General features: G+C 68.8%; 53 protein-coding genes and 2 pseudogenes (2 of these 55 only partly in view). 27 read left to right on the top strand and 28 right to left on the bottom strand.

Going from position 1 to position 54,840, the window contains the following annotated elements:
- On the bottom strand, positions 1-893 hold the 5' portion of the coding sequence (locus ACIQLD_RS11110) for a glycoside hydrolase family 3 N-terminal domain-containing protein (protein ID WP_402608054.1). Its footprint begins 1,129 nt before the window's first position; 893 of the gene's 2,022 nt are visible here — the first part of the coding sequence; the start codon lies at positions 891-893; its stop codon lies off the left edge, out of view.
- Between the two features lie 109 nt (positions 894-1,002).
- Here ACIQLD_RS11110 and ACIQLD_RS11105 point away from each other — a divergent pair, with 109 nt between their 5' ends.
- The gene (locus ACIQLD_RS11105) at positions 1,003-1,662 is read left to right on the top strand and encodes a TetR family transcriptional regulator (RefSeq protein ID WP_402608053.1); all 660 of its coding nucleotides are present in this window, start codon (positions 1,003-1,005) and stop codon (positions 1,660-1,662) included.
- 102 nt (positions 1,663-1,764) lie between these two features.
- Here the strand turns inward: ACIQLD_RS11105 and ACIQLD_RS11100 are convergent, their stop codons facing one another.
- The 11 genes and pseudogenes from ACIQLD_RS11100 to ACIQLD_RS11050 form a co-directional block, all read right to left on the bottom strand.
- On the bottom strand, positions 1,765-3,216 hold the full coding sequence (locus ACIQLD_RS11100) for a catalase (RefSeq protein ID WP_402608052.1): 1,452 nt from the start codon (positions 3,214-3,216) through the stop codon (positions 1,765-1,767).
- A 66-nt stretch (positions 3,217-3,282) separates the two neighbouring features.
- Positions 3,283-3,705 carry a Fur family transcriptional regulator gene (locus ACIQLD_RS11095; protein WP_387179748.1) on the bottom strand — a complete coding sequence of 141 codons (423 nt, stop codon included), beginning with the start codon at positions 3,703-3,705 and terminating at the stop codon, positions 3,283-3,285.
- Positions 3,706-3,759: 54 nt separating this feature from the next.
- Positions 3,760-4,740, bottom strand: a complete 981-nt coding sequence (locus tag ACIQLD_RS11090; RefSeq protein WP_402608051.1) for a glycoside hydrolase family 130 protein — start codon at positions 4,738-4,740, stop codon at positions 3,760-3,762.
- A 27-nt stretch (positions 4,741-4,767) separates the two neighbouring features.
- Positions 4,768-5,610: a carbohydrate ABC transporter permease gene (locus ACIQLD_RS11085; RefSeq protein WP_402608050.1), complete on the bottom strand. Its 843-nt coding sequence runs from the start codon at positions 5,608-5,610 to the stop codon at positions 4,768-4,770.
- Positions 5,607-6,503 (bottom strand): carbohydrate ABC transporter permease, encoded by an 897-nt coding sequence (locus ACIQLD_RS11080; RefSeq protein WP_402608049.1) that lies wholly within the window; start codon positions 6,501-6,503, stop codon positions 5,607-5,609. Before ACIQLD_RS11080 ends, ACIQLD_RS11085 begins: the two co-directional genes overlap by 4 nt.
- A 4-nt stretch (positions 6,504-6,507) precedes the next feature.
- Positions 6,508-7,770, bottom strand: coding sequence for an ABC transporter substrate-binding protein (locus ACIQLD_RS11075; RefSeq protein WP_402608048.1), 1,263 nt, complete (start codon positions 7,768-7,770; stop codon positions 6,508-6,510).
- A gap of 38 nt (positions 7,771-7,808) precedes the next feature.
- Positions 7,809-8,600, bottom strand: a complete 792-nt coding sequence (locus ACIQLD_RS11070; protein WP_402608537.1) for a substrate-binding domain-containing protein — start codon at positions 8,598-8,600, stop codon at positions 7,809-7,811.
- 60 nt (positions 8,601-8,660) lie between these two features.
- A pseudogene (locus ACIQLD_RS11065) lies at positions 8,661-8,813 on the bottom strand (LacI family DNA-binding transcriptional regulator); the annotation flags it as partial.
- A gap of 155 nt (positions 8,814-8,968) precedes the next feature.
- Positions 8,969-9,901, bottom strand: a complete 933-nt coding sequence (locus ACIQLD_RS11060; protein ID WP_402608047.1) for a DnaJ domain-containing protein — start codon at positions 9,899-9,901, stop codon at positions 8,969-8,971.
- Between the two features lie 140 nt (positions 9,902-10,041).
- Positions 10,042-10,695, bottom strand: a complete 654-nt coding sequence (locus tag ACIQLD_RS11055) for an IMPACT family protein (RefSeq protein ID WP_402608046.1) — start codon at positions 10,693-10,695, stop codon at positions 10,042-10,044.
- A gap of 30 nt (positions 10,696-10,725) precedes the next feature.
- A pseudogene (locus tag ACIQLD_RS11050) lies at positions 10,726-11,711 on the bottom strand (aldo/keto reductase).
- Positions 11,712-11,933: 222 nt separating this feature from the next.
- Here ACIQLD_RS11050 and ACIQLD_RS11045 point away from each other — a divergent pair.
- From ACIQLD_RS11045 to ACIQLD_RS11030, 4 genes are all read left to right on the top strand, one after another.
- Positions 11,934-14,075: an MMPL family transporter gene (locus tag ACIQLD_RS11045; protein WP_402608045.1), complete on the top strand. Its 2,142-nt coding sequence runs from the start codon at positions 11,934-11,936 to the stop codon at positions 14,073-14,075.
- Complete coding sequence (locus ACIQLD_RS11040; protein ID WP_402608044.1) at positions 14,041-15,369, top strand: sensor histidine kinase; 1,329 nt, start codon at positions 14,041-14,043, stop codon at positions 15,367-15,369. The genes ACIQLD_RS11045 and ACIQLD_RS11040 overlap by 35 nt, the downstream gene beginning before the upstream one ends.
- On the top strand, positions 15,366-15,989 hold the full coding sequence (locus tag ACIQLD_RS11035; RefSeq protein WP_402608043.1) for a response regulator: 624 nt from the start codon (positions 15,366-15,368) through the stop codon (positions 15,987-15,989). Before ACIQLD_RS11040 ends, ACIQLD_RS11035 begins: the two co-directional genes overlap by 4 nt.
- 110 nt (positions 15,990-16,099) lie before the next feature.
- Positions 16,100-16,525, top strand: a complete 426-nt coding sequence (locus ACIQLD_RS11030) for a DUF2871 domain-containing protein (protein ID WP_402608042.1) — start codon at positions 16,100-16,102, stop codon at positions 16,523-16,525.
- Between the two features lie 16 nt (positions 16,526-16,541).
- On the opposite strand, the gene cycA is transcribed toward ACIQLD_RS11030, so the two are convergent.
- The gene (gene cycA, locus ACIQLD_RS11025; RefSeq protein ID WP_402608041.1) at positions 16,542-18,011 is read right to left on the bottom strand and encodes a D-serine/D-alanine/glycine transporter; all 1,470 of its coding nucleotides are present in this window, start codon (positions 18,009-18,011) and stop codon (positions 16,542-16,544) included.
- 157 nt (positions 18,012-18,168) lie between these two features.
- Here cycA and ACIQLD_RS11020 point away from each other — a divergent pair, with 157 nt between their 5' ends.
- Both ACIQLD_RS11020 and ACIQLD_RS11015 read left to right on the top strand, forming a co-directional pair.
- Complete coding sequence (locus ACIQLD_RS11020; RefSeq protein ID WP_402608040.1) at positions 18,169-19,641, top strand: MATE family efflux transporter; 1,473 nt, start codon at positions 18,169-18,171, stop codon at positions 19,639-19,641.
- Positions 19,642-19,787: 146 nt separating this feature from the next.
- Entirely contained in the window at positions 19,788-20,210 is a 423-nt protein-coding gene (locus ACIQLD_RS11015; RefSeq protein WP_402608039.1) for a hypothetical protein, read from the top strand.
- Positions 20,211-20,212: 2 nt separating this feature from the next.
- Here ACIQLD_RS11015 and ACIQLD_RS11010 read toward each other — a convergent pair whose 3' ends face one another.
- Both ACIQLD_RS11010 and ACIQLD_RS11005 read right to left on the bottom strand, forming a co-directional pair.
- The gene (locus ACIQLD_RS11010) at positions 20,213-21,922 is read right to left on the bottom strand and encodes an AMP-binding protein (RefSeq protein WP_402608038.1); all 1,710 of its coding nucleotides are present in this window, start codon (positions 21,920-21,922) and stop codon (positions 20,213-20,215) included.
- A 125-nt stretch (positions 21,923-22,047) separates the two neighbouring features.
- Positions 22,048-22,515 carry an Lrp/AsnC family transcriptional regulator gene (locus tag ACIQLD_RS11005; protein WP_402608037.1) on the bottom strand — a complete coding sequence of 156 codons (468 nt, stop codon included), beginning with the start codon at positions 22,513-22,515 and terminating at the stop codon, positions 22,048-22,050.
- Positions 22,516-22,627: 112 nt separating this feature from the next.
- Between ACIQLD_RS11005 and ACIQLD_RS11000 the strand changes: the two genes are divergently transcribed.
- Entirely contained in the window at positions 22,628-23,878 is a 1,251-nt protein-coding gene (locus ACIQLD_RS11000) for a trans-sulfuration enzyme family protein (protein ID WP_402608036.1), read from the top strand.
- Between the two features lie 44 nt (positions 23,879-23,922).
- On the opposite strand, the gene ACIQLD_RS10995 is transcribed toward ACIQLD_RS11000, so the two are convergent.
- The gene (locus ACIQLD_RS10995; RefSeq protein WP_402608035.1) at positions 23,923-24,396 is read right to left on the bottom strand and encodes an acyl-CoA thioesterase; all 474 of its coding nucleotides are present in this window, start codon (positions 24,394-24,396) and stop codon (positions 23,923-23,925) included.
- Positions 24,397-24,609: 213 nt separating this feature from the next.
- Here ACIQLD_RS10995 and ACIQLD_RS10990 point away from each other — a divergent pair, with 213 nt between their 5' ends.
- From ACIQLD_RS10990 to ACIQLD_RS10980, 3 genes are all read left to right on the top strand, one after another.
- Positions 24,610-26,037 carry a hypothetical protein gene (locus ACIQLD_RS10990; protein WP_402608034.1) on the top strand — a complete coding sequence of 476 codons (1,428 nt, stop codon included), beginning with the start codon at positions 24,610-24,612 and terminating at the stop codon, positions 26,035-26,037.
- A 195-nt stretch (positions 26,038-26,232) separates the two neighbouring features.
- Positions 26,233-26,847 carry a ClpP family protease gene (locus ACIQLD_RS10985; protein ID WP_402608033.1) on the top strand — a complete coding sequence of 205 codons (615 nt, stop codon included), beginning with the start codon at positions 26,233-26,235 and terminating at the stop codon, positions 26,845-26,847.
- Positions 26,844-27,434, top strand: coding sequence for a ClpP family protease (locus tag ACIQLD_RS10980; RefSeq protein WP_402608032.1), 591 nt, complete (start codon positions 26,844-26,846; stop codon positions 27,432-27,434). Before ACIQLD_RS10985 ends, ACIQLD_RS10980 begins: the two co-directional genes overlap by 4 nt.
- A 111-nt stretch (positions 27,435-27,545) precedes the next feature.
- On the opposite strand, the gene ACIQLD_RS10975 is transcribed toward ACIQLD_RS10980, so the two are convergent.
- The 4 genes from ACIQLD_RS10975 to ribA all read right to left on the bottom strand — a co-directional run bounded on the left by ACIQLD_RS10975 (position 27,546) and on the right by ribA (position 30,111).
- Positions 27,546-27,905: a helix-turn-helix domain-containing protein gene (locus tag ACIQLD_RS10975; protein WP_402608031.1), complete on the bottom strand. Its 360-nt coding sequence runs from the start codon at positions 27,903-27,905 to the stop codon at positions 27,546-27,548.
- A 63-nt stretch (positions 27,906-27,968) separates the two neighbouring features.
- Positions 27,969-28,877 carry a helix-turn-helix domain-containing protein gene (locus tag ACIQLD_RS10970; protein WP_402608030.1) on the bottom strand — a complete coding sequence of 303 codons (909 nt, stop codon included), beginning with the start codon at positions 28,875-28,877 and terminating at the stop codon, positions 27,969-27,971.
- Positions 28,878-28,948: 71 nt separating this feature from the next.
- Positions 28,949-29,422: a MarR family winged helix-turn-helix transcriptional regulator gene (locus ACIQLD_RS10965; protein ID WP_402608029.1), complete on the bottom strand. Its 474-nt coding sequence runs from the start codon at positions 29,420-29,422 to the stop codon at positions 28,949-28,951.
- Between the two features lie 29 nt (positions 29,423-29,451).
- Positions 29,452-30,111, bottom strand: a complete 660-nt coding sequence (gene ribA, locus ACIQLD_RS10960) for a GTP cyclohydrolase II (RefSeq protein ID WP_402608028.1) — start codon at positions 30,109-30,111, stop codon at positions 29,452-29,454.
- Between the two features lie 129 nt (positions 30,112-30,240).
- On the opposite strand from ribA, the gene ACIQLD_RS10955 reads away from it, so the two are divergent.
- Positions 30,241-31,260, top strand: coding sequence for a zinc-dependent alcohol dehydrogenase family protein (locus ACIQLD_RS10955; RefSeq protein WP_402608027.1), 1,020 nt, complete (start codon positions 30,241-30,243; stop codon positions 31,258-31,260).
- Here ACIQLD_RS10955 and ACIQLD_RS10950 read toward each other — a convergent pair.
- Entirely contained in the window at positions 31,250-32,242 is a 993-nt protein-coding gene (locus ACIQLD_RS10950; protein WP_402608026.1) for a DMT family transporter, read from the bottom strand. The genes ACIQLD_RS10955 and ACIQLD_RS10950 overlap by 11 nt on opposite strands.
- A gap of 117 nt (positions 32,243-32,359) precedes the next feature.
- Between ACIQLD_RS10950 and ACIQLD_RS10945 the strand changes: the two genes are divergently transcribed.
- Positions 32,360-33,199: a sulfurtransferase gene (locus ACIQLD_RS10945; protein ID WP_402608025.1), complete on the top strand. Its 840-nt coding sequence runs from the start codon at positions 32,360-32,362 to the stop codon at positions 33,197-33,199.
- Here ACIQLD_RS10945 and ACIQLD_RS10940 read toward each other — a convergent pair.
- Positions 33,187-34,110, bottom strand: coding sequence for a hypothetical protein (locus tag ACIQLD_RS10940; RefSeq protein ID WP_402608024.1), 924 nt, complete (start codon positions 34,108-34,110; stop codon positions 33,187-33,189). The genes ACIQLD_RS10945 and ACIQLD_RS10940 overlap by 13 nt on opposite strands.
- A 306-nt stretch (positions 34,111-34,416) precedes the next feature.
- Here ACIQLD_RS10940 and ACIQLD_RS10935 point away from each other — a divergent pair, with 306 nt between their 5' ends.
- From ACIQLD_RS10935 to ACIQLD_RS10920, 4 genes are all read left to right on the top strand, one after another.
- The gene (locus tag ACIQLD_RS10935; RefSeq protein ID WP_402608023.1) at positions 34,417-35,067 is read left to right on the top strand and encodes an acyl-CoA synthetase; all 651 of its coding nucleotides are present in this window, start codon (positions 34,417-34,419) and stop codon (positions 35,065-35,067) included.
- On the top strand, positions 35,064-35,420 hold the full coding sequence (locus ACIQLD_RS10930) for a hypothetical protein (protein WP_402608022.1): 357 nt from the start codon (positions 35,064-35,066) through the stop codon (positions 35,418-35,420). Before ACIQLD_RS10935 ends, ACIQLD_RS10930 begins: the two co-directional genes overlap by 4 nt.
- A gap of 239 nt (positions 35,421-35,659) precedes the next feature.
- Positions 35,660-38,860 (top strand): glycosyl hydrolase family 95 catalytic domain-containing protein, encoded by a 3,201-nt coding sequence (locus ACIQLD_RS10925; RefSeq protein WP_402608021.1) that lies wholly within the window; start codon positions 35,660-35,662, stop codon positions 38,858-38,860.
- 91 nt (positions 38,861-38,951) lie between these two features.
- Positions 38,952-40,385, top strand: coding sequence for an MFS transporter (locus tag ACIQLD_RS10920; protein WP_402608020.1), 1,434 nt, complete (start codon positions 38,952-38,954; stop codon positions 40,383-40,385).
- Positions 40,386-40,566: 181 nt separating this feature from the next.
- On the opposite strand, the gene purB is transcribed toward ACIQLD_RS10920, so the two are convergent.
- A complete protein-coding gene (gene purB / locus ACIQLD_RS10915) occupies positions 40,567-41,949 on the bottom strand; it encodes an adenylosuccinate lyase (protein WP_402608535.1) in 1,383 nt (460 codons plus the stop codon).
- Between the two features lie 23 nt (positions 41,950-41,972).
- Positions 41,973-42,422, bottom strand: coding sequence for a low molecular weight protein-tyrosine-phosphatase (locus ACIQLD_RS10910; RefSeq protein WP_402608533.1), 450 nt, complete (start codon positions 42,420-42,422; stop codon positions 41,973-41,975).
- A 208-nt stretch (positions 42,423-42,630) separates the two neighbouring features.
- Between ACIQLD_RS10910 and ACIQLD_RS10905 the strand changes: the two genes are divergently transcribed.
- Positions 42,631-42,888 (top strand): hypothetical protein, encoded by a 258-nt coding sequence (locus ACIQLD_RS10905; RefSeq protein ID WP_402608019.1) that lies wholly within the window; start codon positions 42,631-42,633, stop codon positions 42,886-42,888.
- Positions 42,889-42,898: 10 nt separating this feature from the next.
- Positions 42,899-44,215, top strand: coding sequence for a hypothetical protein (locus ACIQLD_RS10900; protein ID WP_402608018.1), 1,317 nt, complete (start codon positions 42,899-42,901; stop codon positions 44,213-44,215).
- 56 nt (positions 44,216-44,271) lie between these two features.
- On the opposite strand, the gene ACIQLD_RS10895 is transcribed toward ACIQLD_RS10900, so the two are convergent.
- The 3 genes from ACIQLD_RS10895 to ACIQLD_RS10885 are packed head-to-tail and all read right to left on the bottom strand — an operon-like array spanning position 44,272 to position 45,312.
- Positions 44,272-44,673, bottom strand: a complete 402-nt coding sequence (locus tag ACIQLD_RS10895; RefSeq protein ID WP_292766113.1) for a phage holin family protein — start codon at positions 44,671-44,673, stop codon at positions 44,272-44,274.
- Between the two features lie 34 nt (positions 44,674-44,707).
- Entirely contained in the window at positions 44,708-45,109 is a 402-nt protein-coding gene (locus tag ACIQLD_RS10890; RefSeq protein ID WP_402608017.1) for a type II toxin-antitoxin system death-on-curing family toxin, read from the bottom strand.
- Positions 45,106-45,312, bottom strand: a complete 207-nt coding sequence (locus ACIQLD_RS10885) for a ribbon-helix-helix protein, CopG family (protein WP_052748773.1) — start codon at positions 45,310-45,312, stop codon at positions 45,106-45,108. Before ACIQLD_RS10885 ends, ACIQLD_RS10890 begins: the two co-directional genes overlap by 4 nt.
- 85 nt (positions 45,313-45,397) lie before the next feature.
- Here ACIQLD_RS10885 and ACIQLD_RS10880 point away from each other — a divergent pair, with 85 nt between their 5' ends.
- The 4 genes from ACIQLD_RS10880 (at position 45,398) to ACIQLD_RS10865 (ending at position 50,060) form a co-directional block, all read left to right on the top strand.
- Positions 45,398-46,465 carry a histidinol-phosphate transaminase gene (locus ACIQLD_RS10880; protein WP_402608016.1) on the top strand — a complete coding sequence of 356 codons (1,068 nt, stop codon included), beginning with the start codon at positions 45,398-45,400 and terminating at the stop codon, positions 46,463-46,465.
- A gap of 115 nt (positions 46,466-46,580) precedes the next feature.
- Positions 46,581-47,708 carry a thiamine pyrophosphate-dependent dehydrogenase E1 component subunit alpha gene (locus ACIQLD_RS10875; RefSeq protein ID WP_402608015.1) on the top strand — a complete coding sequence of 376 codons (1,128 nt, stop codon included), beginning with the start codon at positions 46,581-46,583 and terminating at the stop codon, positions 47,706-47,708.
- An 11-nt stretch (positions 47,709-47,719) separates the two neighbouring features.
- A complete protein-coding gene (locus ACIQLD_RS10870) occupies positions 47,720-48,685 on the top strand; it encodes an alpha-ketoacid dehydrogenase subunit beta (RefSeq protein ID WP_029260644.1) in 966 nt (321 codons plus the stop codon).
- 28 nt (positions 48,686-48,713) lie between these two features.
- Entirely contained in the window at positions 48,714-50,060 is a 1,347-nt protein-coding gene (locus tag ACIQLD_RS10865) for a dihydrolipoamide acetyltransferase family protein (protein WP_402608014.1), read from the top strand.
- Between the two features lie 6 nt (positions 50,061-50,066).
- Here ACIQLD_RS10865 and ACIQLD_RS10860 read toward each other — a convergent pair whose 3' ends face one another.
- Positions 50,067-51,287 carry an ROK family protein gene (locus ACIQLD_RS10860; protein ID WP_402608013.1) on the bottom strand — a complete coding sequence of 407 codons (1,221 nt, stop codon included), beginning with the start codon at positions 51,285-51,287 and terminating at the stop codon, positions 50,067-50,069.
- Positions 51,288-51,387: 100 nt separating this feature from the next.
- Between ACIQLD_RS10860 and ACIQLD_RS10855 the strand changes: the two genes are divergently transcribed.
- From ACIQLD_RS10855 to ACIQLD_RS10840, 4 genes are all read left to right on the top strand, one after another.
- The gene (locus ACIQLD_RS10855) at positions 51,388-52,707 is read left to right on the top strand and encodes an ABC transporter substrate-binding protein (protein WP_402608012.1); all 1,320 of its coding nucleotides are present in this window, start codon (positions 51,388-51,390) and stop codon (positions 52,705-52,707) included.
- Positions 52,704-53,642 carry a carbohydrate ABC transporter permease gene (locus tag ACIQLD_RS10850; RefSeq protein WP_402608011.1) on the top strand — a complete coding sequence of 313 codons (939 nt, stop codon included), beginning with the start codon at positions 52,704-52,706 and terminating at the stop codon, positions 53,640-53,642. Before ACIQLD_RS10855 ends, ACIQLD_RS10850 begins: the two co-directional genes overlap by 4 nt.
- Positions 53,642-54,520, top strand: a complete 879-nt coding sequence (locus tag ACIQLD_RS10845; protein ID WP_021201606.1) for a carbohydrate ABC transporter permease — start codon at positions 53,642-53,644, stop codon at positions 54,518-54,520. Before ACIQLD_RS10850 ends, ACIQLD_RS10845 begins: the two co-directional genes overlap by 1 nt.
- A 76-nt stretch (positions 54,521-54,596) precedes the next feature.
- Positions 54,597-54,840 carry the 5' end (the start) of a glycoside hydrolase family 13 protein gene (locus tag ACIQLD_RS10840; RefSeq protein ID WP_402608010.1) on the top strand. Its footprint extends 1,445 nt past the window's final position, so 244 of the gene's 1,689 nt are visible here — the first part of the coding sequence; its start codon is at positions 54,597-54,599; its stop codon lies off the right edge, out of view.

Genomic DNA, 54,840 nt, shown 5'->3' with positions numbered 1-54,840 from the left:
CACACGATCCCGTCGAAGCCCAGCTCGTCACGCAGCAGGCCCTGGATGATCTGCTTGTTGAAGCCGAAGCCGACCTCTTCGTACTCGGTGCCGATCGGCATGCCGTAGTAGGGCATGATCTGCGAGACGCCGGCCGCCAGCAGGTCGCGGAACGGCTGCAGGTGCAGGTCGAATCGTCCGCCCGGGTACACCTGCTCGCGGCCGTAGGAGAAGTGCGGATCCTCGCCGTCGAGCTGGGGGCCGCCCCCGGGGAAGTGCTTGGCCATGGCCGAGACCGACTCCGCACCGAGCTCATCACCCTGCAACCCGAGCGTGTAGGCGACGCCGAGACGGCCGGTCACCTCTGCACTCTGGCCGAACGTGCCGGAAGCCCGTGCCCAGCGCGGCTCGGTGGCGAGGTCGATCTGCGGGTGCAGGGCGGTGCGGATGCCGACGGCCAGATACTCGCGACGCACGACCTCGGCGAAGCGGCGGGTGAGCTCGGGGTCGTCGATGGCGCCGAAACCGAGGAACTCCGGCCACTGCGAGAAGGGGCCGGCGATGAGTGCGGCGGCGGGGTTGTTCGAGAACGAATGACGCGGATCGCTCGACAGCGAGAACGGGATGCCGAGGCCGCGTCGCCGCACCTCCTCCTGCAGGGCGTTGTGCCAGGCGGCGATCTCTCTCGCCGAGGGGGCCTGCAGGATGTTCACGTGCGTGATGCCGCGGTCGATGATGGTGCGCATCGACGGGGAACCGAACAGGCCGGGGGCGTCGAGGTCGTCGCCGAGGGTCGCCATCGGCTGGAACATCTGCCCCGCCTTGTCCTCGAGCGTCATCCGGGAGAGCAGATCCTCGACGCGCTGGTCCACGGTCAGGGTGCGGTCCTGGTACGGGTGCGCGATCTCGCTCACGGGAACTCCTTCGTTCGGGTACGGCGGTGCGATTCGGGTGCGGCGGGTGGTTCGGTTAAATATCTACACTTGTGTCGGTTTTGTCAAGAGCGGTGCTACCGTTTCCCCCATGGCCGATGCGACGACGCTCCGAGGGCGCGGATACGCGAACGGTCGAGCGCGCCGCGAGGAGATCATCCGCGTGGCGTCCGATCATTTCGCGGAACGCGGCTTCCTCTCGGCGACGATCCTCGAGATCGCCGCCGTGTGCGGCATCTCGCGTGCCGGGCTCCTGCATCACTTCGCCGACAAAGAGGCACTGCTCGAAGCCGTGCTCGAAGCGCGCGACATCGAGGATCGGGAGCGCTTCCGCCCGTACGCCCGCGGTTTCGGAGGGATGGGTGTGCTGCGCGGCATGGTCGACCTCGCCGCCCACAACCGACTCGTCCCTGGCCTGATCGAGCTCTTCGTGCGGCTGTCGTCCGAAGCGTCGGCCGCCGATCACCCGGCGCACGCGTACTTCCGACGCCGCTACGAGCGGATCCGGGCCGGCACCGGCCAGGCGATCGCGCTCGCCATCGACGCCGGCCAGCTGCGGCCCGACATCGATCCGCACGACGCGGCACTGCGCCTCACCGCGACCATGGACGGCTTGCAGACCCAGTGGCTGTTCGATCGGTCGATCGACATGGCCGGCGCCATCCGCGCGATGCTGAGGGAATGGATGACCCCGGCGGGGGAGGCGGCTTTCGAGACGATCGTCCCCGAGGCGGAACCGGTCGGCGCCTGACGCGAGCGGTAGCGCAGGACACGACGAAACGGCCTCCTGGAGACCGGGGTCCCCAGGAGGCCGTGGTGATCAGCCGATCCGTGCGGATCGGGTGAGCGTCGGTCAGACCTGTTCGCGCAGCGCGGCGCCGAGCGTGACGTCGACGTTCGTCCAGTACTGGAAGAAGCGCTCGCGGATGGCGTCGACGGTGATCGAACGGCCCTGACCGGTGAGGGTCTCCAGGAAGCGTGCCCGCTGCTCGGCGTCGAACACCTCGCGGTAGAGCGTGCCGGGCTGCCCGAAGTCATCGTCCTCGGCGTGCAGGGTCGCAGCGGAGCGCTGGATCTCGCCGTCGGCCTCCCAGTTCACCTCCACGCCCTTGGCAGGGTCGGCCTCCGGGCCGCCGGCTGCTCCGTAGGAGTTCGGCTGGTAGGTGCGGTGCGCGGCATCGTTGAACTGGTACCGCATCGACCCCTCGTGCTGGTAGTTGCGCGCTTCGCTCGCGTGCGGCTGGTTCACCGGAAGCTGGTTGTAGTTCGCGCCGATACGGTGGCGCTGGGCGTCCGGGTAGGCGAAGATGCGCCCCATCAGCATCTTGTCCGGAGAGATGCCGGTGCCCGGCACCTGGTTCCCCGGCGAGAAGGCGGCCTGCTCGATCTGGGCGAAGAAGTTCTCCGGGTTGCGGTTCAGGGTCAGGGTGCCGACCTTGATGCGCGGGTAGTCCTTCTTCGAGATCGTCTTGGTGAGATCGAACGGGTTGAACCGGTAGTCCTTGGCTTCGTCGTACGGCATGATCTGCACGTAGAGGTCCCACTTCGGGAACTCGCCGTCGGCGATCGCGCGGAAGAGGTCGCGCCGGTAGTGGTCGGCGTCCGACCCGGCGAGCTGCTCGGCCTCTTCGTTGCTCATCGCCTCGACGCCCTGCTGCGACATGAAGTGGTACTTGACCCAGAAGACCTCGCCCGCGGCGTTGACCCACGAGTAGGTGTGCGAGCCGTAGCCGTTCATGTGCCGCCAGCTGAGGGGGAGGCCGCGGTCGCCCATCAGATACGTGACCTGGTGGGCGCTCTCCGGAGACAGTGTCCAGAAGTCCCACTGCATGTCGGGGTCGCGCAGACCCGAGTCGCCGAGGCGCTTCTGCGAGTGGATGAAGTCGGGGAACTTGATCGCGTCGCGCAGGAAGAACGTCGGGGTGTTGTTGCCGACGATGTCGAGATTGCCCTCTTCCGAGTACATGCGGAGCGAGAACCCGCGCACGTCACGCCAGGTGTCGGGAGAGCCCTGCTCGCCGGCGACCGAGGAGAAGCGGATGAGCGTCTCGCTCGTGGCCCCCTGCTGGAAGACGGCCGCGCGCGTGTAGGCCGACACGTCTTCGGTGACGACGAACTCGCCGAACGCGCCGCCGCCCTTCGCATGCGGGTTGCGCTCCGGCACCCGCTCGCGGTTGAAGGCCGCGATCTTCTCGACCAGGTGGTGGTCATGCAGCACGGTGGGGCCGTCGGCGCCGACCGTGAGCGAGTGCGTGTCACTCGCGATCGGGGCCCCGGCCTGCGTGGTGGTGGCAGGTTTCGTCATGGTGTTCTCCTTCTCCGCGCAGGCGCGACGAATACCCCCATCCGTGGATGGGTGATCGGCGGACTGCTATTGCGCGGCGTTCTGGCAACTGGGGCAGAGGCCCCAGAAGGTGACTTCGGCTGTCTGGACGGTGAATCCCCCCGTCGACGACGGGGTGAGACACGGCGCTTCACCGACGACGCAGTCCACATCGCCGATCGCACCGCAGGAGGTGCAGACGACGTGGTGGTGGTTGTCGTTGATGCGCCGCTCGTAGAGCGCCGCGGAGCCTGCCGGTTCGATCCGGCGGATGAGACCCGCCGTCGTCAGGTCCGCGAGGATGTTGTGCACCGACTGGATCGACGTGGTCGGCAGCACCTCGGACACGGCCCGATAGAGCCGTTCCGCATCCGTATGGGCCATGGAGTCGAGAGCCTCGAGAACGGCGACGCGGCCCGCGGTCGCCCGAAGCCCGGCAACGCGAAGCGCCGAGTCGAGTTCTGTCTCCATGCCCCGAGTGTACCCCGTTATTTGAATAACTCAAAAGAACAGCATGCCGGGATGTCAGCGCCCTCCGTCACGCAGCGCGCGTCCCCACGGCTCGGCGGGATCGTGGATCGCCACGGCCAGCGTCGTGTCGGACTGGCCATAGTAGGCGAACCACTTTCCACCGAACTTCACGAGCCCCTCGACGAAGGTCACGTTCGAGACGAGCCCGTGGGTGTCCTCGAAGGTCTGCGGGCGCAGCCACGGCTCCTGCAGGCGGGCGATGACGGTCGTCGGCTCATCAGGGTCGATCGCGATCTGCCCGCAGCGGTAGTCGACGTCGACCGTGCCGTCGTCGTGCACCGTGCGGGTGGCACCGTTGGTGAGGAAGAGCAGCAGTCCGTTGTCGGTGACGACCGGGGAGGCGCCGATCTCGACGAGTGCCTCGTCCCAGGTGCCGGGGGTCGGCGAGTACATCGGCTCGGTGTCGGGGGTGCCGGGCGTCCAGTGGATCAGGTCATCGCTGGTCGCCCAGTAGATCGCCCCCTCGCCGAAGTACATCCACCACTTGCCGTGCATCCGCTGCGGCACGATGACACCGGCCTTCGACCAGTTGAATCCGCGGGGGTCCATGGTCTTGAAGGTGTCGAAGTCGTCGAACAGGGGGCCGTGCTTCGTCCAGGTGCGCAGGTCGGTCGAGGTCGCCAGGCACAGCTGTGCGCTGCGGCGGTCCCAGCCCGTGTAGGTCAGGTAATAGGTCCCGTCGATCAAGGCGATCCGAGGATCCTCGCATCCGTAGGTCTCATAGTCCTCCGACGGCGAGAGGATCGGCGCATCTTCCCGGGTGAAGTTCACGCCGTCCTTCGAGCGCGCCAGGCCGATGTGGGAGATGATGTCGTCGGCGTGCGCGCGATAGAGCAGCACGACCTCGTCGCCGTCGACGAGCGCGGCCGGGTTGTAGAGGTTGGCCGATTCCCAGCTGTCGCCGCGCGGGCGCAGGATCGGGTTGCCCTCGAACGGGGTGAACGGACCGAGGGGGAACGAGGCTCCGGTGAACATGGATGCCCTTTCTGGCTGAGTGGTGGGTCAGCCCTTGACGGCTGCACCGAGGTCGGTGGCGCGGAAGAACCGCTGGAAGACGATGAACAGGATCACGACGGGGAAAGCGAGCGCCGTGGCGCCGGCGAGGATCGCACCGTTCGGGTTGGCCGTGGACTGCGCCACGTTGGAGATGTAGTTCGCGAGGGACACGGCCAACGGCTGCAGACTCGCATCCTTCGTGATGAGGAAGGGCCAGAGGAACTCGTTCCAGGGGCCGATGAACGTGACCAGCACGACCGTCACGAGCACGGGACGGATCAGCGGGATCGCGACCGACGTCAGCAGACGGATCTCGCCGGCGCCGTCGATGCGCGCCGCCTCGAAGATCTCCACCGGCAACGCCTTGAAGAACTGCACGAAGATGAACACCGCCGTGGTGTTGATGAGGAACGGCAGGATCATGCCCATGTACGAGTCGCCGAGGCCGTAGTTGCGGGTGATCTGCACGTAGAGCGGGATCATCAGCAGCTGGAACGGCACCATCTGCACGAGCAGCATGAGCACCCAGATCACCCCTCGTCCGCGGAAGTCGAGGCGTGCGATCGCATAGCCGGCGAGCAGCCCGAACACGACGGTGCCCAGCAGCACCCCCGCGGTGAAGATCAGTGAGTTGACCAGCGAGCCGACGAGGTCGATGCGCGAGTCGATCGCGATGAAGTTGTCGACGGTCCAGCCACTCGTCGGGAACAGCTCGCTGGGGGAGTTCGTCGGATTCTCCTGGAACGCCCCCACGATCATGAAGTAGAACGGGAAGGCGAATCCGATGGCCGCGATCGTGAGCAGGATGATGCTCAGGATGCGGGGCAGTGAACGCTTCTTTCGCATCATCGCTCCCTGGTCGCGCGGTTGGCCGCCAGCGAGAGCATCCCGACGAGGATCACGAGGATCATGCCGATGGCCGCTGCGGTGTCGGGGTTCTGCTGCTGGATGCCCAGCTGGTAGATCAGGAGCACCGGGGTGGTCGATGCGCCGTCGGGGCCGCCGCCGTTGGTGAGCAGGTAGGGCTCGGTGAAGAGGTTCGCCCCGGTGATGATCGACAGGATCAGCACGAGCGTCGTGGCGCTGCGCACTCCGGGGATCGTGACGTGCCGGAAGCGCGAGAACACCCCGGCTCCGTCGGTCTCCGCCGATTCGTACAGCTCCTTGGGTACGTTCTGCAGCGCCGCCAGGTACAGCAGGATGTAGAACCCGAGCTGTTTCCAGGTCACGTAGAACGCGATCATCGGCATCGCGAGCCCGCTGTTCACGAGCCAGGACGGATCGGGGGCGAGCGGGCCGAGGATCGTGTTGATCAGCCCGTTGCCCGAGAACAGCAGCATCCACACGCCCACGAGCGAGACGCTCGCTGTGAGGTACGGCACGTAGAACGCGACGCGGTAGGCGGCGACCCATCGGATGCCCGTGTTGAGCGCCGCCGCGAGCACGAGGGCGAGTACCGCCGTCAGCGGCACGTTGATGACCAGGAAGATCAGGGTGTTGCGGAAGGATCCGAGCACCCGTGGGTCGGTGAGCACCGTGACGAAGTTGTCGAAGCCGACGAACGGGCGGTCGACCTCGGTGCCGGGAGCTGTGAAGAAGTAGTCGTGGAAGGCGATGTAGACCGCGAACGCGAGCGGATACGCGAAGATCGCGATCACGAACACGAAGTACGGCAGCGCGAACAGTCCGCCGATCGGCTGCGCACCCAGCCACCGGGTGCGCAGCCGCTTCCGTTCGGTCATGACGTCACTCGGCGACGAGGTCATCGATCTTCGATGCGGCGTTCGTGAGGAAGTCGTCGATCGACTCCTTGTCGAAGATCACGGCCGAGGAGTACTCGTCGCGGAACGCCTGCCATGCCTCAACGGAGTTCGGGATGCTGGGGACGTCGGCGGTCTTCTCGGCCTGCTCGGCGAACGCCACGTAGTTCGGGTTCGCCGCGAAGTAGTCGCCGTAGGAGTCGGTGAGTCCCGTACGCATCGGCATCTGACCGGTGGCCTCGAGCAGTTGCCCGTCGCTCTCCTCGCTGGTGGAGAACTTCAGGAACTCCCATGCCGTCGCCTGGTTCTCGCACGAGGTGAACATCGACACGCTCTTGGAGTCGGCGAAGGTCGTCGGGGCCTCGCGGCCGTCGCTGGTCGGCACCGGCATGAAGCCGACGTCGACCGTGTCGGCGTAGGAGGGGATCGCCCAGGGACCGGCGAGCTGCATCGCGGTGGTGCCTGCGGACATCGCGTCGTCGGTCGACGCCTCGTTCGGCGAGAGCTTCTCGTCGTAGAAGGTCTTCCAGAACTCGGAGACGGTGCGGCCGGCATCCGAGTCGAAGGTCGACTTCCCGTCTTCCACCAGCATCGTGCCGTCGGTCTCGGCCAGGTAGAGCGGGTAGAAGTCGAACCACGGCTGATAGAACTCGCTCGTCGGCGCGGGCCAGATCGCGCTCTGCACGCCCGAGGCGACGATGGCTCGTGATCCTTCGAGGAACGCGTCGTACGTGTTCATCTGCGGGTCTTCGGGATCGATGCCCGCCGCCTGGAAGATCGCCTTGTTGTACATCACCATCACGGGGTTCGACTTCCAGGGCAGCTGATAGAAGCTGCCGTCGCTCGCGTAGGCGTCGACATCGCCGCCACGTTCGGTGATGTAGTCGCTGCCGCCGTCGATCTTGCTGAGGTCGACGAGTCCGCCTTGCTTGACCCAGCCCGACACCGCGGCGGGTGCCACGTTGTAGACGAGGCAGGGTGCGGTGCCGGCGGTGATCGCGGCGGTGATCGCCTCCTCTGAAGAGGATCCGGCGGGGATCTCCTGCGCTGTCACCTTCTCGTCGGGATGCTCGGCGTTCCAGGCCTCGACGACGGCCGTGCCCCACGCGACTTCCTGTTCATTGTTCGAGAGCCAGACCTTGATGGGCCCGGTGCCGTCGGCTGAGGCTTCGCCACCGCCGCCCGCCGAGCATCCGGTGGCGACGAGCGCGGTGGCGCCGATCAGTGCGATTGCGCGGAACTTCTTCATGATGTCCTCCTTGACGCTGCGGGTGAAGCGGAAGTCGGCTACGCGGTGCTCTCCCGGAAGTGCACGACGTTGCAGTCGACGATCTCGGTGCGTGGCTGCGCCCCGAGGATGTCTGCCCGCAGAAGGCGGGCGGCGGCGCGGCCTCGGGCCGCGGGGTCGGATGAGACGCTGGTCAGCGCCGGAGACAGGTGGGCGGAGAGGTGGTCGTCGTCGAAGCCCGAGATCGCGAGGTCGTGCGGGATCGACAGGCCCTGCGCACGTGCGTAGGAGAGGCCGGCGATCGCCATGGTGTCGTTCGAGTAGAGGATCGCGGTCGGCCGCTCTGGCAGCGTGAGGAGCTCGGCTGTGCGCGTGCGTCCGCTCGCGGCCGTGAAGTCGCCTTCGCGGAGCAGCTCGTCGTTGCCGATCGCCTCGACGTATGCCTGTGCCCTGGCCTTCGAGTGCACGTAGTCGAGCGGGCCGGAGACGTGCGCGATGCGCTCGTGTCCGGCGGCGCGGAGATGGGTGATGATCTCGCGTATCGGGGCCGCGTCGTCGGTGCGGACGCACGAGAATCCGTTCGGCTGGTCGTAGGCGCCCACCAGGACGGTCGGCAGGCCGAGGTCGTCGAGGAACGGAATCCGCCAGTCGTCCGTGCGCAGGTCGAGCAGGAGCGCTCCGTCGGCCCGGCCGTGGGTGAGGGTGCGGTACGCGCGTTCCTCGGCTTCGCGGCCGGAGACGACCTGGAGGAGCAGCGCCGTCTCGGTCTCGGCGAGCACCGACTCGACGCCGGCGATGAACGCCGGGAAGAAGGAATCGTTCGCGATGACCTCGGGGTTGCGGGCCAGCACCACGGCGACCGCATTGGCCTGCCGGGTGGCGAGCGCCCGTGCGCTCTGGCTCGGTGCCCAGTTCAGCTTCGCAGCCGCGGCGAGCACCTTCGCCTTCGTCTCCTCCGAGATCGGCCGGTTGCCGCTCAGGGCATGCGAGACCGTGGCCTTGGTCACGCCGGCTTCGCGGGCGACATCGGCGATGGTCGTGCGGCTCATGCCATCTCCTCGGAATTCGCGCTCGCCGACGTGCTTGTCGGTGAACCGGTTTGACGAGTGTAAACCGGTTTGATTGCGGCTGTCAACGGATCAGCGGGCGCTCCGACTCGCAGACGGTCCTCGGCGACCGCTGATGCGACCGTTTGCGTGATTCGAGGGGCGGGGGCTGCTCAGACGAAGCGGACGGTCTGCTGCAGGCGGGTGCGCACGTCGAACAGCTCGTTGCCGCCGATGGCCCGTGCCTGCGGGACGCCCTGGCGCAGCACCATGGCCAGCGCACTGCGGCGCACCACGACGACCGGCACGCCACGGCTCGTGCCGAGCGGGGTGACCGCCTGGGCGAGGTCGTCGTCCGGCAGCACGATGATCGCGCCGCTGAAACGCACGCGTGCGGCCTTGGCGACCACGCGCATCCTGCGGAGCGCCGCGGTGACGGGCGCACGGGTGCCGAGGCTCGGGCCGGTGATCTCGCCGCGGCGGAAGCCCACGACTCCGCCGAAGTCCTCCGACATCGTGCCGTACAGCCCGGAAGGGCCCAGCACCACGTGGTCGAGCTTGTCGTCGGCATCCGCTCCCACGGCGACGTCGTGCCACACGGTGAAGCCCATACCGAGATCGGAGACCGTGCGCGCCGTCGCCTCTTCCGCCAGGGCGTCGGCGAGGAGGCGGCGCAGATCGCGCGGAGCCGAGCGCACGAGGGCGGGGTCGTAGGGGTCAGGGACGTCGACGCCGCGGCCGGCCCATTCGCGGATCAGCGCGAGGTAGCGTTCGCGGCGCCATCCCCCGGGGTGACCGTAGGAGCGTGCGCGCGGTCGGGTGTCGGTGCGGGCTGCGGGCGGCCGCCATCCGCCCCATTCCGCGCCGGAGTCGGGAGTCGTTGCTCCGGACACCCCGGTACGGCGGTCGTAGGCCGCGCGGCTCTCGACGGTGCCGACCAGCTCCCACGCGCGTTGCACCTGGATGAAGATCGCCGCGTCGCCGCCGGTGTCCGGATGCGTCTGCCGCAGGCGCAGACGATAGGCGCGACGCAGTTCGCCGTCGTCGACGGTGGGGTCGACCCCGAGGACCTCGTATGCCGAAGCCGAGAGCGGACTGTCGAACATCGCTCTCCTTCCGCGACCGCGGCATCCAGGATATCCGCCGCTCGTTGTGCGTTCGCCGATCCCGGTCCTCGTTCGAATCGCGCGATGCGCCCCATCCGACCGGGGATCGCGCGCGTTGCGCGGTTCGAGTCCGGCAGACCTCAGGCTGGCACGTCGACGATGCGTTCGGCGCCGACGACAGGGACGATCGCACCGGCGGATGCGGCAGCCAGATCGGCCGTGAGACGGGGGAGTTCCGACGCCGGCGCCCACAGCTCCAGCGTGGCCTTCGCCGAGTACGTCGGTTCGCCGAGAGTCGCGCCGTGATGCGCCGCCCAGTCGCGCAGCAGGTTGTCGTAGCGGCCGGCTTCTGCGTGCGGAACCTCGAGCGTCACCTGCCGGAGCGCGGCCCGTTGCACGAGGGCTGCCAGATCGAGGGTCTCGGACACGGCGGAGGAGTAGGCGCGCACGAGGCCACCCGCGCCGAGCTTCACGCCGCCGAAGTACCGCGTCACCACGGCGACCACGTCGGTCAGCTCGCGCCGGCGCAGGACTTCGAGCATCGGGATGCCCGCGGTGCCCGAGGGCTCGCCGTCATCCGACGAGCACGCCTGGTCGCCGAGCAGGCCCGTGACCATCGCGGTGCAGTTGTGGTTGGCGTCCCACGCCCGCTTGCGGATGCCCGCGATCACGGCCTCGGCCTGCTCGATCGAGGAGACGGGCTCGATGCGGGTGAGGAAGCGCGACTTGCGGATGACGGCCTCGTGCTCGACCGCGGCCGCGATGGTCGCGGGATAACTGCGGGCGGAGGTCACCCGCTTCACGATACCGAGGCCGCATCCGGCTCAACGATCGACGAAGGCCATCTGCTGCGGGTTGTAGCGGTCGCCGCTCACGCCGATGCGGGTCGCGAGGGTCGAGAGGTCGGCGACCTCGTCGGCCGACAGGGCGACGGCTGTGCTCCCGGCGTTCTCCGCGATGCGCGCGGTGCGCCGCGTGCCCGGGATCGGCACGATCCACGGCTGCTGAGCGAGCAGCCAGGCCAGAGCGATCTGCCCCGCAGTGGCGCCTTTCGCGGTGGCCAGCTCGGCGACGTGCGCCACGAGCGTCTGGTTCGTCGTGCGGTTCTCGGCCGTGAAGCGCGGGATCGTGGCGCGGATGTCACCGGCGGCGAAGTCGGCCGACGGGTCGACCGTGCCGGTCAGGAATCCCTTGCCGAGCGGGCTGAAGGGGACGAACCCGATGCCCAGCTCGGCGAGCACCGGCAGGATCTCGGCCTCGGGTCGCGGGTCCACAGCGAGTACTCGCTCTGCAGGGCGGTGACCGGGTGCACCGCATGTGCGCGACGGATGGTATCGGCCGAGGCTTCCGAGAGCCCGAAGTGGCGCACCTTCCCCTCGGCGATCAGCTCGCCGACCGTGCCGGCGACTTCTTCGATCGGCACCTCGGGATCGACGCGGTGCTGGTAGAAGAGGTCGATCACGTCGGTGCGCAGGCTCCGCAGCGATGCCTCGGCCACTCGACGGATCTGCTCGGGTCGGCTGTTCAGGCCGACGCTCTTGCCGTCCTGGATATCCCACCCGAACTTCGTCGCGAGCACGACCCGGTCGCGGATGGGCTCGAGCGCCTCGCCCACGAGCTCCTCGTTCACATACGGTCCGTACACCTCGGCGGTGTCGAAGAAGTCGACGCCGTGATCGACTGCCGACCGCAGCACCGCGATCATGTCGTCGCGGGTGCCCGGGTTGGGGCCGTAGCTCTGCGACATGCCCATGCAGCCGAGTCCGACCGCCGAGACCCGGAGGCCCTGTCCGAGGGTGCGCGTGTGCATGAGTGGTCCTTTCGTCGTGGCCGCAGACGGGTCGGCGGCCTGGCCCCGACGCTACGCGCGAGTGCGGCGACGGGGGAGGCCCTGGCGGAACCCCGTTGGCGGGAACCCCTCTCGTGCAGAGGCCGACACCTCCGGGGCGCCGTGTGGATCCATCGAAGGGTGGAGACCCGTCTCCGCCCCCTGCGCGATCCGGGCGCGGGCGGCGACGACTGGACTGGATCCATGCTCCGCACCTTCCGCTCCCTTCCCCTGTGGCTCACGTCCCGTCGCGGGGGATGGATCTCCCTGCTGATCGCGGTGGTCGCCTTCACCGCCCTCCTCGGCGCGCTCGGACGGGCATCGGTCCCGACCGGCAACGATGTCGCTCCGCCGGACTCCGAATCCGCTCGGGCCGCCGTGCTCGCAGAACAGTTCCCCGACGCGGACGAGCACACGGTACTGCTGGTCGCCTCCCGCGACGACGACGGGCAGCTTCGCGACGCCGACCTCGCCGCCCTCGGTGCGCTCTCGGGCGATGTCGAAGCGGAGACCGGGCACGCAACCCACGGTCCGATCGTCAGCGACGACGGCGAGGCCGCGGTGCTCCAGGCGACGCTGACCCTGGACGACGACGACGCCTCCGCCGCTGAAGCCGTGCACGGTCTGCGGGGCACCGTGGCGGAGCATCCGATCGACGGAGTGAGCGTGCAGGTCACCGGTGGTCCCGCGTTCGGTGTCGACGTCGCGTCCGCGTTCGACGGTGCCGACTTCACGCTGCTGATGGTGACCCTCGGGATCGTCGCGCTGCTGCTCATCGTCACGTATCGCTCGCCCGTGCTCTGGATGATCCCGCTCGTCGTGGTCGCCCTCGCCGATCAGCTGGCGAACAAGGCGACGGCGGCGATCGGTGCGGGGCTCGGGCTGCAGTTCGACTCCGGGATCGTGAGCGTGCTGGTCTTCGGCGCGGGAACGAACTACGCCCTCCTGCTCATCTCGCGCTATCGCGAAGAACTCGCGCGCGAGACCGATCATCGCCGCGCCCTGGTCGCCGCGTGGCGTGCCACCGCACCCGCGATCGTCGCCTCGAACGTCACCGTGGTCCTGGCCCTGTCGACTCTGGCTCTCGCGGTGATCCCCGGCACGCGCGGACTCGGCATCGCTTCGGCCGTGGGCCTGCTGATCGCGCTCGCCGCGGTGCTGCTGGTGCTCCCGCCCGCTCTCGCCGTGTGCGGTCGTCGGCTCTTCTGGCCGTTCGTGCCGCGCGTGGGCGCTGCGGCCGCCACGGGTCGCGTGTGGGGAGCGGTGGCACGGCGCGTCTCGCGACGCCCGTGGGTGCCGCTGATCGGCGGACTCGCATTGCTCGGCGTCCTGACCGGTGGACTCGCCGGAGCGTCTGTCGGGCTCACCCAGGTCGAGAAGTTCCGGGTCGCGTCCGAGTCGGCCGCGGGTCTGACGGTACTCGGCGATCACTTCCCCGCCGGAGAGGCCCAGCCGATGATCGTGATCGGTGAAACGGCTCAGGCCGATGCGCTGATCGCCGCGATCGACGATGTGTCGGGCGTGCTCCGCGTGTCGATGACGGGCGAGAGCAGCGACGGAGCGCTCACCCGTCTGCTCGTCGTCGGTGAGCCGGCGCCCGGAACGCCTGCGAGCCTCGACCTGGTGAGCGCAGTGCGCGACGCCGCGCACACGGTGCCGGATGCCGACGCCGTGGTCGGTGGCCCGGTGGCGGCCGATCTCGATGCGCGCGAGGGCAATCTCCGCGACCTTCAGCTGGTGGTCCCGCTCGTGCTCGCGGTCAGTCTGTTCGTGCTCATCGTGCTGCTGCGCTCCCTGGTGGCACCTCTGCTGCTGCTCGCGGTGAACATCCTCAGCGCGGTCGCCGCGATCGGTGCCGGCACGTGGCTGAGCAGGGTCCTGTTCGGATGGGATGCGCTCGACCTGCAGGTGCCACTGCTGTCGTTCCTGTTCCTGGTGGCGCTCGGGATCGACTACACGATCTTCCTGGTGCATCGCGCGCGTACGGAGGCGCGGACGGTCGGCACGCGGCAGGGCATGGTGCGCGCCCTCGCCGCGACGGGCGGCGTGATCACCAGTGCCGGTGTCGTGCTCGCGGCCGTGTTCGCCGCGCTCGGGTTGCTGCCCCTGGTCACGCTCGGTCAGATCGGGCTCATCGTCGGGATCGGCGTGCTCGTCGACACCTTCGTCGTGCGCACGCTCGTGGTCCCCGCGATCTTCGCGATCGTCGGCGAGCGGATGTGGTGGCCGGGGAAGGTCGGGGGAGCCGGATCCCGTAGGGATCGACATGTGGATCGACACGGAGACCGGCCGCACGGGGGAGAATACGAGGATGCCGCAGTCGCCATCCCCGCAGACGCGGACTGAGCGTCCCGGCCGCGTCGACACCGCGGCGGGGATCCGCACGCCGCGCACCTGGGCGAGCCTGGTCGGCTCCATTCGTGTCGGCCAGGCCGTCATCACCGTCGTGCTGCTCGTGATCGGTGCCTGGCGTTCCGCGGCGGACGGTGTGCCGCTGCCGTGGGTGCTCGCCCTCTCGCTCGTCTTCCTCGGCTGGTACGGCGGCGGATTGCTGCTCGGCGAACGCACCGCCGACCGTCGCCTCGCGACCTGGTGGCTGCTGGGATTGACGCTCGTCTGGCTTGGTGCGGTCGTGGTCTCGCCGGAGTTCGTGTGGCTCGCCTTCCCGCTGTGGCTGCTCGCCGGGTTCGTGATGCGTCTGCGGTGGGCTCTGGTGCTCAGCGGGGTGATCCTCGCCGTGGTGGTCGCCGCTCCACTGGTGCACACCGGCACGACGAGCTACGCGAACGTGATCGGCCCGCTCGTGGGCGGCGTCTTCGCACTGGGGATCTCCCGCGGATACCTCGAACTCGTCCGCGATGGGCGTGAGCGCCGTCGACTCATCGCCTCGCTCGTCGCGACCCAGGAGGAGATGGCTGCGCTGCAGGACGAGCTCGCCCGCACCCAGCGCGAGTCGGGCGCGAGCGCCGAGCGCACGCGGGTGTCGCGCGACATCCACGACACCGTGGCGCAGAGCGTGTCGTCGATCGGGATGCTGGCGCGATCGGCCCTGGAGGCGGACGATCCGGCGCAGCGCACTCGCGCCCTCGAGCAGATCGGTGCTCTGGCCGCGGAGGGGATGGCGGATGCGCGGCGCATAGTGAACGCGCTGATGCCCGCCGAACTGGAGTCCACGGCACTCGGCGACGCCCTCGCCCGGATGCTGGAGCGCCTGACCGAGGAGACCGGGATCGAGGCCACGCTGCACGCCGACGACGACCTGCCCTCGCTCGGCATCGATGCCGAGGTCGCCATGCTGCGGACCGCGCAGTCGGCCCTCGCGAACGTCCGCTCCCATGCGTCGGCCTCCCGTGTCGTGGTCACGCTCGCTGACGCCGGCGACGCGGTGCGCCTCGACATCGTCGACGACGGGATCGGGTTCGATGCCCGGCACTGGGACGCGCAGGGCGGCGTCGGCAATCGGGGCGGCGGCTACGGGCTGCGCTCCATGCGGGCACGCCTGCGAGAGCTCGGCGGAGGACTCGATGTCGAGAGCGCCCCGGGCGACGGCACCGCGCTCTCGGCGCACATCCCCCTGGGGCGTCCCGCTCAGGGTCTGGGCGGCCCCGCTCAGGGTCGCGGATCAGGAGAAGACGGATGACCCCGGTGCGTGTGCTGCTCGTCGACGACCACCCCATCGTGCGCGCCGGCGTGCGCTCGCTCTTCGACCACAGGGACGACGTCGAGGTGGTCGGTGAGGCGGCGTCGGGCGAGGAGGCCGTGGCGCTCGCGCGACACCTGCATCCCGATGTCGTGCTGTGCGACCTGCGGCTCGGCGAGGGCATGGACGGCGTGCAGACGACCGCCGCTCTGCGTGCGCAGGATCCTTCCCCGGCCGTCCTGATCCTGACGACGTTCGACCGCGACGCCGAGATCCTCGGTGCGATCGAGGCGGGAGCGGCGGGGTACCTGCTCAAGGATGTCGCCCCCGACGACATCGTGCGCGCGATCCGGCAGGCGGCGTCCGGCGGACTCGTGCTCACTCCGGAGCTCAGCGAGCGGGTGGTGCAGGTCATGCGTGCGCCGCGGGTGCGTCTGACCGACCGCGAGCTCGACGTGCTCCGCCTGCTCGACACGGGAGCGTCGAACCGCGAGATCGCCAAGACCCTGTTCGTGACCGAGGCCACAGTGAAGACCCACCTCGTGCACGTGTTCGAGAAGCTCGGCGCCGACAGCCGCGCGCGGGCCATCGCCATCGCCCGCGACACCGGCCTGCTCTGACTCGCCTGCTCCGAGCCGACCTGTTGTACGGGCCCGAACCTCTCAACCGTTCGATGGATCCCCGAAGAGGTCGCGGCGCCGAGGCTGGGATCAGACCGAAAGGATTCCCGATGCGCAGGCTCTTCACCGCCGCGTTCGCCTACATGCTCGTGGGCGTCGCCTCCGGACTCTTCTACCGAGAGTTCACCAAGCTCAACGGCTTCCCCGAGGGGGAGGCGACGCAACTCGGCCTCGTGCACACGCACCTGCTCGTGCTGGGCTTCATCGTGCTGCTGATCGTCCTGCTCCTGGAGAAGGCGTTCGCGCTCTCTGAGAGCCCCCTGTTCGGCTGGTTCTTCTGGCTGTACAACGCGGGCCTCGTGCTCACGTCGGCCATGATGATCTGGCACGGCTGCCTCACGGTGCTCGGACAGGAGTCGTCGAGCATGATCGCCGGTATCGCGGGCCTGGGTCACATCCTCCTCAGCGCCGGCATGGTGCTGCTGTTCCTCGCCCTGCGAAAGCGTCTGTTCGTCGCCGAGCCGGAAGCCGCCTGATTCGAAGCGCGAACCGTCAGTCCGCCTCGACCGAGTCGTCGCGCAGGTGGGCGATGTGCGCCGCATGCCGGGCCAGGTGGTTCGGTGAGCGCCGCACGAACAGCCACGCCACGAACAGCACCACGAACCAGATCGGCGTCACGAGCAGCGCGGTCAGCGTGTCGGGCTGCGTCGTGAGGGCCCACAGGATGAACACGAAGAACGCCAGCACCACGTAGACCATGAACACGCCACCCGGAAGCCGGAAGGTCGATGCGGCGACCTTGTCCTTGCGGGTGCGGCGGTACACGAGGTAACTGCACAGGAAGATCGTCCAGACGAACATGAAGCAGAGGGCCGAGACCGTGGTCACCATGTCGAACGCCGTGCCGATGTCCTTGCCCGCGTAGAGCAGAACGACGCCGGACAGCAGCAGGATGCACGACAGGAACAGCGCGTTCTGCGGCACCCGGCGGCGCGAGAGGCGAGCGAACATCCGCGGGGCGTCGCCGTCCTGCGCGAGACCGAACACCATGCGCGAGGTCGAGTAGATGCCCGAGTTCGCGCTCGACATGGCCGAGGTCAGCACCACGAGGTTCACCACGGTCGCGGCGATGCCGAGCCCGGCGAGGGCGAACATGGCGATGAAGGGACTCTCGCCGGCGACGTACTCGGTCCACGGGGTCACCGCCATCAGCACGATGAGCGCGCCCACGTAGAACAGCAGCACGCGGATCGGGATCGCGTTGATGGCCTTGGGCAGGTTGCGCTTCGGGTCCTTGGTCTCGGCGGCGGCCGTGCCGACGAGTTCGATGCCGACGAACGCGAACACGGCGATCTGGAAGCCCGCGACGAAGCCCATGAATCCGTGCGGGAACATGCCCCCGTGATCCCACAGGTTCGAGAAGCTCGCGGTGCCGGCGTCGTGCTGGAATCCGGTGAAGATCATCACGAGTCCGGTGATGATGAGCGCCACGATCGCGACGATCTTGATCAGCGCGAACCAGAACTCCATCTCGCCGAAGGCGGCGACCGTGGGCAGATTCAGGGCGAGCAGGATGACGATCACCAGCACGCCGGGGATCCACAGGGGGATGCCGGGGATGAGGGCATCCGTGTATCCCGCGATCGCGATCACGTCGGCCACGCCGGTGACCACCCAGCAGAACCAGTAGGTCCATCCGGTGAAGAAGCCGGCCCAGGGTCCGAGCAGGTCGCTCGCGAAGTCGCTGAACGACTTGTACTTCAGATTCGACAGCAGCAGCTCGCCCATCGCCCTCATGACGAAGAACAGCATGAAGCCGATGATCATGTAGACGAAGATCACCGATGGGCCGGCGACCGAGATGGTCTTGCCGCTGCCCATGAACAGGCCGGTGCCGATGGCCCCGCCGATCGCGAGCAGCTGGATGTGGCGGTTGCTCAGCGCTCGCCGCAGGTGCTGCTCCTCTCCGTCCGCGGCGACATCGCGCTCGCGTCCGGTTCCCCCCGTGTACTGCTTCGTCACTTTTCTTCCTCCGGTCATCGTCGACGGTTGCCGTCCGACGGTACCTGGAGGAGGGGCCGAGTCCAGAATCGAGTTCGGGTATTCCGCTCCACCGAATCGATTCGATAGGCTGGTGGCACCCCCCGATCATCCCCCCAGTTCTGCGAGCCGCTCCTTCATGGCCACCTCCCTCACCACTGGTCGTCCGTGGCGCGTCATCCTTGCCTTCTCCATCCCCCTCCTCCTCGGCAACGTGGTGCAGCAGCTGTACCAGTTCGCCGACGCCATCGTCGTCGGCCGGCACCTCGGCGTCACCTCGCTCGCGGCTGTCGGAGCGACCGGTAGTCTGCTGTTCCTGCTGCTCGGGTTCGCCTGGGGTCTGACCAGCGGTTTCGCGATCCCGATCGCGCAGGCCTTCGGCGCGAGGGACGATGCTGCCGTGCGCCGATCGGTCGCGACCGGCGTGCTCCTGAGCGCCATCGCGAGTGTGATCCTGACCGTCGGGGCTCCCCTCCTCGCCGGCCCCATCCTCGCCCTGCTGCAGACGCCGCCCGAGCTGATGGCCGAGGCCACGATCTTCACGCAGATCAGCTTCCTCGGCGCGAGCGCGACGATGTTCTTCAACTACCTGTCCGCGATCATCCGAGCGATCGGCGACTCGAAGACGCCGCTGGTGTTCCTGACCGTCTCGTGCGCTCTGAACGTCGGGCTCGTCGTGCTGATGGTCGGACCGCTCGAATGGGGCGTCGGCGGAGCGGCGCTCGCGACCGTGGTCGCGCAAGCCGTCTCGGTGGTGCTGTGCCTGGAGTTCGTGCGTCGGCGCCTGCCGATGCTGCACCTGCGCCGAGCCGACTGGCGCATCACCCGCGGCGACCTCGCCGAGCACCTGCGACTCGGCCTGCCGATGGGGTTCCAGGCGTCGATCATCGCGATCGGCACGCTCACGGTGCAGGTCGCGTTGAACACCCTCGGCGCCGATGCGGTCGCCGCCTACACCACGGGCTCCCGCGTCGACAGCCTCGCGGTCGCGCTGCTGTCCTCCCTCGGCCTCGCGGTCTCGATGTACGCCGCACAGAACCACGGTGGTCGTCGGCCCGACCGCATCCGTCGCGGTGTGGTCGAGGCGACCTGGATGGCCATCGCGGCCGGAGTGGTGCTGGGTGCGCTGCTGGTCGCGTTCGGCGCCCCGATGGTGCGCCTGTTCATCGGCGAAGGATCCGACATCGTCGTGGAAGACGCGCATCGGATGCTCATCATCAACGGCTGCGGGTACTGGGCGCTCGGCATGCTGTTCGTGCTGCGCGGCGCCCTGCAGGGACTCGGTCACACGCTCGTGCCCACCGTGACCGGCGTGATCGAGCTCGTGATGCGCGTGGGGGCGGCGATCGTGCTGGGCGCATGGATCGGGTTCGACGGTGTCGCGTTGAGCAATCCGCTCGCATGGCTCGGGGCGATCGTGCTGCTCGTGCCCGCCTACATCCGTGCCCATCGGGCCCTCGGTCGGCTGCCCATCGATCCTGCGGAGGCGACCGAGACCTCGGCCATCGCGATCGTCGGACCGACCGACGGATCGATGGTCGTGGATGCCGTCGTCACCCAGCCGGTGCGGGTCGCGCGAGCGCGTCGACTGCGCTGGCCTCGTCGCCGCTGACACCACACGGGCCGTGCGGATTCCGCGGTGCCACTCGCGCAGATATCCGCCTCCAGGATGATGCGAGTCGCACTTGAGGCGGATGCCCTTTCCGGGGGACACTTCTAATGTCGAATGAGTGGAGTAACCACTGACGGGGGGTCGTCATGACGACATTGAGAATGGCCAGTGATCTGGCTGCGGTGATGGTGCCGATCGGTTACGTGGGTGCGGCGATCGCCGCCATCTTCGCGATCGTCGCGGCGGTCGCGATCGTCCGAGGAGCCGGTGGTCTCGCCGGGGGCGCGGTGGGTCTGTGGATCGTGGGCACGCTGATGAGTTTCGCGGCGTCGTTCGCTCGGGAGTGGACGCCGCTGATCGTGGCGTGCGGCTCGCTCGTGGCGATGCTGGTCATCGGGAGCGTCGTGCGCGCGATCGTGAACGCAGCCGGTGCCGGACGCACCGACCGCACGGTCGAGGTGGCGCTGCCGAAGGCGGTACCCGCGTCGAAGGCTTCCACCGCGCCGGTGTCGAAGCCCGCGCTGACGAAGACGGGGCCGTCGACGGCCACGATCGCCGTCGTGCGCTGACCTCAGCGGTAGTCGCGGTCGCGGTGCTGCCCGGCCTCGTCGCCGGACTGCACCCGCGCGGCTTCCCGTGCCCGCAGCTCGACGCGTCGGATCTTGCCGGAGATCGTCTTGGGCAGTTCCGGGACGAACTCGATGATCCGCACCCACAGATGCGACGACAACCGTTCGTGCGCGTGCGCGAAGATCGCGCGCGCCGCATCCGAACCGGCGGCCGTGGCCTCCGGGGTCAGGCAGATGTAGGCCTTCGGCACCGCCAGGCGCGTCGGATCGGGACTGGGGATCACGGCCGCCTCGATAACGAGATCGTGCTCGAGCAGCACCGACTCGAGCTCGAAAGGCGAGATCTTGTAATCGGAGGCCTTGAACACGTCGTCGGAGCGACCGACATAGGTGAGATAGCCGTCGTCGTCGCGCACCGCGATGTCGCCGGTGTGGTGGTAGCCGCCAGCCCGTGACTCCGCGGTCTTGTCAGGGTCGTCGTAGTATCCGGCCATGAGTCCGAGCGGAGGGCGGGACAGGTCGAGTGCGATCTCGCCCTCCTGCGCGACGACCTCGCCGGTGACGGGGTCGAGCAGAACGACCGGGTAGCCGGGCAACGGGCGTCCCATCGACCCGACCTTGACCGCCTGGCCGGGGGAGTTGCCGATGCACGCGGTCATCTCGGTCTGCCCGAAGCCGTCGCGGATCGTTCCGCCCCAGGCATCGCGCACCCGGTCGATGACCTCCGGGTTCAGCGGCTCACCGGCGCCCACCAGCTCGCGGGGCGGATGGGTGAGCCGGGCGAGGTCGGCCTGGATCAGCATGCGCCACACCGTCGGCGGCGCGCAGAAGGTCGACACCTGGTGGGTGTCCATGACCTGCATGAGCGCGTTCGCGTCGAAGCGGGCGTAGTTGTAGACGAAGACGGTCGCCTCGGCCAGGAACGGTGAGTAGAAGCTCGACCACGCATGTTTGGCCCAGCCCGGCGAGGAGATGTTGAGGTGCACGTCGTCAGGGCGCACCCCGAGCCACCACATGGTCGACAGGTGTCCGATCGGGTACGAGACGTGGGTGTGCTGCACCAGCTTCGGGCGGTTCGTCGTGCCCGAGGTGAAGTAGAGCAGCGCGGTGTCGGATGCGGGGGTCGGGCCTTCGGGGTCGAAACCCGCCGGGGCGGCCGTGGAGTCGTCGAAGCGCGCCCAACCGGAGGGCACGTCGTCGCCCACACCGATGCGAAGGATGCCGGAGTCGATGCCGTCGAGGCGATCGTCGAGTGCTCCGAGCGTGATGACCGCCCGCGCGCGTCCGTGATCGACGCGGTAGGCGAGGTCCGACGCCGACAACAGGGTCGAGGTCGGGATGGAGACGGCGCCGATCTTCGTGATCGCCAGCATCACCTCCCACAGCTCGATCGTGTTGTTCAGCATCACGATCACGTGGTCGCCGCGACCGATGCCGAGCGTGCGGAGCCAGGCGGCGACCTGGTCGGATCGCACCGAGAGCTCACCGTAGGTCCATGAGCGCAGGCTGAGGTCGGCCTCGACGATCTGCACGGCAGGTCGGTCGGGGTTCTCGCCCGCGACCACGTCGAACCACTCCAGCGCGAAGTTGAACTCGTCGACCTCGGGCCAGGCGAATCCGTCGCGGGCCGCCGCATAGTCGGTGGCGTTCGCGAAGAGGAAGTCCCGCATCTCGCGGATGGTGTGCGTTGCGGCAGTGGCGCTGCGGCTCATGGTGCTCCCTTGCTCCTTGCTGGCGTGCCCTCCATCCTCGCGCACGCACCGACGCTCCGCTCGTTCCGGTCGCACTTCGTGCCGTCTGAAACCGAATCGGACGGCACGGACTGCGACCGGAAGGGTCAGGTGGAGAGCACTCCCGGGCCGTCGCGCAGTTCGAACACGAGCTGGGTCTCGGTGCCGCGCACGACAGGGTGGACCGTGATGTGCTCGAGCACGATGTCGCGCAGTGCCGTGGCATCCTGCACGGCCACATGCACGAGGAAGTCGTCGACGCCGGCGACGTGGAACACCTGCAGGACGCGTGGGATGTCGACCAGAGCGTCGAACAGCGCCGTGACCTTGGCCCCTGTGTGGTTCGCGAGCCGCACCTTGATGATCGCCTGCAGCGGGAAACCCAGAGCGGCCCCGTCGACGCGGATGCGTGTGTCGCGGATCACCCCGCGCTCGCGCAGCGCCCGCACCCGATGCGCGCAGGTCGACTCGGCGAGGCCGAGTCGATGCGCGAGCGCCTTGTTCGTCGTCTCGGCATCGCGACTGAGGATCGCGAGCAGCTGCAGGTCTGTCTCGTCGAGTTGTGCTTTCGCCAACGTCAGGCCTCCTCACCCGTCGAGTTCTGCACAGAATAGCGTTCTGTATCGAAATCGTGGCGGCTTCTGTCGAGTTCCTGCGGTTTCATCGTGATTCCGGCAACGTGGAGGCATGACTGCACCGCTGCATCCTGACACCGTCGCCGTCCACAGCGGGCGCTCCGACCTCGAGGGTCTCGGCGTCCACGCGCTGCCGATCGACCTGTCGACCACCAACCCGCTCCCCGACATCGAGCGCGGCGGCGACTCGTACGAGGCCATGGCGACGGGCGGGCGTCCCCCGGCGGACGGCAGCATGGTCTATGCGCGCCTGTGGAACCCCACGGTCGCCCGCTTCGAGGAAGCACTCGCCGAACTCGAGCATGCCGAGGCCGCCGTCGCCTTCGCCTCGGGTATGGCGGCGATGACGGCGGTGATCCTGGCGCATACGGGAGCGACGGGCGCGCGCCACGTCGTCGCGGTGCGTCCGCTGTACGGCGGCACCGACCATCTGCTCGGCTCCGGCCTGCTCGGCGTCGAGACCACCTACTGTCACCCCGACGAGGTCGCGGCGGCCGTGCGTCCGGATACCGGCCTCGTCGTCGTGGAGACCCCGGCCAACCCCACGCTCGACATCGCCGACATCGCCGACGTGGTACGCCAGGCCGGCGCGGTGCCGGTGGTCGTCGACAACACGTTCGCGACTCCGGTGCTGCAGAACCCGATCGACCTGGGGGCCGCGATGTCGTTGCACAGCGCCACCAAGTACCTGGGTGGGCACGGCGATGTGATCGCCGGCGTCGTCGCGTGCAGCGAGGAGACGGCGGAGGCTCTGCGCCGCGTGCGGGCGGTGACCGGAGGGCTGCTGCATCCGCTCGGGGCCTATCTGCTGCACCGCGGACTCACGACCCTGCCGGTACGGGTGCGGCACCAGCAGGAGAGCGCGCGACGGATCGTGCAGTGGCTGATCGACCGGCCGGAGGTCGCCGAGGTCTTCTATCCGGGACTCGACGGCGATCCGCGCGGCATCCTGGAACGGCAGATGCGCGGCACCGGCGCGATGATCGCGATGCGCATGCGTGGCGGATTCGCCGCGGCCTCTGCAGTCACGACCGCGACCGCCCTGTTCACGCACGCGGTGTCGCTCGGCGGAGTGGACTCGCTGATCCAGCATCCGGCGGCCCTCACCCATCGCCCCGTCCCGCCGGAGGCACGTCCGGCCGCCGACGTCCTGCGTCTGTCCATCGGTCTGGAGGATGTCGACGACCTCATCTCCGACCTCGCCCAGGCCTTCGCCGGCGTTCCGGCCTTCGCGGTCGACGCGCCCCTCTCCGACCGGGTCACCTCCTCGAGCGCGGCACACCGGGGGGCAGTTCGCGCCTGAGGAGGTGACTCGGCGCTCTCGAGGTGGGTCAGCGGGGTCGCGGATCAGCGGGAGGGGAGGCGGATCGTGCCGGTGGCGATGCGCTCGGTCGGCATCCGGTCGCGGTCGTAGGTGATCTCCGTGTAGCCGTGCGGGGTCGGCACGCCCTCGTCGTCGAGGCTGACGAACACGATCTTCTCGATCGTGAGGATGCGCTTGCGTGTGATCATGTTCCTGGCCACCGCCCGCATGGTCAGCGACGTGGTGCCGAAGTGCGTGGCCTGCAGGCCGATCTCGATCAGGTCACCCTGCACCGCCGAGGCCTCGAAGTTGATCTCCGAGATGTGCTTGGTGACGGCACGGTAGTTGCCGAGTTGGACGATCGCGTAGATCGCCGCTTCCTCGTCGATCCACTTCAGCAGGCTGCCACCGAACAGCGAGCCGTTCGCGTTGAGGTCTTCCGGACGCACCCACTTGCGCGTGCGGAAATTGAGTCCGTCCTCCGACCACTGCCACGCCGGTGCCTTCTGCTTCGCCATGGGCACGAGGCTAGGCGGGTCGTGAGTCCGCGATGTTACGGCCTCTTTTCGTAGAGGACACAGGGCAGGGCACGCCCATTTGTGCATTAGCGACAAGAAACTGAGTTCCATCGGCACTGAGACTTGGTTTCGAGCGGCAAATCCGGGAGTCGCGAGGCGGGGCGCCCATACAGTCGCCGGTGGCAACGACGCCACTGACCCCGGGAGTCCTCAATGACGAGTACCACGCCCCATTCGCACGGAATCGGCATGCGCATCGCCGTGATCGTGCTCAGCCTGCTGCTGGCCGCGATGGTGATCCTGTTCTTCGTGACGACGAGCAAGATCGCCGCCGGTGCTTCCGAGCTCGCCGACGGAACGACGTCGGCGAAAGACGGATCCGCAGACCTGGCCGCCGGCGCCGCAGACCTCTCGGCCGGTGCATCGCAGCTCGCCGAGGGGACGGGCGAGCTCTCCGCGGGCGCGGCGAGCGCGCAGGAGGGTTCTCAGAAGCTGAGCGACGGTGCCACGACGGCCGCGACCGGGGCCGCGACCCTGGCCGAGGGTGCGAGCAGTCTCGCCACCGGCGCATCGACCGCGGTGGTCGGGGCCAGCAAGGTCAGCGGGGGAGCACAGACCGCGCTGGCCGGGGCTCAGGAGCTCTCGACGAAGATGGCGCAGGCGGATGCCGGGGCACAGACGCTGGCAGCGGGGGTATCGACTCTCGCCGCCGGCGTCAACGGAGCGCACGCGTATGCCGGTCAAGTGCTCGTGGGTGCGAAGGGCCTCAGTGACACGCTCGGTGCGAAGGTGGACGCGAGCGTGATCGCGCTCGCGCAGCCCGAAGCGAAGACCCTCCTGCAGGGAGTGGCATCCACGGCGCCAGGGCATTCGCAGCAGCTTGCCGACGCGCTCGCCACGATGTCAGCCGCCGACGAGCAGAACCTGCAGCTCAAGGCGCTCGCCGAACTGGCTGCCGGCGTCGATCAAGAGGTCGATGCGATGGCTCCCGTGGCGGCCAAGGGGTCGGATCTCGCTGCGGGGCTCGCCGCCGCCGCCGGCGGGTCGGCGAAGGTCACGGCCGGTGTCAACGGCCTCATCAACGGCGACGTCGCGAACAAGTGGCCGGGCACCGTGGCGCTCGTCGCTCCCCAGGGGGCACCGGCCCTCGTCGCGGGCGCGCAGTCTTTGCACTCCGGCACGTCGCAGCTCTCGGCCGGCGCCGCCAAGCTCGCCGCCGGACTGCAGACGCTCTCCACCGGAGCTTCTTCCCTGTATTCGGGCACCGCCGATCTCAGCGCCGGCGCGACCCGCCTGAACGACGGCGCCAGCACGCTCGCCACCGGCGTCGGTGCGCTGCAGGCCGGGGCAGGCGATCTCAACATCGGCATCGAGAAGCTCTCCGCCGGTGCGGCGACGGTCGCAGACGGCTCCGGCGATCTCGCGGACGGCGGCGACAAGCTCGAGGTCGGGGCCGCCGACCTCGCCACGGGGAACGGGCTGATCGCCGACGGCTCCGGAACCCTCGCCACCGCCACCGCAGGGGCCGCACCATCGATGCTGCCCTGGATCCTCGGCATCGCCCTGGCCGGGCTGATCGCGATCGGCTTCTGGGTCGGGCACCGCATCACCCACCGCCGCTCGCTGGCGTTGGCCGCCTGACCCCGCCGCCGCCCGATCCCCAGAGCGGATGCCGCCCCCACGCACCGGCATCCGCTCTGAACTTCACGGCTCTGAACCTCACTGCTCTGAACCTCACTGCTCTGAACTTCACTGCTCTGAACCTCACTGCTCTGGGCAGAACCGCCCAGGGCAGAATCCGCTCCGCACAGATGCGCGGCGACGGAGGCTGGGGGCATGAGCGAAGACAACCCCATCCCGCAGTTCGGTCCCGAAGCACGGCGCGCACTCTTCCACGAGCGGGTGCTCGTGCTCGACGGCGCTCTCGACGACGACAACGGCACACTGTTGATGACGCAGTTGCTCGCGTTGTCGGCCGAGGATCCCGTCGCCGACATCGCGCTCTGGATCCACTCGCCCGGCGGCTCCGTGCCGTCGATGCTGGCCATCCGCGACATCATGCGGCTGATCCCCAACGACGTCGCCACCCTCGCGCTCGGGCTCGCCTGCAGCGCGGGGCAGTTCCTGCTCTCCGCGGGCACCCCCGGCAAGCGGCGGGCACTGCCGCACGCGCGCATCCTCATGCATCAGGGATCCGCAGGCATCGGCGGATCCGCCGGTGAGCTCGAGACGCAGGCCGACGACCTGCGGCACATGCGCGACACCGTGCTCGGGCTCATCTCCGACGACACGGGGCAGCCCATCGCGCGCATCTTCGAGGACTCCCTGCACGACCGCTGGTACACCGCCGCGCAGGCGCAGGACTACGGCTTCATCGACGGGATCGTGGCCTCGATCGCCGAGGTGATGCCGCGACGACGCGCGCGCGTCGGACTGGGGGCGGACGCATGAGCGGCTACACGATCCCGAACGTCATCGCGCAGCATCCCCGAGGGGAGCGCATCATGGATGTCTACTCGCACCTGCTCGCGGAGCGGGTGATCTATCTCGGCACCGGTATCGACGCGGGGGTCGCGAACGCCCTCATCGCGCAACTGCTGCACCTCGACGCGGACAGCCCCGAATCCGGCATCCAGTTCTACATCAACAGCGAAGGCGGTGACCCCGGCGCGGCGCTCGCGATCTACGACACCATGCAGCACATCCGTCCGCGCATCGCGACGACGTGCGTCGGACAGGCCATCGGCCCGGCGGCGCTGCTCGTCGCCGCCGGAGCCCCAGGGGAACGCGCCGCCCTCGCCCATGCACGCATCGTGCTGCATCAACCGGCCGGGCAGTCCCGGGGCGCGATCCCCGACCTGATCCTCGCGGCCGACGAGGTGGTGCGGGTGCGCTCCGACATGGAGGAGATCCTCGCCAGGCACAGTGGTCGGACCGTCGCAGAGCTCCGAGTCGACACCGACCGCGACCGGGTGTTCACGGCCGCCGCCGCGCTCGACTACGGGCTGATCGATACGGTGCTGGGCGCGCGCAGCTGATCTGCAGCCCGGGCTCGCGGACGGATGCCTGAGCGGCGGACGACTGCATGACCGATGCGGTACCTGTGGTCATGCATCCGTCCGTCGATCATGCAGATGACGGCTCCGGGATCAAGCGGCGAGGGCGAACGCGCCACGCGAGGGGGCCGTCGATCGCAGACTGTCGGCGACGTCGCTCGTCAGTTCGATGAGGCTCGTGTCGAGGGCTCCGGCGATCGCGGCGATCATCTCGCTCGACGGCTCCTTCAAACCGCGCTCGACCTCGGAGAGATACTGCGGAGAGACGCCGGCCTTGTCGGCGGTCTCGGAGAGGGTCTCCTCGCGGTCGTGACGTCGGCGGCGCAGCTGGTCACCCAGCAGGTGTCGCCACAGCGGTTCGGGATCGCTCGGACGGGGGCGGTCGGATCGCAGGCGGTCGGATCGGGTCCGGTCGGAGCGAGGGGTGCGCGGGAACGGGAGGAGGTCGGCCATGCCTCACGATAATCCGCGGCCTTCGGCGGCCTCGAGCGGTTCTGCTCAGAGCAGAACCGTGGTTCAGGCGTCTGCGCGCCCCGAGGTGTGGTCGGGAGCGGGTTCGGGCTCCGCGGCGACAGGAGCGGTCGCATCGGTCGCCGCCCAGCTGGCGAGCATCCGCAGCTTGTCGGCCGATGGCGTACCCGGCTCGGCCGTGTAGGTCGACAGGTGGAGCCCCGGATCGGCCGGCAGCTCGAACGCCTCGTAGGTCAGTTCCATCTCTCCGACCACCGGATGCGCGATGCGTTTCACGCCGGTGCGGTGGAAGCGCACGTTGTGGGCCGCCCACAGGGTGCGGAATCGCTCGCTCCGCGTCGAGAGTTCGCCGACGAGATCGGTGAGCTTCCGGTCGAACGGATTGCGGCCGGCTTCACCGCGCATCGCCGCGACGAGCTCCTGCGTGTTGCGGTCCCACTCCGGGTAGAACTCCGGTGCCGCCGGATCGAGGAAAGCGAAGCGGGCGCTGTTGGGCTGCGGCTGTGCGAACACGGGCGCGTAGAGGGCACGGCCCAGAGCGTTCGCAGCCAGGTAGTCGAAGTAGTTGTTCCGCACGACCGCCGGCGCCTCGGTCATGGCATCGAGCAGGCGCAGGATGCTCGGCCGCAGCTCCGTCGCCTTCTTCCGCGGCGCTCGCGCGACCGGCGAGGCGTTCGCGGCGCGGGCGAGGTCGAACAGGTGCGCGGTCTCGGCCTCATCGAGCTGGAGCGCGCGGGCGAGCGCATCGAGCACGCTGTCGGAGGCGCCGGACAGGTCGCCGCGTTCCAGACGCGTGTAGTAGTCGACGCTGACGCCGGCGAGCAGCGAGACCTCCTCGCGGCGGAGCCCCGGGACCCGACGGTTGCCGCCGAACGCGGGCAGCCCTGCCTGATCGGGGGTGATGCGTGCGCGCCTCGTGGAGAGGAACTCGCGCACCTCGCTGCGGGTGTCCATACCTCTGACGGTACGCGCTCAGCGACCGTGGAGGGAGGTACTGGCGGTACCGGTGACCGACTCGCCGCGACTCACAGCGCTGCCGTCACGCCGGGCAGCAGCTTTCCGAGGATCGCCCCCAACTGTTCACGCTCCTGAGCGGTGAGCGGATCGAGCACGAGCTCGCGCACCTGCTCGACGTGCACGGGCGCTGCCGTGCGCAGCATCTCCCGTCCCGCCGGGGTCAGGGCAGCCGAGAGCGTGCGTTTGTCGGAGCCGCACGAGGTGCGGGCGACCCAGCCGCGCTCTTCGAGCGAGTCCAGAGCGTGGCTCAGGCGCGACCTGCTGAGGCCGGCGATACGGGCGAGCTCGGTCATGGTGACGGCGCTCTCGCCCTGACCCGCGAGGGTGACGAGGATCGCGTAGCGGGCGTGATTGAGTCCGACCTCTTCCTTCAGCGTGCGATCGAGCACCTGCGGCAGCAGCTGGACGAACCGGATGACGGGGAGCCAGGTCTCCATCTCGGTGTCGTCGAGTCGACGCGGATGCTGCGGCTCCGCCGTCATGCCGTCCTCCTGGGGTGTCACGCGGGATGTCACGCTGCCGACAGGTCGAGCGTGTGCGCGGTGTGGTCGCGCTTGGCCTGCAGGTAGCGGGTGTTCGCCTCCGACAGGTGCACCTCGGTGCGCACGCGCTCGGTGACGCGGATGCCCAGCGCTTCGAGCTGCACGGCCTTGTCGGGGTTGTTGCTGAGCAGGCGGATGCCGTCGACGCCGAGCGCGTTCAGCATCTGGGCGGCCACCGTGTAGTCGCGCTCGTCCTCGCCGTGGCCCAGGGCGACGTTCGCCTCGTAGGTGTCGAGGCCTGCATCCTGCAGCGCGTAGGCGTCGAGCTTGGCGTAGAGGCCGATGCCCCGGCCCTCCTGGCGGAGGTAGAGCAGGAATCCGCCCTCGTCGGCGATGCGCTCGACGGCTTCGCGCAGCTGGGGGCCGCAGTCGCAGCGCTCCGAGCCGAACACGTCGCCGGTGAGGCACTCGCTGTGCGGGCGCACGAGCGGCGCATCTCCGCCGTCGATCGCACGCTCGAGGGCAGTCCGCCAGTCGCCGAGTCCGAGCAGCAGGTGCTCGCGGCCGTCGACGAGGCCGTCGAAGGTGACCACATCGGCGGTCGTGGAGAAGCCGTCGCCGAAGCGCAGCGGCACGCGGACGCGGGTGCGTTCCGTGGCGACCGGAGCGACGGTTGAAGTTTCAATCATGCCGGGTGCAACGCGCGATCCGTCGGAGTATTCCCGGATCCCTGGATTCGGGAGGGGTTCCGTCAGGACCTCCCATGCGTGAGGGATCCGGTGTGGACTGGGGTCCACGCGACAGAAGGAGCATCACGAATGCGCGGAGTAGTCATGTACGCCCCCGGCGACGTCCGGGTCGAAGAGCGCGAGAAGCCCACCATCACCCGGCCCACCGATGCGGTGATCCGCATCGCCGCGACCTGCATCTGCGGTTCGGACCTGTGGCCGTACCGCGGCGCGAACGAGGTCGATCACGCGCCGATGGGACACGAGTACGTCGGCGTGGTCGAGGAGGTCGGCGCCGAGGTGCAGACGCTGAACGTCGGCGACTTCGTGGTCGGCTCGTTCATGGCGTCCGACAACACCTGCGAGATCTGCCAGGCGGGCTACCAGTCCCGCTGCGTGCATGTCGTGCCGATGGGTCGTTACGGCACGCAGGCCGAATACTCGCTCATCCCGCACGCCGACGGAACGCTGGTCGCGACCCCCGGTCAGCCCGACGCCGATCTGATCCCCTCGCTGCTCGCCGCATCCGACGTCCTGGGCACGGGGTGGTTCGCGGCCGTGGCCGCCGAGGTCAGACCGGGAAAGACCGTCGCCGTCGTCGGGGACGGAGCCGTGGGACTCCTCGGCATCCTGGCCGCGCGGGAGCTGGGTGCCGAGCGCATCATCGCTATGAGCAGGCACGCCGACCGGCAGGCGCTGGCCCGCGAGTTCGGCGCGACCGACATCGTCTCCGAGCGTGGCGATGAGGGGGTGGCGCGCATCAAGGAGCTCACGAACGGTCTCGGCGCGCATTCGGTGATCGAGGCGGTGGGTACGCAGGAGTCGATGATGCAGGCGATCCGTTCGACGCGGCCGGGTGGCCACGTCGGCTTCGTCGGCGTCTCTCACGACGTGGCGCTGCCCGGCGAGGAGCTGTTCTACTCCGGCGTGCACCTGCACGGCGGACCCGCTCCGGTGCGCCGTTTCCTCCCGGAGCTGATCCAGCTCATCTGGGACCGGAAGATCGACCCGGGCAAGGTCTTCGACCTCACCCTTCCGCTCGAAGAAGCCGCCGAGGGCTATCGGGCCATGGACGAGCGCCGCGCCACGAAGGTGCTGCTCACGGTGTGACGTCGCGGCGGGCGGAGGTCTCCGTGTCGGGCGGAGATTCGACAGGAGATTCTCCGCCCATGGCGTGGTTCTCCTCCGGAGCCTGCGGCGATGTTTGTGGCTGTGCCCTTCGCCGTACGAACTTCAGCTCGCTCGCGAGGATGCCGAGCACGACGAGCGCCCCGCCGATCAGCGCGGTCGCGGGCAGGCGCTCGCCGGCGATGCGTCCGATGATGCCGGCCCACACCGGCTCGCCGGCGTAGATGATGGTCGCTCGGGTGGGGGAGACCGACTTCTGCGCCCAGTTCATCGTCAACTGGATGAGGCAGCTCGCCGCTCCCAGGCCGACCGCGCAGCCCACCCAGATCCACGAGAATTCCGGCACGCCCTCGCCCACCACCGGCATCGTGAGCAGCCCCAGCATTCCCGCGGTCAGCAGCTGCACGACGGTGATGCGTCCGAGGTCGATCCTCCCGGCGAAGAGGCTGATCAGGATGATCTCGGCGGCGATCGGCAGCGTGCTGATCATGGTCGCGATCTCGCCAGCGCCGAGAGTCAGCGCGAAGGCGTCGGGTCCGGCGATGAACAGCAGGCCGACGAAGGCCAGCCCCGCCCCGACGAAAGCCATGGCGGGCGGGCGCTTGCGGAACACGGCCCACTGCGCGAGCGGTACCAGCGGCACGTACATCGCGGTGATGAAAGCCGAGGTGCTGCTGTCGATGGTCTGCAGCCCCAGCGTCTGCAGCCCGTAGCCGAGGTAGATCATCACTCCGATCGCGACGCCCGCGCCGATGTCGCGCCAACGGATGCCCCGCAGCACCCGACGGAAGATGACGACGCTGATCAGTCCCGCGATGAGGAACCGGATGCCGACGAAGAACCAGGGCCCGGAATGCTCCATCGCCCAGTGCACGAGCAGGAACGTGCCGCCCCAGACCGCGGTGATCGCGATGAGCGCGGCCTCCTGCGGGCGGAACCGCATCCAGCGAAGTCGAGAGGGCATCGTTGGCCTTTCTCGACGTTGCCGGATCGAGCCTAGCGGGCCCACCCGTCGCTCGAATCGTGACGGGAGAAGACGAACGCGCAACGCACGTCGCCGCCGACTCGGTAGCCTCGCAGCATGAGCGACTTCGTGAGTGCCGTCGAACTGAACGACCTGCTGACCCAGGGCGCGCCGGTGCGCGTGATCGATGTGCGGTGGCGGCTGGATCGTCCGGAGGCGGGGCACGACGACTACCTGACCGGGCATGTCCCCGGCGCGGTGTTCGCCTCGCTCGACACCGAGCTCTCCACCCACGGCGAGCCCGCGGAGGGACGACACCCGTTGCCCTCGACCGCCACCCTCCAGGACGCCGCTCGTCGGTGGGGTGTGCGCGCGGGCGACACCGTCGTCGCGTACGACGACGCCAAGGGCACGGCCGCGGCCCGTGCCTGGTGGTTGCTGCGCCAGGGCGGTGTCGATGTGCGCGTGCTCGCCGGCGGCATCCGCGGATGGAAAGAGGAAGGCTTCGACGTCACGACCGACGATGTGACCCCGGAACCCGGCGATGTCGTGCTCGAGGAGATCGGCGCCGACGCCCTGTCGATCGACGAGGCTGCGGCGTTCCCGGCATCCGGCGTGCTGCTCGACGTGCGGGCACCCGAGCGCTACCGCGGCGAGACCGAGCCGCTCGACCCGGTGGCCGGTCACATCCCCGGCGCGCGCAACGTGCCGACCATGCTGCACCTCGATGCCGCCGGACGGATCCTCGACCGTGAGACCGTGCTGGCGAACTTCGCCGCTGCCGGGGTGACTCCGGGCACAGCGGTCGCGGCGTACTGCGGTTCGGGCGTGACGGCTGTGCACACCGCCCTGATCCTGCACGAGGTGGGCATCGAGGCGAAGGTCTTCCCGGGGTCGTGGAGCCAGTGGTCGAACACCCCCGGCCGGCCGGTCGCGACCGGTGATCAGCCCGGCTGATCCTCGCGCGGGCCGTATCCCCAGTGCAGCCCGAGGGCGCCGGGGCCGAACGCTCGGCGCACCAGATGCACCGACGTTCCCCGCGGGGGCGGCAGCGGCGTCATGACGACGCCTTCCGGTGTCTCAACGTGCTCCTCGCACCAGTCCGGGATCGCGTCGGGATGGAAGCGCGTCCACACCAGCAGCTCCCTGGCCTTCTGCGCCAGCGCGTGGCCGGTGTCGCGCGTCGTGGGATAGTCGGGCGGATACTCCACAGACCACTCGACCATCGCCGTCTCCGGCGCGGTCAGCGGCACGTCGAGTTCGAACAGCACCCCGTGGACCTCGCCGTCGGGGTGGGAATAGCGGGCGGCGATCCGGCCCCCTGCCACCGCCTTCAACACAGGCGCGGGGGTGCGCACCCCCGGCGTGATCTCCAGGAAGGGGATCGCCGTGATCGTGCCGACCGTGGACTGCACGATGCTGCGCGTGATGCTGTAGGCGACGTTGCCGTCGGCGCCCACGTCGGTCACCGAATGCGTGGTGAGCTCGCGTGAGGTGTCGGGATACGACGCACCGAGCGCGCGGAAGGCGTCGATCACCGCCAGCTCGAGTTCTTCCTCGTCGATCGGGAACTGGTTGGGACCGAGCGGACCCGTGCGATTCGTCGATCGGAGCAGCCTGCTCAGGGCGCCGACGTCGAGCCCGAGGAGTTCTTCGATGTCGGAGAGCGCGGCCAGCGACTGAGCTCCCTCCGGTCGTCGCGCGCCGGATCGCCAGTAGCTCAGCGTGGCCATCGACACGCGGTTCCCGCGCGCTTTGAGGTGCCGCTGTAGCCAGGACAACGTCACCGGCTTCGCGTTTATCGCGTCGCGCAGGGCGTTCGCGAAGTCATCGGGTTCGGCTCTGCGCGCGTCATCTTCGAAACTCATCACAGATCCCCTCCGGTATGTGAAGATCAGCGCCTTAGAGTGAGCATACGACCGCACGCGCGTACCTCAGGGGACCGGGTGGGCATGTGGGGTCACTTGGCCGTCTTCGCAGGCAGGGTGCCCGACCCTGCGATCACCGGCCTGACGCAGTGATGCCCCCCTTGCTGCGTATGTCGTGAAGCCCGGCAATCGATCTGGGGAGATCCGCCGGGCTTCACGAATCCTCCCTCCGCAAAGCCCCCGGCATCGCGGCTCCGCTGCCCCGCGTAGACTGGGGAGCAACACCCCGGAGGACTCTGGACCGTCATGTCTGCCCCTGCTCGCGCATTCACCATGCGCCACGTGCAATTGCTGCGCGCGCTGTTCGCCGCGGTCGCTGCGCTGATGATCACGTTCTCGTCTGATCACTCCGCACCCGTCGGACTGTCCGTGTTCAGCGGCTTCGTCTTCATCACCGCTCTCGTGCAGGTGCTCGCCGCCTGGCTGGTGCTTCCCGCCGGATCGCGCTGGTCGTACGTGCTGCTGGCAGCCGTCGGCGTCGTGGCCGGCATGGTGAGCGGCATCCCGGCCTGGCGTTCCGACGACCTGTTCTTCATCGTCGTATCGTCGTGGGCGATCGTCAGCGGCGGCATCGAGCTGCTCGCCGGCATCCGCTCCCGCCGCACCGGCGGAATGCTGTCGCGCGATGCGATCTCCGTGGGGGCGCTGGGCGTTCTGCTCGGGGTGGTCCTGCTGCTGATCCCGGCCGGGTTCCTGCAGGAGTACACGATCGACAAAGCCGGCACGTTCGTCCTCTCCGGCATCATCCTCGGCGTCGGCATGTTCGGCGGCTACGCGGCGATCGTCGCGGTCTTCCTCGGCATCGCCGGCCTGACGCCGAAGCAGGTCGATGCCGTCGCCGCGGTGTCCGAATCGAACGACAGTGCCGCCCCCGCGGAGCACGGAGGAGAGCGATGAGCGACGAGAAGCCCACCCGACGGGATATTCTGCGGCCCCTGCACCTGCTCCTCATCGCGCTCGGCTGCGGTGTCTTCGCCACGATCGTCACCCTGGTCTCCACCGGTGCCTTCACCGCACGGGTGAACGCGTCGATCGCCAACGGCACCTACGAGGGGCTGACTCCGATCGCGCTGGGCCTCGTCGTCGGCGGCGGAGCGTTCATCGTGACGCTGCTGATCCTCGCGATGCTGATCCTCGCCGTCGATCCCGCAGACGTCACCAAGACGATCGATCGCCCGGTGCTGTACGACCCGGAGCCCGAGGGCGAGAACCCCGAATCCGAGGCGCCGGGCCGCCCCGCATCTTCCTGATCCGATCAAGAGGTGGTCGAGCCGCCCGCAGGGAGTGCGCTCTAACATCCGATTAAAGAGCGCATTGGTCGCCGCGGATCGTGCTCTTGGCTGATACTTTCGGCGTACCCTCTGGACAATCGTCTCTAGACATCCGATGTCTCGTGTCCCACACTGGCTCCTGACGCGCCCCCGCACCCTGACCGGCTGCGAGGCCGCACGGCCCCAGATGATCAACGATGCTCCGGAGGTTTGCTGTGATGATGGACCCCATTTCCCGACGACAGGTGCTGCAGGTGGGCGGTCTCGCCCTCCTCGCCCCGCTCGTCCCCCAGTTCCTGGCGGCTCGACCCGCGGCTGCGAGCGCATTCTCGGTGGACGCCTGGCACGCCGTCGCTGCCGGGGCGATCCCTCGCCCGCAGCTCTCGCCGTATGCCCTCTGGTACGCGACCCCGGCGACGAACTGGGAGACGCAGGCGCTTCCGATCGGCAACGCCCGTCTCGGCGCGAAGCTGTTCGGGAACCCGGATGCGGAGGTGATCCAGTTCAGCGAGCAGAGCCTGTGGGGCGGCGTCAACGACTACGACAACGCGCTCGCGGGTCAGCCCGACGGGGCATACGACACCAGCGTCACCGGCTTCGGCTCGTTCCGCGACTTCGGTGAGGTGACCGTCGCGTTCGGCGCGCGCACCACCGTCAGCTCGCCGGGAGGACCGTACGAGGTGTCGGGCGGCGAGAGCGTCGAGAAGACGTTCGACGGGAATCCGGCGACGAAGTGGTGCCTGATCGCGCCGCCCGCCGAGGTGATCTGGCAAGCCGACCTCGCAGAGCCGGTCGCCGTCTCCTCCTACGCGCTCACGAGCGCGAACGACGTCCCCGACCGCGATCCGCAGGACTGGCGGGTGGAGGGGTCTGCCGATGGTACGACCTGGGTCGCTCTCGACACGCGCGCTGAGGCGCCGTTCCCGCAGCGACTCCAGACCAAGAGCTTCACGTTCGCGAACACGACGGCGTACGCGCACTATCGCTTCGTCTTCGCGCCGAAGGCAGGAGTAAGTCACTTCCAGGTCGCCGAGGTCGCGCTCGGCGGGGTCGACCTCGCGCAGGGGAGCGCCGTCTACGTGTCGTCGCCCAGCGGCCATGCCGACTCCCTCGTCGGCACCATCGACGCCGACCCCACGACCGTCTGGGCGGTTCCGTCGACCGGGACAGGGGCGGTGTGGCAGGTCGAGCTCAGTACCAAGCTCGCCCTGAACGGCTACGTGCTCACGAGCGCTCCCGACGCGCCGGAGCAGGATCCGCGGGAATGGACGGTCTCCGCCTCGGACGACGGACTGACCTGGAAGACGCTCGACACCCGATCCGGTGAGACGTTCCCGGAGCGCGGCACCGGGCGGGTCTTCGCCTTCGCGAACACCGTTGCGTTCGCGATGTACCGCATCTCGTTCTCCGCGCCCGGCGCGCTCCGTCTCGGCGGCATCGCCTTCACCGGGGGCGGCTTCAGCACCGCCGGGGCCAAAGCCGTCGTCGACTACCGACGTGCGCTCGACATCGCGGACGGCACCCACAGCACCCACTTCGCCACCGCAGGGGGTACGGTGCTGCGCGAGGCGTTCGCCAGTCGGGACGCCGACGTGATCGCGGTGCGGTTCACCGCCGACCGCCCCGGGGCGCTCACCGCTCTCATCACCCTGGCTTCGAAGCAGGACGGTGTGGCGACCACGGTCGACGCGGGCGGTCGTCGCCTGAGCTTCGCCGGAACCATGGCCAACGACCTCACGCACGCGGCCGTCGTCCGCATCGCCGAGACCGACGGGCAGGTGGTCGCGGCCGAGGGCGGACTGCGCGTCTCCGGTGCCGCGACCATCACCCTGCTGCTCGACGCCCGCACCGACTACCGCCTGAGCGCCGCGCACGGATGGCGCGGTGCCGCGCCGCAGCCCGCGATCGAGAAGGCGCTGAACGCGGCAGCCTCCCGCTCGTGGAAGCGCCTCCGATCCGCGCACACCGCGCAGGTCGCCGAGCTCATGCAGCGCGCGAAGGTCGAATGGGGTGTCACCGACGGCGCCGTGATGGCCATGCCCACCGACCGCCGACTGCTTCGCTACGGCACGGGCGAGGCCGACCCGATCCTCGAGCAGACGCTCTACGCCTACGGCCGTTATCTTCTCCTCAGCTCGTCGAAGCCCGGCGGACTGCCGGCGAACCTGCAGGGGCTGTGGAACAACAGCAACCAGCCGGCGTGGGCCAGCGATTACCACACGAACATCAACATCCAGATGAACTACTGGGGAGCGGAGACCGCCGACCTCCCGGAGTCGCACGAGGCCCTCGCGACCTTCATCCGCGAGGTGGCCGTGCCCAGCAGGGTCGCCACGCGCAACGCGTTCGGTGCCGACGTGCGCGGGTGGACGGCCCGCACCTCGCAGAGCATCTTCGGCGGCAACGCGTGGGAGTGGAACACCATCGCCAGCGCCTGGTACGCGCAACACCTCTACGAGCACTGGGCGTTCACGCAGGACAAGAAGTACCTGCGCGACCTCGCCTACCCGTTGATCAAGGAGATCTGCCAGTTCTGGGAGGACCAGCTCAAGGAGCTCCCCGACGGCACCCTGGTCGCGCCGATGGGCTGGTCTCCCGAGCACGGCCCGCGTGAAGACGGCGTGATGCACGATCAGCAGATCATCTGGGACCTCTTCCAGAACTACCTCGAGTGCGCGGAGGCCCTCGGCGTCGACAAGAAGTACCGCAAGACCGTCGCCGACATGCAGGAGCGGCTCGCCCCGAACAAGATCGGCAGCTGGGGCCAGCTGCAGGAGTGGCAGACTGACCGCGACGATCCGAACGACATCCACAGGCACACTTCGCATCTGTTCGCCGTGTATCCGGGGCGCCAGATCACCCCGGACACGCCGGAGCTCTCCGCGGCGGCCCTGGTCTCGCTCAAGGCGCGCTGCGGCGAGAAGGAGGGAGTGCCGTTCACCGCCGCCACGGTATCGGGCGACAGCCGCCGCTCCTGGACCTGGCCGTGGCGTGCGGGTCTCTTCGCGCGTCTGGGCGACGCCGAGCGGGCGGGGATCATGGTGCGCGGCCTGCTCACGTACAACATCCTGCAGAACCTGTGGGCGAACCATCCGCCGTTCCAGCTCGACGGCAACTACGGCATCGTCGGCGCGATCGCGGAGATGCTGGTGCAGAGCCATGGCGACGTCATCCGGCTTCTGCCTGCCGTGCCCGCGGACTGGGCGGTGAGCGGATCGTTCGCCGGGCTCCGTGCGCGGGGCGGATACCGCGTGGACTGCACGTGGCGTTATGGGAAGGTCGTGTCCTACGACATCGTCGCCGATCGGGCGCCGAACATGAGCAACGTGATCGTGGTCGTGAACGGAGACCGCCGCAAGGTGAAGCCGGGCAACCCCAAGAACGGCAAGCCGATGCGCGACCTCGGCCCGGCGCACTGAGCCCGGCGGCACCGACGTCGGAGGGTGACGTCGGTGCCGCCATCCGGCATGGATCCGGAATACTGCTGCAGCGGATCGGCTTGTCCCTGTAGTGACTGCCTCCGTCGACCGCGCCTCCATCGGACTCCGGTCGGAGCGAGGGCCCATCCTCGGTGCGCTCATGCTGGCCACCGGCCTGATCGCGATCGACGCCACGATCCTCGCGACCGCTGTGCCCAGCATCGTCCGCGACCTCGGCAGCTACCAGCAGTTCCCGTGGCTGTTCTCGGTGTACCTCCTGGCGCAGGCCGTGAGCGTCCCCATCTACTCCCGCTTCGCGGACACCGTCGGTCGCAAGCCGATCATCCTGCTCGGCATCGCCCTGTTCCTGCTGGGCTCCATCCTGTGTGGATTCGCGTGGAGCATGCCGGCGCTGATCGTGTTCCGCATCATCCAGGGCATCGGCGCCGGTGCCGTCGCACCGATGTCGATGACGATCGTCGGCGACATCTACACCGTGGCCGAACGCGCCAAGGTGCAGGGCTACGTCGCGAGCGTCTGGGCGATCTCATCGGTCGTCGGCCCGGCGCTCGGTGGCATCTTCGCGCAGCTCGACGCCTGGCGGTGGATCTTCTGGATCAACATCCCGCTCTGTCTGATCGCCGGGTGGATGCTGCTGCGCAACTACAAGGAGCAGAAGCAGACCCAGAAGCACAGCATCGATTACGGGGGAGCGGTGCTGCTCACCATCGGGCTGACCGCGCTCATCCTCGGCATGCTCGAGGGTGGGAACGCCTGGGCGTGGCTGTCGGTGCAGAGCGCCCTCTGCTTCGGCGTGGGAGCGATCGCGCTGGTGGCCTTCGGGTTCGTCGAGCGCCGCGTCGCGGAACCGATCGTCGACCTGCGCCTCGCGGCCCGCCCGCTGATCCTCACCACCACGATCGTGTCGCTCGGCATCGGCGCGCTGATGCTCGGCGTCACCAGCTTCGCTCCGGCCTACCTCGAAGGATCCACCGGCATCGCCCCGTTGCTCTCCGGTCTCGCTGTCGCGGCTCTGACCCTCGGCTGGCCGCTCGCCGCCGCCAACGCAGGACGCCTGTACCTGCGCATCGGCTTCCGCCGCACCACGCTGATCGGCATGAGCATCACGACGGTCGCCGCCATCACGCTGGCTTCCGTGGCTTCGTGGCCGAATCCGTTCGTGATCGCCGGCATCGCGTTCGTGCTCGGCTTCGGACTCGGGTGGAGCGCGGCGCCGACGCTGATCGCCGCCCAGGCTTCGGTCGGCTGGGGCGAGCGCGGAGCCGTCACGGGCATGAACGCGTTCGCCCGCTCAGCGGGAAGCGCCGTCGGTGTCGCCGTGTTCGGAGCGATCTCCAACACCGTGATCGCACAGGGCGTCGGTCCCGACGATCCCGGCACCATCATCCACGCGTCGGTGTGGGTGTTCGTCGCGGTCGCCGTGACCGCCGTGCTCACCCTGCTCGCCGCCGCGTTCATGCCGAAGGACAGGGTCGAGGAGCACTCCGGAGAGTCCGCGCCCTAGTCCCGTGCCTTCCCTTCCCCGGGCTTCCCCTCCCCGGGCTTCCCCTCCCCGTGGCGTCGAGTGCACGGGAACTCGCCGAGTGCACGGGATCCGCGCGTGAAGGTCCCGTGCAGTCGACGGTTACCCGTGCACTCGCCGATCGTGACGGCGGCTGGGTGACGAGTCGGCCTCAGCCTCGCGGCTACTGCGCGAGCTTCGCCGCGATGCCCGTGTACGTCGCCGGGGTCAGTGCGAGCAGGCGCTGCTTGGCGGCGTCGCCGATCTCGAGGCCCTGTACGAACTCGGCGAGGTCGGCCGCGCCCACCCTGTGGCCGCGCGTCAGCTCCTTGAGGAGTGCGTACGGGTCGGTGATCGTGGAGCGACCGGCGACGACCTCGGCGCGGATGACGGTCTGGATGGCCTCGGCCAGCACCTCCCAGTTCACGTCGAGGTCGGCGAGCAGCACATCGCGCGACAGCGAGATCGCGTTCAGGCCGCGGCGCAGGTTGTCGAGCGCGAGCAGCGAGTGCCCGAACGCGACGCCGATGTTGCGCTGCGTGGTCGAATCGGTGAGGTCGCGCTGCAGGCGGCTGGTGACCAGGGTCTGGCCGAGCGATGCGAGCAGTGCGCCGGAGATCTCGAGGTTCGCCTCGGCGTTCTCGAAGCGGATCGGGTTGATCTTGTGCGGCATCGTCGACGACCCGGTGGCTCCGGCGACCGGGATCTGCGCGAAGTAGCCGAGCGAGATATAGGTCCAGATGTCGGTGGCGAGGTTGTGCAGGATGCCCCCGGCGTGACGCACGCGGTCGTACAGCTCGACCTGCCAGTCGTGCGACTCGATCTGGGTGGTGAGGATGTTGAAGCCGAGGCCCAGGCCCTCGATGTACTCGCGGGCGATGGTGGGCCAGTCGGCGTCGGGGTCGGCGGCGAGGTGCGCCGACCAGGTGCCGGTCGCGCCGGAGAACTTCGCCAGGTAGTCGGACGCCGCGATCTGGCCGCGCACCCGCTCCAGACGCCAGGCGAACACCGCGAGCTCCTTGCCCATGGTCGACGGGGTGGCGGGCTGTCCGTGCGTGCGCGAGAGCATCGCGGCGTCGGCGTGTTCGACGGCGAGCTCGCGGAGCTTCGCGATCACCGTGTCGAGGGCCGGGAGCCAGACCTCCTCGACGGCGCGCTTCACGGTGAGGGCGTAGGAGGCGGAGTTGATGTCTTCACTGGTGGCGGCGAAATGCGTGAGTTCGGCGATGCCGTCGAGTCCGAGCGCCGACAGCCGGTCGCGCACGAGGTACTCGATCGCCTTCACGTCGTGCTGGGTGACGGCTTCCTTGTCGGCGAGCCAGTCGATCTCGGCCTGACCGAAGTCACGGTACAGGGAGCGCAGGCGCTCCTTGTCCGACTCGGGCAGCGGGGAGGTCTCGAACAGCGAGCGGTCGGTGAGGGCGATCAGCCACTCGACCTCGACCTCGACGCGTGCCCGGTTCAGGCCAGCCTCGGACAGGAAGTCGGCGAGACCGGTGACGGCGCCGCGGTAGCGACCGTCGAGAGGGCTCAGGGGCTGCGGCGGGAGCGAAGGCTGGAAAGTCAGGGGAGTCCTCCTGATCGGGCCCCTCAGATGCGGGGCGTGCGGGGGAGACGCAGAGCGGGTTCGAGCTGGCGGAACAGGCCCCGAGTCGCCGCCTCAATCATACCGAGCACGGAATCGAACATCTCCGCGCCCGCGTAGTAGGGATCGGGCACGTCATGGGTCGTGGCGTTCGGGTCGAAGGCGAGCAGCAGGGTGACCTTCCCCTCCTCGTCCTCGTCGTGCGCCCATTCCCGCAGGATGCGCTCGTGCGTGCGGTCGAGGGCCACGACGAGGTCGTTGTCGGCGAACGCCGCGGCGGTGAACTGGCGGGCGCGGTGCTGGGAGCCGTCGTAGCCGCGACGGGCCAGCGAGTCGATCGTGCGGTGATCGGCGCGCTCGCCGAGATGCCAGTCGCCTGTTCCGGCGCTGCGCGAGATGATGCGAGGGCCGAGTCCCTGCCGCTCGGCGAGGTCGCGGAAGACGACCTCGGCCATGGGAGAGCGGCAGATGTTCCCCGTGCAGACGAAGATCACGCGGAAGGGATCCGGGGATGTCACACCTACATTCTGCCCGGCCGCGGGCCTCCTGCACAGCGCGCGCCACTCCGCGCGATCCTCTGCACACCCTGAGCGGGCGTCCATCTCTCCACCCTTCGCGTGGATCGGGCAGGGCGAGAAGCCCGTGATCCCGGAGGCTGGGGCCATGTACTCGTTCATCCACACCCTCGATGTCGGTTCCGTGCACGTCGGCGACCTGCTTCTCGCGTCGAAGGAGATCGGAGGGGCGATCTCCACGCTGGAAGAGGCGGGCGCGACGCTGGTCGCGCTCGCCGACAGTTCGGACTGGCAGTCCGAGGGATTCCGCGCGCTGAACGCGCTGCTCGAACGGTTGCGCGACGACACCGGAGTCGAGATCGGACACCTCGCAGCGCGCGAATGGGAACTCGGTGGGGCGGCATGAGGGCGCCGGAATGAACGTGATCGCAGGCAGGGCGACGTCGGTGGACGACGGAGGGCTGAGCATCGATCATGGCGGGGCCATCGCTGTCGACACCGAGCAGTTGCGCGACCTCGGTGCGCGGATGCGATCGGTGATGTCGGAGTACGAGCGGGCGCGAGAGGCGGTCCGCCGTGCCTGCACGCTCATCTCCTCGGCTCCGGATGCCGCCTCGCGGATCGATGTCGGTGCGCTGCAACGAAGTGGCGAGCGGATCGGCGAACTGCGTGCCGAGATCGAGAACGCCGCTACGGGAACCCTGGTGATGGCCGATGCGTTCGAGGTGGTCGAGCTGCGCGCGAAGGCGGAGGCACTCGCCCTCACCGATGCCGCGGCGGCGAGCACCGTGCAGGCGCGTGCCGACGACCTCGTCGCCCATGACGAACGGATCGGGACCATGGCCGCGTGGCTGGTGGCCGGCTGGAAGGAGCGGCGGTTCGACGGACTGGGCGAGCAGTACGACCTGGCGGGAGCACTCCCGCCGCTGTTCCTCGCCGGGGCGATGGTGGGTGTCGCGTCGGGTCTCGGGCGGGTCCGGCCGGGGATGACGCTGACGGGGAAAGCCGATCCCGTCCAGGTCACACCCGTGAGGTCGACGAGTCCGACCGCGCCGCGGGACTCCGCCGCTGCGCTGCGACGGATGCCGGGAGCGGGGGCGCAGGTGGCGGTCGAGAAGTACACCATGGCGGGCGGAGCGACCCGCTACGTGGCCTACGTCTCTGGCACGCGCTCCTCGCTTCCCTGGCAGGCCGGAGGAGCGGAGCCGTGGGACATGAAGTCGAACGTCGAGCTCTATCAGGGCCGCGCGTCGGCGTCGTATCAGGCCACGCTCGACGCGTTGGGTGCGGCGGGGGCGAAGTCGGGTGATCAGGTCGACGTGGTCGCGCATTCGCAGGGCGGGATGATCGCCGCCCATCTCGCGATGGAGAGCGACTTCGAGGTGTCGATGCAGCTGACCGCGGGCAGCCCGGCCGAACCGACGCTCGGGGCGGATCAGACGCTGATCCAGCTCCGTCACACCGACGACGTCGTTTCGGCGCTCGCCGCCGGGGGGTCCGCCGAGGGCACGGGATCCCCCGACAGCTTCACGGCGTCGCGCGAAGGGGATCCGCACGACGGCATGCAGGATCTGACACTGCGGACGCACGGTCTCGAGACGTACATCGAGACGGCGGAGATGGTGGATGCCTCGGACGACCCCCGCGCTGAGGCTCTCGACGAGTACTGGGATGGACTCGGTCAGGCGGTCGAGGTCGAGCGCACCGAGTACCACGCCGAGCGAAAGGGGTGATGACCGACTACGAGATCAGCCGGCTGCTTCTCGAGCAGCTGGAGGAGCGCGCTTTCTCAGTCGCGGCGGCTCTTGCTCTGCGGGCGCAGGATGAAGCCGAAGATGCCGTTGATGACCGAGATGATGAGCGCGGCGACCACGCCCCACCAGAAGTCGCCGACCGTCAGGCCCCAGCCGAAGCCGCTCGTGATCCAGGCCGTCAGCCACAGCAGGAAGCCGTTGATCAGGAAGCCGATCAGCCCGAACGTGATGATGTAGAGCGGGAACGCGACGATCTTCACGACCGTGCCGATGATGGTGTTCACGAGCGCGAAGATCGCGGCCACCGCGAGCAGGGTCAATACCAGCTGCAGCGTCTCACCGGGCGGGAAGGCGGTGATCACGACCTGCAGGGCAGGGATCAGCGTGACGACCCAGAGGGCGAAGGCGTTGACGACGACGCGGATGATGAAGCGCATAGTCCGACCAGTGTCCCACGGACGCCCGCGCGTGTCAGCGGGCGGGGTCTCCCAGGGGAATGCGGTTTGCGCGAATGCGTTCCTCCGACTCATCCAGATCGATCGTGCCGGACGCGACGCCGATCACCAGATCGAAGGCGTCGTCTGTCGTGAAGCGGTGCTTCCAGCCGTTGATCCACAGGAACGCCACGAAACTCGTCCACGCCGTCCGCTTGTTCCCGTCGAACAGCGGGTGGTTTCGCGCAAGGGAGTGGTTTCGCGCAAGGGATTCGAGGAGAGCTGCGGCCTTCCGGTCGATGGTCACGTACGCGTCATCACCGAAGAGTGAAGCCGCTGGGCGGGCGAGGGCTGACGCAAGCAAGCCCGCGTCGCGAACGTGAAAGCCGAACCGCTCGACGATCTGGAGACCGTCTTCCAACGTGAGGTATTCGGTCATGCGTCTTCGAGGCGCTCGAGCAGGACCTTGTCATTGTCGAACACGAAGTCGACCGCAGAGTTCACGAGAGCCGACCGGCTGGTGTCATTCGCGAACCGCGTCGCCGCCTCGATGATCACCGCGTGCTTCGAGGTGTGCCGGGCGCGCGCGATCGCCTCGAGCTGCGCATCGAGTTCTTCGGGAAGTCGCACCGTCATCGCCATACCAGAATGGTACCACTGCGAGTAGCGCGCCGTCAGGGAGAGAAGCCGCCGGTGGCCGATCCCGCCCCCTCGTAGACTCGACCTCGTGACCGAGCCGATCCTGCCCCGCATCCGTCCCGCCATCGCCGCGCTCGCGCCGTACCGCCAGGGCAAGCAGGCAGGGCCCGATGCGTTCAAGCTGTCGAGCAACGAGAACCCCTTCGATCCGCTGCCCTCGGTGCTCGAAGCGCTGCAGAGCACCACGCCGATCAACCGCTACCCGGATGCCACCGCCGGCCGCCTGCGTGCGCGTCTCGGTGCCCGTTACGGGGTGGAGCCCGACCAGGTGCACGTCGCTTCCGGCAGCGTGTCGATCCTGCACCAGTTGATCCTCGCGACCGCATCGGTGGGCGACGAGGTCGTCTACGCCTGGCGTTCTTTCGAGGCGTACCCGAGCCTGCCGCTGGTGGCGGGCGCGACCGGGGTGCAGGTGCCGCTCACCGCCGATTCCCGCCACGATCTCGACGCGATGGCAGACGCCGTGACCGACCGCACCCGCGCGATCATCCTGTGCACCCCCAACAACCCGACCGGTCCGATCATCACGTCGGCCGAGTTCGCCGCCTTCGTCGAGCGCGTCCCGAACGATGTCCTGATCATCCTCGACGAGGCGTACGCCGAGTTCGTCACGGCGCCCGACGCGGTCGACGGTCTCGCCGAGCGCGTGTTCGAACAGCACCCGAACGTCGTGGTGCTGCGCACCTTCTCGAAGGCCTACGGCCTCGCCGGCCTCCGCGTCGGCTACGCGATCGGTCACGAGAAGGTGCTCGACGCCGCGCGCACCACCGGCATCCCGCTCTCGGTCACGTCCGCCGCCGAGAACGCCGCGATCGCGAGTCTCGACGCCGAGCCCGAGCTGCTGGAGCGTGTCGCCGTGATCGTCGAGCGACGGGCCCGCCTGGTCGAGGGCCTGCGCGCACAGGGCTGGGACGTGCCAGACTCCCAGTCCAACTTCGTCTGGCTGCCCGCAGGAGAGCGTACCGACGAGGTCGCCGCAGCCTTCGTCGAGAACGACCTCATCGTCCGTCCGTTCTCGGGCGACGGCATCCGCATCTCGGTGGGCGAGGAGGGCTCGATCGCCCGCGTGCTCGACGTCGCAGCCTCCGTCCGCTGAGTCGTCGCTGCACCGGCCCGGGGCGGTTTTCCGCGGTTTTCTCCGGGTTCCGGGCAGTTACAAGGGCGTCCTAGGTATGCGTGACGACGCATGTGGGCGCGGGTAGCGTGAGAGCGTGACCACCTCCGAGACACCCCTTGTGAGCGTTCTGGACGAGACCGGACGGTACGCTCCGTCCGCCGCCGCAGAGCGGTACGTTCCCATGATCGATGCGATCGGCGATGCCGAGCTCGAGCAGTTCTACCGGGACATGGTCGTCATCCGCGCGATCGACACCCAGGCGACGAACCTGCAGCGGCAGGGACAGCTCGCGCTGTGGCCGCCGAGCCGTGGCCAGGAGGCGGCACAGGTCGGCTCCGGTCGTGCCGCCCGCGCCCAGGACACGATCTTCCCCTCGTACCGCGAGCACGCCGTGACTCGCATCCGCGGCGTCGACCCCGTCGACATCATCAAGTTGATGCGCGGTGTCTCGCACGGCGGATGGGACCCGACCGACCCCAAGAACGGGAACACCCGGCTGTACACCCTCGTGCTCGGGTCGCAGGTGCTGCACGCCGCGGGCTATGGCATGGGTCTCGTCTTCGACGGCCGCACCGGCACCGGCGACCTCGAGCGCGACGAGGCCGTCATCACGTACTACGGCGACGGAGCCTCGAGCCAGGGCGACGTGCACGAGGCGATGGTCTTCGCCGCGAGCTATCAGGCGCCGACCGTCTTCTTCCTCCAGAACAATCACTGGGCGATCTCCGTGCCCGTGGCGACGCAGTCGCGTGTGCCGCTCGTGCAGCGCAGCGCCGGCTACGGCATCCCGAGCGTCCGGGTCGACGGCAACGACGTGCTCGCCAGCTACGCGGTCTCGCGCACAGCTCTCGACGACGCCCGCAGCGGCAACGGCCCGCAGGCGATCGAGGCCGTCACCTACCGTCTCGGCGCGCACACCACCAGCGACGACCCGACGAAGTACCGCGGCAGCGACGAGGAGCAGTACTGGGCCGGACGCGATCCGATCGTCCGGATGCGTGCGTTCCTCGAAGGCCGCGGCGCCTCGGCACAGCTCTTCGACGACGTGGAGACCGAGGCGGCGGATGCCGCGGAGGATCTGCGCGCCCGCACCGTCGAGCTCACCGCTCCCAGCCCGGACAAGATGTTCGACCACGTGTACAGCGAGCCGCATCCGCTGATCGACCAGCAGAAGGCCTGGCGCGCGCAGTATGAAGCGTCGTTCGAAGGAGGAGCCCAGTGACTCTCGAGACGATGCCGCTCAGCAAGGCGCTGAACGCCGGCATGCGCAAGGCCATGGAGAACGACCCGAAGGTCCTGCTCATGGGCGAGGACATCGGCAAGCTCGGTGGCGTCTTCCGTGTGACCGAGCACCTGCAGCGTGACTTCGGCGACCGTCGGGTGCTCGACACCCCGCTGGCCGAGTCGGGCATCGTCGGGACCGCGATCGGCATGGCGATGGTCGGTTTCCGGCCCGTCATCGAGATCCAGTTCGACGGCTTCGTGTTCCCGGCGTTCGACCAGATCACCACACAGCTCGCGAAGCTCACCAACCGGCACGAGGGTGCGATCAGCATGCCGATCGTGATCCGCATCCCCTACGGCGGGCACATCGGCGCGGTCGAGCACCACCAGGAGAGTCCGGAGGCGTACTTCGCGCACACCCCGGGTCTGCGCGTGGTCTCGCCGTCGACGCCGAACGACGCCTACTGGATGATCCAGGAGGCGATCGCCTCGAACGACCCCGTGATCTTCATGGAGCCGAAGAGCCGCTACTGGCAGAAGGGCGAGGTCGAGCTCGACGCCTCCGCCGTGCCGCTGCACTCCTCGCGGGTCGTGCGCACCGGTAGCGACGTGACACTCGTGGGCCACGGCGCGATGGTCACCACCCTCCTGCAGGCCGCGGCGCTCGCCGAAGCCGAGGGCACGAGCTGCGAGGTCGTCGACGTGCGCTCGCTGTCGCCGGTCGACTACGAGCCCATCCTCGACTCGGTGCGCAAGACCGGACGCATGGTCTACGCGCAGGAAGCCCAGGGATTCGGAAGCATCGGCGGCGAGATCGCGGCGACCGTCATGGAGCGCGCGTTCTACGCTCTCGAAGCCCCGGTGCTGCGGGTCTCCGGCTACGACACCCCGTTCCCGCCCGCGAAACTCGAGGGCGCCTACCTCCCGGATGCCGACCGCATCCTCGAGGCCGTCGACCGCTCGCTGGCATACTGACATCCCCGCTCGGCCGAAAGGACCACTCATGAGCACGCAGAACTTCACCCTCCCCGACGTCGGGGAAGGGCTGACCGAGGCCGAGATCGTGGCCTGGAAGGTCGCGCCAGGCGACACGGTCGCGATCAACGACGTGCTCTGCGAGATCGAGACGGCCAAGTCGCTCGTCGAGCTGCCGTCGCCGCACGCCGGTGTGGTGGGCGAGCTGCTGGTCGAGGAGGGGGCGACCGTCGAGGTCGGCACGCCCATCATCACCTTCGTCGCCGAGCCGGCTGCGGGTGCAACCGCGGCTCCGGTCGCCGCGGCTCCCGCCGCAGAAGAGGGCGGCGGATCGGTGCTGGTCGGGTACGGAACCGGAGGCGGTGCGACCTCGCGTCGCAAGCGCCCGGCCGAGCGTCCGGTGCGCTCCTCGGTGGGCGTGATCGCGAAGCCGCCGATCCGCAAGCTCGCGCGCGATCTCGGCGTCGATCTCACCACGGTCGCCGCGACCGGTGTCGACGGCGAGGTCACGCGCGATGACGTCATGAAGCACGCGTCGCAGGCGAGCGTCTTCCGCAACATCGAGACTCCCGAGTGGGGAGCCGTGCGCGAGGAGACCGTACCCGCGCCGCAGGCCGCGCCCGCAGGACTCGCGCGCGGTCTCACCGTGACCCGGCCTTCCGCCGCCGCCGACGACCGTACCGAGTCGATCCCGGTCAAGGGCGTGCGCAAAGCCACCTCTTCGGCGATGGTGCAGAGCGCATACTCGGCCCCGCACGTGACGGTGTGGAAGGAGATCGACGCGAGCCGCACGATGGAGCTCGTCAAGCGCCTGAAGGCCTCGCCCGACTACGCCGACATCCGGGTCTCACCGCTGCTGATCATGGCCCGCGCCGTGATCTGGGCCGCCCGCCGCACGCCGATGGTGAACGCCGCCTGGATCGAGACCGAAGCCGGTGCGGAGATCGCCGTGCGCCACTACGTGAACCTGGGCATCGCCGCCGCCACCCCGCGCGGTCTGCTGGTGCCGAACATCAAGGACGCGCAGGACCTCGGAATGAAGGACCTGGCGCGGGCGCTGAACCGGCTGACGCTCACGGCACGCGAGGGCAAGACTCCGCCGGCCGATCAGCAGGGCGGCACGATCACCATCACGAACATCGGTGTGTTCGGGATGGATGCCGGAACGCCGATCATCAACCCCGGCGAAGCCGGAATCGTGGCGATGGGCACCATCAGCCAGAAGCCGTGGGTCGTCGACGGCGAGGTGCGTCCTCGCTGGGTGACCACGGTCGCAGGGTCCTTCGACCACCGCGTGATCGACGGAGACGGCATGAGCCGCTTCATCGCCGACGTCGCCTCGGTTCTCGAGGAGCCCGCGCTGCTCGTGGACTGACCCGCGTCAGGCGCTCGCGCGAAGGCGCTCCTCCGCCAACCGCGGCACGGCGTGCTCCCGTGCCGCGCGGCGTGCGGTCGCCACGGCTCCCCGTGACACGACCTCGGCCCCCAACGTCGACGCCAGGATCTCGGGTGCCGGCAGATGCAGCTCCTCGGGCAGGATGCGACGGGCGGCGGTCAGCACGGGCTCGATGCTCTCGGCGACCGCTCCGCACACGATGACGCGCGCCGGGTCGTACATGCTGCCCAGCACGCCGACGATGCGGGCGACGGTGGCCCCGACACGGGAGGTGACCAGCGCCGCATCCGGGTCTCCTGATGCCGCGAGGGTCAGCACGAGCCGGGGGTCGATGCGGTCGGCCTCGACGAGCCGGCCGACGGTGCTGTCTGGGGCGATCTCCCCGGAATCCACGGCCGCGCGCACCTGATCCTGCACGGCGTAGCGGAGCCCGAACGCCGATCCGACCCCCACGATGTGGTCGAACACGACGCCCTCGCCCACGCCGCCGTGCGCACCGTGCAGCACGTGGCCGTCGACGACCACTCCGCCGCCGAACCGCTCGCTGGCGAGCAGGGCGACGTAGTCGCGGCATCCGATCGCCGCTCCCTCAGCGCCCTCGGCGACGGCGGCGAGCTGCGCGTCGTTCTTGATCTGCACGACCGGGGCCCAGTCGTGCAGAGCCTCGGCGAGCCCGGGGTTGGTGCGCTCCCAGAAGCCTTCGGGGTGAGGCGGGGAGATGCCGTCGCGGTTCACGGGCGCCGCGACGCCGACGCACAACGCGAGCACCTGCTCGCGCGTCACCTCGGCTTCGACGAGCGCATCGCTCAGGCGGTCGAGGATCGTCGCACGTCGCTCCTCTGCGGACTGCGACGGCGCGAATTCCACGCGGTGATGCACGAGCGTCCGATCGAGGGGGTCCGCCACGGTCACGGCGAGGTGGGTGTCTCCCGCGTCGACCCCGATCACGACACCGAGGTCCGGGGCCAGCACGAAGCGACGTGAGGGGCGACCGGAGCGGTAGGTGCCGGCGGCACGGGCGTTCGGGAGCTCGTGCAGCACGTCGGCCCCGACCAGGGTGTCGATGGCGTCGATCGCGGTGGAGCGGGTCAGAGAGGTGCCGGCCATCGCCTCGGTCGCGGTGAACTCGCCGGCCGTCCAGGCGAAGTCGAGCACAGCGCCGACGCTCGCGCGCCCGGTTCCCAGGTCTGTGGAGACTTCTGCCATGGCACTTGACCTCCCTGTCCTCCAATGAGAGAGTACCGTTCGACAGAGTAAATTCGCTCACTAGATTTAGTATTCGGATTTACACGACGGAAGGACGACGGTGTCTGAGAGACGAACACGTGCGGTGCGAGCGGTGGCCGCGGCCCTGGGGGTCACCCTGGTGGGCACGGCGCTCGCGGGCTGTGCCGCCGATACAGGGGCGGAGGCCATCCGCTTCACCTTCAGCAAGCGCGAGGCGATCGAGTTCATGACCACCCTCGTCGCCGAGTACAACTCCTCGCAGGACGACGTGAAGGTCGAGATCGACACCTCGGGCGTCGACGTCGTCTCGGCGAGCTTCGTGCGGGGCAATCCGCCCGACATCATGCTCGCCAACTACAACTACGAGATCGCCCGGTTCGTGCAGCGCTGCGCGCTCATCGATCTCGCAGGCACCGACGCGGCCGCGGACATCCGCGACGACCTGCAGCCGCTCATGGACCAGTACGGATCCTGCGAGGGCCGTACGAGCGCGCTTCCGTACTCGGTGATGGCGGCGTCCGTCATCTACAACAAGGAAATCTTCCAGGCGCAGGGCCTCGAGGTGCCGCAGACCTGGGACGAGCTGCTCGCCGTGTGCGATCACCTGAAGGCCGCCGGCATCGACCCGTTCTACGGCACGTTCAAGGACGACTGGACCGTCGGCCAGGGCTGGTACGACTACACCGCCGGCGGCTCGGTCGACGTGATCGAGTTCTTCGACGCCCTCGCCGACGAGGGAGCCGATGTGGGACCCGACTCCGCCGTCTCGTTCTCGAAGGACTTCGCCGAGCCGATGGACAAGATGATGCAGCTCGCGAACGACTACACGAACGCGGATGCCCCGAGCCGCGGCTACGGTGATGGCAACCTCGCTTTCGGCAAGGGCGAGGCCGCGATGTACCTGCAGGGACCGTGGGCCTTCAGTGAGATCGCGAAGACCGCACCCGACCTGCAATTGGGTACCTTCCCGCTGCCGATGACCGACGACCCGGCCGACCTCGGCGTGCGCGTCAACATGGACCTGGCCGTGATGATCCCGGAGGGCTCGCGCCATCAGGAGGCCGCCCGCGACTTCCTCGAATTCCTCTACGAGCCGCAGAACATCGAGGAGTACAACGCCTCGCAGCTCGGCTTCACCCCGACGAAGGGGGCTCCCGCCCCCGACGACCCCCGCGTCGAGGGGATGGTCGAGTATTACGACAACGGACAGATCTACCAGGGTCCGTCGGTGCTCGTGCCCAAGACGCTTCCGATCATGAACTACGCGCAGGCCATGGTGCTCGGCTCCTCGCCGACGTCGATCCTGCGCACGATGGACGCGGACTGGGCCCGCATCGCCTTCCGCGCGCCGATCCCGTCGACGAAGGACACCGCGTCCGGTGCGGAGGGCGCATCGTGAGCACCACCACCCCCACCACGCCGGGCGACAGCACGACGCTCATCGTCACCGGCGGCGACCGGAAGCTCCGGCGGCACACGCGTCGCGTCGAGCCGATCTACTACCTGTTCCTGCTGCCGACGCTGGTGCTCTTCACGCTCGCGATCACGGCGCCGGGTGTCATCGGCATCTTCTTCAGCTTCACCGACTCGATCGGCATCGGGGAGTGGAGCTTCAACGGGCTGACGAACTACATCGCGCTGTTCAGCGATCCGTCGATCCTGCAGAGCTACCTGTTCACGTTCGGATTCTCGATCGCCACGGTGATCGTCGTGAACGTGGTCGCGTTCCTGCTGGCGGTCGGGCTCACCTCGCGCATCCGCTTCAAGACGGGCCTGCGCACGATCTTCGTGATCCCGATGGTGATCTCGGGCATCATCATCGCCTACGTCTTCAACTTCCTGTTCTCCAACTCGATCCCGGCAGCGGGGGCGGCGGCGGGCATCCCGTGGCTCGAGACGAGCCTGCTCGCCAACCCCGACCTCGCCTGGATCGCCATCGTGATCGTCACCGCGTGGCAGGCCGTGCCCGGCACCCTGCTGATCTACATCGCCGGCCTCCTCTCGGTTCCCGGCGAGGTGTACGAGGCGGCGAGCATCGACGGCGCCAGCAAGGCGCAGCAGCTCACCCGCATCACGCTCCCGCTCGTCGCGGGCTACGTGGTGATCAACGTGATCCTCGGGTTCAAGGGGTTCTTGAACGCCTACGACATCATCGTCGGCCTCACCAACGGAGGCCCCGGGACCTCCACCCGCAGCGTCGCGATGACGATCATCGCGGGCTTCAACGGCGGCGACTACGCCTACCAGATGGCCAACGCGACCATCTTCTTCATCGTCGCCGTGCTCATCTCCCTCCTCCAGCTGTCGCTGACGCGCGGAAGGAACGCCCTCTGATGTCGACGCAGACACTCACCACCGTCCCCACCTCGGGAAAGAAGCCGCGCGTGCGCATGGAGCGCGTGAACTGGTCGGGCACGATCATCCTGATCCTGTGCGCCGTGACCGTGCTCCTGCCGCTGTACGTGACCATCTCGATGGCGCTCAAGACCACGGGTCAGGCGGTCGACGGCAATGCCTTCTCGCTGCCGGCCCCGTTCAGCGTCGACGGTTTCGTCGAGGCGTGGACGCTGACGAAGTTCCCCGTCGGTGCGGGCATCTCGCTGCTGGTCACCGCCGGCACCGTGATCGCGACGATCGTGCTGGCGGCCTTCGCCTCCTACGCCATCGTGCGCAACTGGGACCGCCGGCTGTTCCGCTACTCGTTCTTCTACCTGCTCGCGGCGATGTTCATCCCGTTCCCGGTCGTGGCCCTGCCGCAGATCCAGCTCACCGGACGCGTCGGACTCGACAACCCGTTCGGCGTGATCATCCTCGCGACCATGTTCCAGCTGAGCTTCAGCGTGCTGCTGTTCACCGCGTTCCTGCGCTCGATACCGATCGAGCTCGAGGAGAGCGCGCGCATCGACGGAGCCACGACCTGGCAGACGTTCTGGAAGCTCATCTTCCCGCTGCTCGCCCCGATGAGCGCGACCGTCGGCATCTTCGCGTTCCTCTACGCCTGGAACGACTTCATGATGCCGTCGCTCATCATCGCCGACCCGGCGCTGCAGACCCTGCCCGTGCGCCAGAACCTGTTCCAGAACCAGTTCAGCAACAACTACAACGTCGCATTCGCCTCGTACCTCATGGCGATGGCGCCCGCGATCGTGGCCTACCTGTTCACCCAGAGGTGGGTCATGGAAGGCGTCACGCAGGGCGCCGTCAAGGGCTGATCTCACCGGATCGCCCGAGCACCCTAACCACCCGAAGTCCTCGAACCACCGCAACCACAGAAGGAGCTCTCCTCTCATGACCGACGCGATTCTCGCCGAGACCCGCACCGCCGAAGACGCCTCCTGGTGGCGTCAGGCCGCCGTCTACCAGATCTACCCGCGCAGCTTCGCCGACGCGAACGGCGACGGCATCGGCGACATCCCCGGCATCGTCTCGCGGGCCGACTACCTGCGCGACCTCGGCATCGATGCGGTCTGGCTCAGCCCGTTCTATCCGTCTGCGCTCGCCGACGGTGGATACGACGTCGCCGACTACCGTG

It is taken from the genome of Microbacterium sp. NPDC091662 (assembly GCF_044756705.1).
GTDB lineage: Bacteria > Actinomycetota > Actinomycetes > Actinomycetales > Microbacteriaceae > Microbacterium.
Note: the sequence above shows the minus strand (reverse complement) of the source record. Positions and strands in the feature narration are given on the sequence as shown.

What these genes read in the sequence shown, in the direction of transcription:
- ACIQLD_RS10865 (WP_402608014.1), top strand. Translation starts at nt 48,714, where the DNA reads ATGAGCACGCAGAACTTCACCCTCCCCGACGTCGGGGAAGGGCTGACC.
- ACIQLD_RS10945 (WP_402608025.1), top strand. Translation starts at nt 32,360, where the DNA reads ATGAGCGACTTCGTGAGTGCCGTCGAACTGAACGACCTGCTGACCCAG.
- ACIQLD_RS11095 (WP_387179748.1), bottom strand. Translation starts at nt 3,705, where the DNA reads ATGGAGACAGAACTCGACTCGGCGCTTCGCGTTGCCGGGCTTCGGGCG.
- ACIQLD_RS10930 (WP_402608022.1), top strand. Translation starts at nt 35,064, where the DNA reads ATGAGCGACGAGAAGCCCACCCGACGGGATATTCTGCGGCCCCTGCAC.
- ACIQLD_RS11105 (WP_402608053.1), top strand. Translation starts at nt 1,003, where the DNA reads ATGGCCGATGCGACGACGCTCCGAGGGCGCGGATACGCGAACGGTCGA.
- ACIQLD_RS10995 (WP_402608035.1), bottom strand. Translation starts at nt 24,396, where the DNA reads ATGGCGAAGCAGAAGGCACCGGCGTGGCAGTGGTCGGAGGACGGACTC.
- ACIQLD_RS10955 (WP_402608027.1), top strand. Translation starts at nt 30,241, where the DNA reads ATGCGCGGAGTAGTCATGTACGCCCCCGGCGACGTCCGGGTCGAAGAG.
- ACIQLD_RS11075 (WP_402608048.1), bottom strand. Translation starts at nt 7,770, where the DNA reads ATGAAGAAGTTCCGCGCAATCGCACTGATCGGCGCCACCGCGCTCGTC.
- ACIQLD_RS11000 (WP_402608036.1), top strand. Translation starts at nt 22,628, where the DNA reads ATGACTGCACCGCTGCATCCTGACACCGTCGCCGTCCACAGCGGGCGC.
- ACIQLD_RS11085 (WP_402608050.1), bottom strand. Translation starts at nt 5,610, where the DNA reads ATGATGCGAAAGAAGCGTTCACTGCCCCGCATCCTGAGCATCATCCTG.
- ACIQLD_RS10910 (WP_402608533.1), bottom strand. Translation starts at nt 42,422, where the DNA reads ATGGCCGAGGTCGTCTTCCGCGACCTCGCCGAGCGGCAGGGACTCGGC.
- ACIQLD_RS10965 (WP_402608029.1), bottom strand. Translation starts at nt 29,422, where the DNA reads ATGACGGCGGAGCCGCAGCATCCGCGTCGACTCGACGACACCGAGATG.
- ACIQLD_RS10905 (WP_402608019.1), top strand. Translation starts at nt 42,631, where the DNA reads ATGTACTCGTTCATCCACACCCTCGATGTCGGTTCCGTGCACGTCGGC.
- ACIQLD_RS10890 (WP_402608017.1), bottom strand. Translation starts at nt 45,109, where the DNA reads ATGACCGAATACCTCACGTTGGAAGACGGTCTCCAGATCGTCGAGCGG.
- ACIQLD_RS10975 (WP_402608031.1), bottom strand. Translation starts at nt 27,905, where the DNA reads ATGGCCGACCTCCTCCCGTTCCCGCGCACCCCTCGCTCCGACCGGACC.
- ACIQLD_RS10940 (WP_402608024.1), bottom strand. Translation starts at nt 34,110, where the DNA reads ATGAGTTTCGAAGATGACGCGCGCAGAGCCGAACCCGATGACTTCGCG.
- ACIQLD_RS11040 (WP_402608044.1), top strand. Translation starts at nt 14,041, where the DNA reads ATGCCGCAGTCGCCATCCCCGCAGACGCGGACTGAGCGTCCCGGCCGC.
- ACIQLD_RS10935 (WP_402608023.1), top strand. Translation starts at nt 34,417, where the DNA reads ATGTCTGCCCCTGCTCGCGCATTCACCATGCGCCACGTGCAATTGCTG.
- ACIQLD_RS11035 (WP_402608043.1), top strand. Translation starts at nt 15,366, where the DNA reads ATGACCCCGGTGCGTGTGCTGCTCGTCGACGACCACCCCATCGTGCGC.
- ACIQLD_RS10970 (WP_402608030.1), bottom strand. Translation starts at nt 28,877, where the DNA reads ATGGACACCCGCAGCGAGGTGCGCGAGTTCCTCTCCACGAGGCGCGCA.
- ACIQLD_RS11020 (WP_402608040.1), top strand. Translation starts at nt 18,169, where the DNA reads ATGGCCACCTCCCTCACCACTGGTCGTCCGTGGCGCGTCATCCTTGCC.
- ACIQLD_RS11090 (WP_402608051.1), bottom strand. Translation starts at nt 4,740, where the DNA reads ATGTTCACCGGAGCCTCGTTCCCCCTCGGTCCGTTCACCCCGTTCGAG.
- ACIQLD_RS10895 (WP_292766113.1), bottom strand. Translation starts at nt 44,673, where the DNA reads ATGCGCTTCATCATCCGCGTCGTCGTCAACGCCTTCGCCCTCTGGGTC.
- ACIQLD_RS10845 (WP_021201606.1), top strand. Translation starts at nt 53,642, where the DNA reads ATGTCGACGCAGACACTCACCACCGTCCCCACCTCGGGAAAGAAGCCG.
- ACIQLD_RS10925 (WP_402608021.1), top strand. Translation starts at nt 35,660, where the DNA reads ATGATGGACCCCATTTCCCGACGACAGGTGCTGCAGGTGGGCGGTCTC.
- ACIQLD_RS11030 (WP_402608042.1), top strand. Translation starts at nt 16,100, where the DNA reads ATGCGCAGGCTCTTCACCGCCGCGTTCGCCTACATGCTCGTGGGCGTC.
- ACIQLD_RS11080 (WP_402608049.1), bottom strand. Translation starts at nt 6,503, where the DNA reads ATGACCGAACGGAAGCGGCTGCGCACCCGGTGGCTGGGTGCGCAGCCG.
- ACIQLD_RS11060 (WP_402608047.1), bottom strand. Translation starts at nt 9,901, where the DNA reads ATGTTCGACAGTCCGCTCTCGGCTTCGGCATACGAGGTCCTCGGGGTC.
- ribA (WP_402608028.1), bottom strand. Translation starts at nt 30,111, where the DNA reads ATGATTGAAACTTCAACCGTCGCTCCGGTCGCCACGGAACGCACCCGC.
- ACIQLD_RS11045 (WP_402608045.1), top strand. Translation starts at nt 11,934, where the DNA reads ATGCTCCGCACCTTCCGCTCCCTTCCCCTGTGGCTCACGTCCCGTCGC.
- ACIQLD_RS10980 (WP_402608032.1), top strand. Translation starts at nt 26,844, where the DNA reads ATGAGCGGCTACACGATCCCGAACGTCATCGCGCAGCATCCCCGAGGG.
- ACIQLD_RS11010 (WP_402608038.1), bottom strand. Translation starts at nt 21,922, where the DNA reads ATGAGCCGCAGCGCCACTGCCGCAACGCACACCATCCGCGAGATGCGG.
- ACIQLD_RS10885 (WP_052748773.1), bottom strand. Translation starts at nt 45,312, where the DNA reads ATGGCGATGACGGTGCGACTTCCCGAAGAACTCGATGCGCAGCTCGAG.
- ACIQLD_RS10900 (WP_402608018.1), top strand. Translation starts at nt 42,899, where the DNA reads ATGAACGTGATCGCAGGCAGGGCGACGTCGGTGGACGACGGAGGGCTG.
- ACIQLD_RS10990 (WP_402608034.1), top strand. Translation starts at nt 24,610, where the DNA reads ATGACGAGTACCACGCCCCATTCGCACGGAATCGGCATGCGCATCGCC.
- ACIQLD_RS10985 (WP_402608033.1), top strand. Translation starts at nt 26,233, where the DNA reads ATGAGCGAAGACAACCCCATCCCGCAGTTCGGTCCCGAAGCACGGCGC.
- ACIQLD_RS11015 (WP_402608039.1), top strand. Translation starts at nt 19,788, where the DNA reads ATGACGACATTGAGAATGGCCAGTGATCTGGCTGCGGTGATGGTGCCG.
- ACIQLD_RS10870 (WP_029260644.1), top strand. Translation starts at nt 47,720, where the DNA reads ATGCCGCTCAGCAAGGCGCTGAACGCCGGCATGCGCAAGGCCATGGAG.
- ACIQLD_RS10860 (WP_402608013.1), bottom strand. Translation starts at nt 51,287, where the DNA reads ATGGCAGAAGTCTCCACAGACCTGGGAACCGGGCGCGCGAGCGTCGGC.
- ACIQLD_RS10950 (WP_402608026.1), bottom strand. Translation starts at nt 32,242, where the DNA reads ATGCCCTCTCGACTTCGCTGGATGCGGTTCCGCCCGCAGGAGGCCGCG.
- ACIQLD_RS11100 (WP_402608052.1), bottom strand. Translation starts at nt 3,216, where the DNA reads ATGACGAAACCTGCCACCACCACGCAGGCCGGGGCCCCGATCGCGAGT.